43 protein-coding genes and 1 riboswitch (1 of these 44 running past the window's edge) are annotated in these 57,671 nt (G+C 47.7%); of the genes, 34 read left to right on the top strand and 9 right to left on the bottom strand.

Annotated elements, in window-relative coordinates; translation table 11 throughout:
- The 9 genes from BN162_RS08175 to BN162_RS08135 all read left to right on the top strand — a co-directional run.
- Positions 1-47, top strand: the 3' portion of a protein-coding gene (locus BN162_RS08175) for a PTS sugar transporter subunit IIA (RefSeq protein ID WP_020224595.1). The gene continues 433 nt to the left of window position 1, outside the view; only the last 47 of its 480 coding nucleotides appear in the window; its start codon lies off the left edge, out of view; its stop codon occupies positions 45-47.
- An 11-nt stretch (positions 48-58) separates the two neighbouring features.
- Positions 59-826: a hypothetical protein gene (locus tag BN162_RS08170; RefSeq protein WP_020224594.1), complete on the top strand. Its 768-nt coding sequence runs from the start codon at positions 59-61 to the stop codon at positions 824-826.
- A 134-nt stretch (positions 827-960) separates the two neighbouring features.
- Positions 961-2,100, top strand: a complete 1,140-nt coding sequence (locus BN162_RS08165) for an amidohydrolase family protein (RefSeq protein WP_167540011.1) — start codon at positions 961-963, stop codon at positions 2,098-2,100.
- On the top strand, positions 2,097-3,263 hold the full coding sequence (locus tag BN162_RS08160; RefSeq protein WP_020224592.1) for an amidohydrolase family protein: 1,167 nt from the start codon (positions 2,097-2,099) through the stop codon (positions 3,261-3,263). Before BN162_RS08165 ends, BN162_RS08160 begins: the two co-directional genes overlap by 4 nt.
- A 26-nt stretch (positions 3,264-3,289) precedes the next feature.
- On the top strand, positions 3,290-4,399 hold the full coding sequence (locus tag BN162_RS08155) for a DUF362 domain-containing protein (RefSeq protein ID WP_020224591.1): 1,110 nt from the start codon (positions 3,290-3,292) through the stop codon (positions 4,397-4,399).
- Between the two features lie 88 nt (positions 4,400-4,487).
- Positions 4,488-5,660, top strand: a complete 1,173-nt coding sequence (locus tag BN162_RS08150) for a CapA family protein (RefSeq protein WP_020224590.1) — start codon at positions 4,488-4,490, stop codon at positions 5,658-5,660.
- Between the two features lie 183 nt (positions 5,661-5,843).
- Positions 5,844-6,242 (top strand): VanZ family protein, encoded by a 399-nt coding sequence (locus BN162_RS17855; protein ID WP_020224589.1) that lies wholly within the window; start codon positions 5,844-5,846, stop codon positions 6,240-6,242.
- A gap of 216 nt (positions 6,243-6,458) precedes the next feature.
- The gene (locus tag BN162_RS08140; RefSeq protein ID WP_020224588.1) at positions 6,459-7,184 is read left to right on the top strand and encodes a hypothetical protein; all 726 of its coding nucleotides are present in this window, start codon (positions 6,459-6,461) and stop codon (positions 7,182-7,184) included.
- A gap of 68 nt (positions 7,185-7,252) precedes the next feature.
- Positions 7,253-7,999: a hypothetical protein gene (locus tag BN162_RS08135; RefSeq protein WP_020224587.1), complete on the top strand. Its 747-nt coding sequence runs from the start codon at positions 7,253-7,255 to the stop codon at positions 7,997-7,999.
- A 251-nt stretch (positions 8,000-8,250) separates the two neighbouring features.
- On the opposite strand, the gene BN162_RS08130 is transcribed toward BN162_RS08135, so the two are convergent.
- Positions 8,251-8,862, bottom strand: coding sequence for a folate family ECF transporter S component (locus BN162_RS08130; RefSeq protein ID WP_020224586.1), 612 nt, complete (start codon positions 8,860-8,862; stop codon positions 8,251-8,253).
- A gap of 61 nt (positions 8,863-8,923) precedes the next feature.
- A riboswitch (THF riboswitch) is annotated at positions 8,924-9,020 on the bottom strand.
- 43 nt (positions 9,021-9,063) lie between these two features.
- Complete coding sequence (locus BN162_RS08125) at positions 9,064-10,002, bottom strand: calcium/sodium antiporter (protein ID WP_020224585.1); 939 nt, start codon at positions 10,000-10,002, stop codon at positions 9,064-9,066.
- A 329-nt stretch (positions 10,003-10,331) separates the two neighbouring features.
- Between BN162_RS08125 and BN162_RS08120 the strand changes: the two genes are divergently transcribed.
- The 4 genes from BN162_RS08120 to BN162_RS08105 all read left to right on the top strand — a co-directional run bounded on the left by BN162_RS08120 (position 10,332) and on the right by BN162_RS08105 (position 15,192).
- Positions 10,332-11,246: a peptidase U32 family protein gene (locus tag BN162_RS08120; RefSeq protein ID WP_020224584.1), complete on the top strand. Its 915-nt coding sequence runs from the start codon at positions 10,332-10,334 to the stop codon at positions 11,244-11,246.
- Complete coding sequence (locus BN162_RS08115; protein WP_020224583.1) at positions 11,243-12,457, top strand: peptidase U32 family protein; 1,215 nt, start codon at positions 11,243-11,245, stop codon at positions 12,455-12,457. The genes BN162_RS08120 and BN162_RS08115 overlap by 4 nt, the downstream gene beginning before the upstream one ends.
- Complete coding sequence (locus tag BN162_RS08110; RefSeq protein ID WP_020224582.1) at positions 12,457-13,176, top strand: RNA methyltransferase; 720 nt, start codon at positions 12,457-12,459, stop codon at positions 13,174-13,176. Before BN162_RS08115 ends, BN162_RS08110 begins: the two co-directional genes overlap by 1 nt.
- 315 nt (positions 13,177-13,491) lie before the next feature.
- On the top strand, positions 13,492-15,192 hold the full coding sequence (locus BN162_RS08105) for a phosphoenolpyruvate carboxykinase (ATP) (RefSeq protein ID WP_020224581.1): 1,701 nt from the start codon (positions 13,492-13,494) through the stop codon (positions 15,190-15,192).
- A 115-nt stretch (positions 15,193-15,307) separates the two neighbouring features.
- Here BN162_RS08105 and BN162_RS08100 read toward each other — a convergent pair whose 3' ends face one another.
- Genes BN162_RS08100 through BN162_RS08090 form a run of 3 tightly spaced genes read right to left on the bottom strand, consistent with a single transcriptional unit; the run spans position 15,308 to position 17,518 of the window.
- On the bottom strand, positions 15,308-16,705 hold the full coding sequence (locus BN162_RS08100; RefSeq protein ID WP_020224580.1) for an FAD-dependent oxidoreductase: 1,398 nt from the start codon (positions 16,703-16,705) through the stop codon (positions 15,308-15,310).
- Positions 16,689-17,159, bottom strand: coding sequence for an RrF2 family transcriptional regulator (locus BN162_RS08095; protein ID WP_020224579.1), 471 nt, complete (start codon positions 17,157-17,159; stop codon positions 16,689-16,691). The genes BN162_RS08100 and BN162_RS08095 overlap by 17 nt, the downstream gene beginning before the upstream one ends.
- Positions 17,156-17,518, bottom strand: a complete 363-nt coding sequence (locus BN162_RS08090) for a rhodanese-like domain-containing protein (RefSeq protein WP_020224578.1) — start codon at positions 17,516-17,518, stop codon at positions 17,156-17,158. Before BN162_RS08090 ends, BN162_RS08095 begins: the two co-directional genes overlap by 4 nt.
- A 190-nt stretch (positions 17,519-17,708) precedes the next feature.
- Between BN162_RS08090 and BN162_RS08085 the strand changes: the two genes are divergently transcribed.
- The 5 genes from BN162_RS08085 (at position 17,709) to BN162_RS08065 (ending at position 23,988) form a co-directional block, all read left to right on the top strand.
- Entirely contained in the window at positions 17,709-18,518 is an 810-nt protein-coding gene (locus tag BN162_RS08085; protein ID WP_020224577.1) for a MerR family transcriptional regulator, read from the top strand.
- Positions 18,519-18,906: 388 nt separating this feature from the next.
- A complete protein-coding gene (locus tag BN162_RS17850; RefSeq protein WP_020224576.1) occupies positions 18,907-20,286 on the top strand; it encodes a polysaccharide deacetylase family protein in 1,380 nt (459 codons plus the stop codon).
- Positions 20,287-20,385: 99 nt separating this feature from the next.
- A complete protein-coding gene (locus tag BN162_RS08075) occupies positions 20,386-21,123 on the top strand; it encodes a TrmH family RNA methyltransferase (RefSeq protein WP_020224575.1) in 738 nt (245 codons plus the stop codon).
- Positions 21,120-21,860, top strand: a complete 741-nt coding sequence (locus tag BN162_RS08070) for an alpha/beta hydrolase (protein ID WP_020224574.1) — start codon at positions 21,120-21,122, stop codon at positions 21,858-21,860. The genes BN162_RS08075 and BN162_RS08070 overlap by 4 nt, the downstream gene beginning before the upstream one ends.
- Before the next feature lie 67 nt (positions 21,861-21,927).
- Positions 21,928-23,988: a PTS sugar transporter subunit IIC/EAL domain-containing protein gene (locus BN162_RS08065; RefSeq protein WP_020224573.1), complete on the top strand. Its 2,061-nt coding sequence runs from the start codon at positions 21,928-21,930 to the stop codon at positions 23,986-23,988.
- A gap of 421 nt (positions 23,989-24,409) precedes the next feature.
- Here the strand turns inward: BN162_RS08065 and adhE are convergent, their stop codons facing one another.
- Positions 24,410-27,037 (bottom strand): bifunctional acetaldehyde-CoA/alcohol dehydrogenase, encoded by a 2,628-nt coding sequence (gene adhE, locus BN162_RS08060; RefSeq protein WP_020224571.1) that lies wholly within the window; start codon positions 27,035-27,037, stop codon positions 24,410-24,412.
- A 235-nt stretch (positions 27,038-27,272) separates the two neighbouring features.
- On the opposite strand from adhE, the gene BN162_RS08055 reads away from it, so the two are divergent.
- The 6 genes from BN162_RS08055 to BN162_RS08030 all read left to right on the top strand — a co-directional run bounded on the left by BN162_RS08055 (position 27,273) and on the right by BN162_RS08030 (position 35,184).
- Positions 27,273-29,192: a peptidoglycan-binding protein gene (locus BN162_RS08055; protein WP_020224570.1), complete on the top strand. Its 1,920-nt coding sequence runs from the start codon at positions 27,273-27,275 to the stop codon at positions 29,190-29,192.
- A 313-nt stretch (positions 29,193-29,505) separates the two neighbouring features.
- Positions 29,506-30,111, top strand: a complete 606-nt coding sequence (locus tag BN162_RS08050) for a Cas5 family CRISPR-associated protein (protein ID WP_020224569.1) — start codon at positions 29,506-29,508, stop codon at positions 30,109-30,111.
- On the top strand, positions 30,101-31,261 hold the full coding sequence (locus BN162_RS08045; protein ID WP_020224568.1) for a hypothetical protein: 1,161 nt from the start codon (positions 30,101-30,103) through the stop codon (positions 31,259-31,261). Before BN162_RS08050 ends, BN162_RS08045 begins: the two co-directional genes overlap by 11 nt.
- 2 nt (positions 31,262-31,263) lie before the next feature.
- On the top strand, positions 31,264-32,229 hold the full coding sequence (locus BN162_RS08040; protein ID WP_020224567.1) for a hypothetical protein: 966 nt from the start codon (positions 31,264-31,266) through the stop codon (positions 32,227-32,229).
- Positions 32,222-33,094, top strand: coding sequence for a type I CRISPR-associated protein Cas7 (locus BN162_RS08035; protein ID WP_020224566.1), 873 nt, complete (start codon positions 32,222-32,224; stop codon positions 33,092-33,094). Before BN162_RS08040 ends, BN162_RS08035 begins: the two co-directional genes overlap by 8 nt.
- Positions 33,091-35,184, top strand: coding sequence for an HD domain-containing protein (locus BN162_RS08030; protein ID WP_040451722.1), 2,094 nt, complete (start codon positions 33,091-33,093; stop codon positions 35,182-35,184). The genes BN162_RS08035 and BN162_RS08030 overlap by 4 nt, the downstream gene beginning before the upstream one ends.
- A gap of 88 nt (positions 35,185-35,272) precedes the next feature.
- Here BN162_RS08030 and BN162_RS08025 read toward each other — a convergent pair whose 3' ends face one another.
- On the bottom strand, positions 35,273-35,545 hold the full coding sequence (locus BN162_RS08025) for an acylphosphatase (RefSeq protein WP_020224564.1): 273 nt from the start codon (positions 35,543-35,545) through the stop codon (positions 35,273-35,275).
- Between the two features lie 397 nt (positions 35,546-35,942).
- On the opposite strand from BN162_RS08025, the gene BN162_RS08020 reads away from it, so the two are divergent.
- The 10 genes from BN162_RS08020 (at position 35,943) to BN162_RS07975 (ending at position 53,894) form a co-directional block, all read left to right on the top strand.
- Positions 35,943-38,555 carry a calcium-translocating P-type ATPase, PMCA-type gene (locus tag BN162_RS08020; protein WP_020224563.1) on the top strand — a complete coding sequence of 871 codons (2,613 nt, stop codon included), beginning with the start codon at positions 35,943-35,945 and terminating at the stop codon, positions 38,553-38,555.
- Positions 38,556-38,866: 311 nt separating this feature from the next.
- Positions 38,867-40,348 carry a TIGR02677 family protein gene (locus BN162_RS08015; protein WP_020224562.1) on the top strand — a complete coding sequence of 494 codons (1,482 nt, stop codon included), beginning with the start codon at positions 38,867-38,869 and terminating at the stop codon, positions 40,346-40,348.
- Positions 40,348-41,475, top strand: a complete 1,128-nt coding sequence (locus tag BN162_RS08010; protein WP_020224561.1) for a TIGR02678 family protein — start codon at positions 40,348-40,350, stop codon at positions 41,473-41,475. The genes BN162_RS08015 and BN162_RS08010 overlap by 1 nt, the downstream gene beginning before the upstream one ends.
- A gap of 1 nt (position 41,476) precedes the next feature.
- Positions 41,477-45,490: a TIGR02680 family protein gene (locus tag BN162_RS08005; protein ID WP_020224560.1), complete on the top strand. Its 4,014-nt coding sequence runs from the start codon at positions 41,477-41,479 to the stop codon at positions 45,488-45,490.
- Complete coding sequence (locus tag BN162_RS08000) at positions 45,487-46,752, top strand: TIGR02679 domain-containing protein (protein ID WP_020224559.1); 1,266 nt, start codon at positions 45,487-45,489, stop codon at positions 46,750-46,752. The genes BN162_RS08005 and BN162_RS08000 overlap by 4 nt, the downstream gene beginning before the upstream one ends.
- 616 nt (positions 46,753-47,368) lie before the next feature.
- A complete protein-coding gene (gene serC / locus BN162_RS07995; RefSeq protein ID WP_020224558.1) occupies positions 47,369-48,451 on the top strand; it encodes a 3-phosphoserine/phosphohydroxythreonine transaminase in 1,083 nt (360 codons plus the stop codon).
- A complete protein-coding gene (locus BN162_RS07990) occupies positions 48,445-49,608 on the top strand; it encodes a phosphoglycerate dehydrogenase (RefSeq protein ID WP_020224557.1) in 1,164 nt (387 codons plus the stop codon). The genes serC and BN162_RS07990 overlap by 7 nt, the downstream gene beginning before the upstream one ends.
- Positions 49,609-49,957: 349 nt before the next feature.
- Positions 49,958-50,992, top strand: coding sequence for a phenylalanine--tRNA ligase subunit alpha (gene pheS / locus BN162_RS07985; RefSeq protein ID WP_020224556.1), 1,035 nt, complete (start codon positions 49,958-49,960; stop codon positions 50,990-50,992).
- A 23-nt stretch (positions 50,993-51,015) separates the two neighbouring features.
- Positions 51,016-53,409, top strand: coding sequence for a phenylalanine--tRNA ligase subunit beta (pheT, locus tag BN162_RS07980; protein ID WP_020224555.1), 2,394 nt, complete (start codon positions 51,016-51,018; stop codon positions 53,407-53,409).
- 224 nt (positions 53,410-53,633) lie between these two features.
- Positions 53,634-53,894, top strand: a complete 261-nt coding sequence (locus tag BN162_RS07975) for a hypothetical protein (protein WP_020224554.1) — start codon at positions 53,634-53,636, stop codon at positions 53,892-53,894.
- A 385-nt stretch (positions 53,895-54,279) separates the two neighbouring features.
- On the opposite strand, the gene BN162_RS07965 is transcribed toward BN162_RS07975, so the two are convergent.
- Both BN162_RS07965 and BN162_RS19050 read right to left on the bottom strand, forming a co-directional pair.
- Positions 54,280-56,466, bottom strand: coding sequence for a glycoside hydrolase family 9 protein (locus tag BN162_RS07965; protein WP_020224552.1), 2,187 nt, complete (start codon positions 56,464-56,466; stop codon positions 54,280-54,282).
- Positions 56,467-56,943: 477 nt separating this feature from the next.
- A partial coding sequence (locus BN162_RS19050) for a hypothetical protein (protein ID WP_020224551.1) occupies positions 56,944-57,671 on the bottom strand: 728 nt, incomplete at its 5' end.

Below are 57,671 nucleotides of genomic sequence, written 5' to 3'. Positions count from 1 at the left end.
GCGTCGTTGCCTTGCAGGAAAAGGAATTTCTTGCGATTACGGCATGAAGTCGACGGAGATGAATGGAATTTTAGTATCGTCGCGTGAATTGATTCAGCAGCATCGAATACCGTTGATGAAGTATTGCTTCATCGTGGCGTTAGGCTGTTCGTTGATTTCACTGGCGGCGCAGCAGTTTCAGAACAACCTGATTCCATTCAGCGCGACGTTAATTCTGAACCTAATTTTCTTATTTGGGTTGGATGTCGTGATGTGGAAGGCGCTGAATCAGACCGCCTATTCCTATCGGGATTTCGGGTACTTTGGGAAGTTTTTCAAACGCTTATTGCCTTTGTTTGCTTTGTATCTTGGAATTTTGATTGCAGGTGTGTTTGCCGTACAGCTGTTGTCACGGATTCAGGCTGTGATTCTTGTGCTGCCGGCCGTGTTGACTTTAAGCATTATCTTTCTTAACTGCATCAATCATCTGACGTTGTTTGCGATGATTGATCAAGGGCAGAAAGCCCTGCCGGCATTCAATAACGGAGTGCGGCTGTTCTTTCAGTCGAAAAAGCTGATTCTGCATATTGTGCTGAAAACCTTCCTTTTAGTTTTATTAGGCAGCTTCGCCGTCACGGCACTGAATGTGTTTGTCTATGCTCCGCAGATCGACGCGGCGATGAAAGCCGCTACTCAGATCAATGAGGCCCTGATCGATCCGTATTTTTCCACCAATTTAAGCTATATGATTCAAAGTGTGGGAATGCAGCTGGTCGTCAGTTATATCGCTATCGTATCAGGAATGACCTATGGTGTTTTCTTTCAAAAACGGAGTGCAATGCGTTAAAGTTAAACAGGAAGATCTTCATTTCTAACTGAGATGAAGATCTTCTTTTTTGTTAAAAATTTCGCTGCAGACTAGGAATGTGCCTCGGAAATCATTATAATGGAAGCAGACAGAAAAAGAATGGGGGTATTGATTTGATCTTAATACGAAACGGAAACGTACATGATGGTTTGGGCCAAGTATTGGCGAAAACGGATATTTTGATCGATAACGGAAAAATTGTTCGCATCGGGCAGCATTTGGAAGTGGCGCAGGCGCAGGTGATAGAAGCCGAAGGAAAATGTGTCATGCCGGGCTGGATCGATCCGTTGAGCGGCTGGGGAACGGCTGCCGGCCGCGGACAGGCGCGGGATAATGATGAAACAAGCGATCCGCTGACGCCGCAGCTGGATGTTTATTATGCGTTTGATCCGGAAAGCATGATGTATCAGGAGCTTTGGGGTTATGGAATTACGGCTGCCGGCGTCGCGCCGAGCAGCAACAACATTCTCGGCGGCAGTACGGCCGTGTTCAAGGCTTATGGCAAAACGGCTGAAGCGATGTGCGTCAAAGCCCCGGCAGCATTAAAAGGCTCCGTGGATGAAAAGGTTAAACAAACCTATGGCCCGCGCAATATTGCGCCGATGACCAAAATGGGAATTTTCTCAGCCTTGCGCGAACTGATCGCAAAATGCCGTTCGGACAAAGCGGAAGATCAGAAAGATCTGAAGGTTCAAGCTTTCCGGCCGGTTTTGGAAGGCAGGCTGCCGTTGATTCTGAACTGCAATACCAAAGCGGAAGCCGATGCCGTGCTGTCGTTGTTTGAAAAAGAACCGGTGCAGCTGATCTTGGCGAATATGTATCAGCTCGATGAAAGTCTGAAGGATAAAGCGTGCGGCCTGATTCTTGGAGATCTGACCGATGGATTTAACCGGTATCATGCCGCAGTGGACTACAAGGCGCTGTTTGATTTGATCAAAGCTGGCAAACCGGTGGCGTTGAGTGCGTTTGGCGATGCGGTTTCACCCGGCCGGGAAATTCTGATGTGGAATGCGCATGGTTTGCTGGCGCAGGCCCGGCGGCTGGGGGCTGAAATCACCAGTGAAGATGTACTGAAAATGCTGACAAGTGTTCCGGCTCAGTTGTTAGGCGTGGCTGATCGGATTGGTTCCCTGACCGAAGGCAAAGATGCTGATGTCGTAATCTGGTCGGGAAATCCGTTGGAAACCTTCCGGGCCTTGCCGGAAACAGTTATAATTTCCGGGGAAATTGTAAAGGGGGAAAAAGCGGCATGAAACGATTGATCAAAGGCGCAAAAATCATAACAATGGGAGCGCTTGGAACGTTGGAAAAAGCCGACATCCTGATGGAAGATGGGAAAATCACCGCGATCGGCGAAGGCTTGGAGGCTTTGGAAGCAGAAGTCATTGATGCTAAAGGACTGACGGCAATTCCGGGAATTGTTGATGCGCACAGTCATATCGGCGGTTTTGAGATTGCTACGGGAGCCCAGGACGTCAATGAGATGGTCAAGAATGTGACGGCGGAAGTGGAAGTGATTGACGGACTGGATCCGAGGTCGCCGTCGTTTAAAGAGGCGCTGGCGGCAGGCGTAACCTGCAGTGCGATTGCCCCGGGCAGCGGCAATGTCATCGGCGGTGTCGTCTGCGCGGTGAAAAGCGCCGGGCAAGGGACAATCGAGTCCAGATGCATCAACCGCCATGTGGCTTTAAAAGCAGCGATGGGCGGCAATCCGAAGGGTGTTTACGGCAAACGCAATCAGATGCCGATGACGCGGATGGGCGTGGCCAGCATCCTGCGGCAGTATTTCCGTGATGTTCAGGAATACATGAAAAAACAAGAAGAAGCCAAAGCCGATCCGGCAAAGATGCCGAAATGGGATCCGGCGATGGAGAATGGGGCCAAAGTTCTGCGGCATGAAATGCCGGTGAAGATGCACTGTACGCAGTTTGATATGATCACCGTTATTGAACTGGCAAAGGAATTCGATTTCGAATTCACCCTTGATCATGCCTGGGGTGCTTCTGATTATATGGAACCGATTGTCGAAAGCGGCTGCCCGGTGATCTTTGGTCCGATTGCCGTGGCTAAAGGCTTCGGCGAATCGATTAAGATCGATATTGACAGCGTTGTGGAAATGGACAAGCGCGGGGTACTGTGCTCCATCATGACTGACGGTCCGGTATACCATCCTTGGCTGATTGTGGAACAGGCAGGCGAAGTTGTCCGGTATGGCGCTGATGTTGAACGGGCGATTGCGATGCTGACAATCAACCCGGCCAAGACGATCGGCTGCGATCAGCGAATTGGCTCGCTGGAAATCGGCAAGGATGCGGATATCGCTTTGTTTAACGGAATGCCGACGCTCGATCCGGCAGCTGGGGTTGTGATGACGCTGGTCGACGGAGAAATTGCGTATCAAAGCAAGGGCTTCTAAGCCCTTTTCTTCTTGAGGAGGAAGCGATGAAGGCAAAGGAAAAAGTTGCAGCTGTGCGCTGCGCGAGCTATGATGAAAATCAGGTCGAACGCCAGCTCAGTCGACTGATGGAGGCGATCGATGCCGCGGCTTTGATCAAGCCGGGGATGAAGGTTCTGATCAAACCAAATTTATTGTCTGCTAAAAATCCGGAAGAATTCACTACGACCCATCCCGAGGTTCTGCGGGCGTTAGTTCGTTATGTGCAACGGCATGGCGCACAGGTGATGCTGGCGGACAGTCCGGCTGGCCGGTTCACACTGGATTCCCTGCGTTTGGTTTATCAGAAGACCGGACTGAAGGCGTTGGCTGAACAGGAGAACTGTCAGCTCAATGAATCGCTGGACAACGTTGAAAGTGAACTGAAAATGGGGAGTGAAGCCGTGCCGATTTTAAAATGCGTCGCGGATGCCGATCTGATCATTGACTGCTGCAAGTTTAAAAGTCACAGTTATACGCTGACCAGCGGTGCAGTGAAGAACATGTTCGGGGTCATTCCCGGCCTGGTAAAAGCTGAAATGCATGCCCGGTTTCCTAAGCGTGCGCATTTCTGCCGCTTCCTCTGCCAGCTGGCGGCAATGGTCAAGCCGCAGTTGTGCATTATGGATGCGATTGAAGGGATGCAGGGCAACGGCCCCAGCGGCGGAGATCGATATGACGGCCAACGCTTACTGGCAGCCCAGGATCCCTTTGCGCTCGATTATGGAGCGCTGAAGTTGTTTGGTCTGGATCCGAATCAGATGCCGATTCATCATGCGGCCTGTGTGTTGGGGCTCGTGGATCCGCAAAATGTGGAACTGTGCGCGCTGGAAGAATCCTGGGAAGCTTTATCGCGTCATGATTTCAGACTGCCGGAAACGGTTAAAGGTCTGATTCAGTTGATACCTTCCCCTGTTGAGGCACTGCGCCATGTTTTTGCCCCTTATCCCAAACCGGATCTAAAGCGATGTGTGGGGTGTGGAGAATGCCTTCGGGACTGTCCGGTTCACGCGATTACGTTGGTCAATCAGAAATCGGTTATTGATCGCCGCCGCTGTATTCGCTGTTACTGCTGTCAGGAAGTCTGTCCGATTCATGTCGTGCAATTAAAGCGTTAAAACCTTACAAAAATCTTAATTGTCCGTGAAAAACGGGAGCTGATCCGGAAAAAAAGGTATAATAAGACCAGCGAATGGGAGAAAAGTTATGAATCAGAAACAAACGATGAAAAATCTGATGCGCACGGTGATCGCCCTGTTGATCTTGCTGGGGGCTTTATTGATGGTGCTGGCCGTAATTACGCTGCAGAAACCAAAAGATGGCGAAGTTCAAATTGCGGCTACGCCGCAGACAACAAGTACTCCGCAGCCGACGCCGATGGTGGAAAAAGCGGAATTATTGATGGCTGGGGACGCTTTGCTGCACGGTGCTGTGTATACCGATGCCAAGACGGCTGAGGGCGGCTATGATTTTACTGAAATGATGAGTACGCTGAACCGTGTAGTGGATCATTATGATTTAAAGTATTATAATCAGGAAACAATTTTAGGCGGAACGGAATTGGGTTTATCCACGTATCCCTGCTTCAATTCCCCGCAGGAATTTGGAGATACGATGATGAACCTGGGATTTAATCTGGTATCACTGGCGAATAATCATACCTTGGATCGGGGGGAACAGGCAATTCTGAATTCTCTGGATTATTGGTCAAACCAAAATGCCTTGACAGCCGGTTCCTACAGTTCCTTTGATGATCGGGAAGAACTGCGTGTTCGCCAGATCAACGGCATCAGCTATACCCTGCTGTCCTATACCTATGGCACCAACGGTATCGCCGTGCCGAAAGGCAAAGAATATCTGGTGAACGTCTATACGGATGAGATGCTGCTGGAAGATATCGCCAAAGCCCGTGGGGAAGTGGATGTCCTGATGGTCGCGATGCACTGGGGCGAGGAATATACGCATGAACCGACATCAGAACAGCGCCGTCTTGCACAGCTGTTGGCGGATGCCGGTGTGGATATCATCATCGGCAGTCATCCGCATGTCGTTCAGCCGATTGAGTGGATCGACGATACGCTGTGTATTTATTCATTAGGCAATTTGATCTCCGCTCAGGATGGAACCTATAAACGAATAGGATTGTTGGCGGGAGTAACGATAACCAAGACCACCTTTGAAGGTCAAAGTCACATTCAGCTCAGTGCTCCGCGTGCGGATCTGGTGTATACGCAGTACACGAAGGGATACCACAATTTCAAACTGAAGTTCTTTGATGAAATTGAAGAAAGCGAACTAAAAGATGTCTGGGGTGTATATGATCAGTATGGAAAGATTGTCACCGATGGCGGCGCGGTGGATCAGTTAGGCGGGTTATAAACCTCCTGGCAATCAGGAAAAAGGGCAAAAGAATGGACAGTGGCTTCGGGAGTGAATCATGACGCGCTGTCTTTTTGTTTACACTTGCGAGTCTAAAAAAGTAAAGGATCGGAGGCGTATTATGGATCGTCAAATCAGAAAAGCGGCAATTTTGTTGTTGGGAATCTGGTTAATCATTATTTTATGATCACTTTGCTTAACCAAAACTATGCGATTGCGATGCGAATTGTGAATGGAATTCCTTTTCTATGGATTGCAGAGCTGTTTCAAATTTTTCAATCAGGCCGAGCTGTTCTGTTTTATGTTCGGCTGGTGATGAAAGGACTGTTAATCAATCTTTGGATGTTTGCGCCTGCCGGATTTTTAATGCCGCTGGCTTTTCCTGCTTTTAGAAATGGAAAGCGGGTGATAGCCGCTGGATTACTTTTTTCTATCCTTATCGAATCTCTGCAGTTTATGCATGGCTGCCGCGTTGTGGATATTGATGATGTCTTGATGAATGGCTTGGGAACCGGACTGGGATACTGTATTTATCAAATTGGTCTGTTTTTGATCTGTATATTACAATCGGAGAAAGTATAAACTCCAAAAAAAGGAGACTTGCAGCAGATTGGTTTAACGGAAGCGAATTCAAAAAATAATTCTGTGAATTATAAGCCGTGGTGTGCATATTTTTGTACACCACTTTTGTTATACTCAAGGCATCACAAGCATGGATCCGAATTAAAGACAGGCGTGGAATTTGTCTTATTAATGAACTGAGAATCAAGCAGTAACATGGAAAAAGGAGAAAATACGATGAAGAACAAAGAGAGAATTGCCGAGTTTTTGCAAGTCATTGCTGATCAGAAAGGACTTCTGTATTTCAACAGAGATGCCTATTCCGTTTATCAAGAAATGCTTGAAACAGATTGGATTGAGCCGAAAACAGCGCGGATGATCCTCATTACATTATTAGCGAAGATTATGGAAAAAGCAGAACTTCTTGAGTATAATAAAACGGCGATAACGGCTTTGATTCAGGAAGAATGTGGCTTGACTGAAAAAATTGCAGAGGAGATTTCCGCAATTTATGCAGCCTTTCTGAGTGCGGAAAATCGGAAGCGATGGAACTGTAAAAAGGATGCGGGTTTGGATGAATTCTGTGAGAAATCATGGCATTTTGATCTGGAACTGGAACGCAGCTGGTATTCTTACTGCGTACATGTTGATGCAGAGATCCGCATTACGATCGATATTCGAGTTGACGATAAGCGAAAAATCAGAGCGGAAATCCAGGCGGAGCTGGACGAGAATCCATGGATAACCGCAGAGAGTATTTTGACAATCTATACTCAAAAAATAAAAATAGGTATAGCAGATGATTTTGAACGGTATGTACAGGCAGAAGATGATTATCCACCTGAGGCAGAGGATTACGAAGGAAATTTTGAAGAGATCATTTCTGAATTCTGTGACCGTTATGGACTTGAGCTTCTTGATTATTCATTTGTAGGCATGACTTCAGATTATATCCCAAATTAAGCTGTGAAGCCGTGCTTTGTCATTTGTTTCATTGAAGATATAGATTAAAGCTTAGGAGGAAAATTGTTATGGAAAATCAGACGATAAAAGTTGAGATTGAAGGAAGCCCTTTTTTGCCGGAGGAACTGGAAAAATGGAAAGCAAAGCGGGTTAAAAAGGCTTGCCGAACATTGCGCTTAAAATTGGATTCCAAGGGATCCGCGGAGGAAATCGCACAACAATTAACGACACGAAAAATCCAGATGAGTACCGAGGATATGCTTGCTTTGCTGAAAGGAAAGCTAGGGTTAAGCCGTTTAGGCATGAAACTGATCAGCGGACTTTCAGGAAAGCGGCGGCGAATGGCTAAAACGCGAATTACAGCTCAGGGAATCAGTGCCGAACGTTTCAGCAAAAGATTAGAGGCGTTGATGATTGAGCCTGATCAGAATTATCGCCGAGTTAATTTATCCGTCTATCCTGAACATTACGTTCTAAGACCAAAGCACGGGACATTGGAAGTCGTTGAAACAACGGGAAATGCACCGCTGCCTACTCAGTTCTTTATCACGTTTGGGGATGAAGCCGGCTTGATGGAACCTCGTGATCCTCGTTACCCATTTCAATCGGCAGGGATAGCCAGACTGAATGATCAAACGGAAATCGGCGGTGTACGCCATCAGTTTCGGGATACCACGGAGGGGCTGGAATGTCTTTTATGTATGGAATTTCCTGGCTTGTGTCCTAAGTTTCTCGTCAAGGCACATCAAAAACATCTGGCAGTAGAATTTACCAATTGGCTGACATGGATTCTTGCCCATCAGAGTGAAGAATAAAGAAATTGTTAAGGATGCCTTCTGATACGTCAGCCAGCAACGTAGGACTAGGAGGATATCACGGATCGGTGCGCAGAATTTTGCGCACCGTTTTTACGAGGATCATTGATGAGATATCCCTTGAATAAAACGGCTTGAAAAATAAGGAGGGTATCCACTTACATCGTGATGGGTCCAGAAACAAAAAAGCGAAGCGAAATTAAAAACACTCGCTAAAGGAGTGTTTTAGATAGGAAGTGTCAGGCGTGTGTTTACCACCATGGCAGTTTTTTCTCACCTTGGGGTGCAATCCAGTTCTTTCCTTCCAAGTAAGGAATCAACATGCGGAAAAACAGCACAAGCAGGATGACTTCAATTGGCAGCATAATCGTATTTTTTACGATGCTTTTGGCGAAGTAATACAAATAACCTTTAGAATACAACATATAACTCCACAAGGAACCCAAACCGACATTGACAAACAAGTTGATCAGCAGCCGGCTGAGCGCCAGACGCCAAACTGTAATTTTGGTACGGTATAAAAATAAAGCGAAGATCAAGGCGCCGGCCATGCTGGACAAAGTGTAGCCGGGGAAAAAGGGACCGGTAGGATGAATTGCAAATTCGATCAGATCGCCGATGCCGCCGCACAGGACGCCGACCACCGGACCGGCTACGGCACATTGTACTGCCGTGATCAGATAGGTGAAATAAATATAGAGATTGTCAGCTACCGGAATCCGAAACGAAGCGATGGCCATTTTTAATCCCATGCACAGAGCGGCGACAGCCAGAATTCGGACGCGCCGGGTTTCTGCCGACGCTTCTTTCCAGTAAGCACGGGAAAACGGATGAGAAAAGAGAGCTTTGGAAAACTGAGCCATAAAAAAACCTCCTCTTTTCCCTCTGACAGGTAAAAGAGAAGGCCATGCCTTCATTTTTCGGGTCAGCGGGATGCGGAACCTGCACCGCAAGAAATCTTTTCGTCCTTCTGACAACTCCCCGTTCAGAAAGCACTTAACGCGCAGGAACCTACTCTGTTTGTGAAGAATATACCCCGAAATAAGCAGAATGTCAAATAAAACTTATAAAACAAAGAACAGATAGAGAGAGTAGCTCAAGATTAAGCTTAAGCCTTGGATTTTAGAACCTTTTTCTTTCATCAATAACGGAAGCAGCGCTACGATAGTAATCAACAGACAGGCCGGCATATCCAATGCCAGACTTTGTGCGGAAACCGGCAGTGCCTGTCCGGATACAAACGAACAGATCGGCAGGATTAGAGTCAAATCGAGGATATTGGCGCCGATCAGATTGCCGATGGACAGACTGGATTCTTTTTTGATGATGGCGGTCACTGTCGTGACCAGTTCCGGCAGCGAAGTGCCGATCGCAATCATGGTGACAGCGACGATGCGTTCCGGAACCCCGAAGAAGGCCGCCAGCGCACTGCCGCTGTTGACTAACAGCTGGGATCCGGCAACGATACCTAAAGCACCAAATAAAAACATGACAATGCGTCGGATGATTTCTTTGCGCGTTGTTTGAATTCTTTCCGTATCCTCCTGCTGCTGCATTGCGTTGCGGACATTCAAAACCATTGAAATCAAAAAGATGCCGATCAGAATCAGACTGCCGATGAAACTCAGGGCGCCGGATAAACTGAACAGAAATAGAACAGCGGCCGCGGTAATCAACAAGACGCAATGCTTGATGTAGTCTTTGCGCTGAATGGCAATGGTCATGAAAACCATGGCAACCGCTAAGATTAAACCGGTATTCGCAATGACGGAACCGACGGCATTGCCAATGGCCATTTCCGTTTTCCCCTGCAGCGCCGCGATAACGGACACAATCATTTCCGGCAATGTGGTTGCCAGGCTGACGATCGTGGCGCCGACGATAAAGGATGGGATACCGGAAGCTTTTGCGATCCAGCTGGCGGCCTCGACAAACAGATCGCCGCCTTTGACCACCAGAAAGACGCCGGCAAGAAACAGAATAACTGCGACTTCAATACTCATTATGCAAACTCCTCTTCTTCAAATTAACGATGATGACAAAAAAAGAAGACCTGTCTGCACTTTCCCGTAAGCGCCAGACAAGTCTTGTCAATTACCTCTAAGCCAGACGGAAAGCTCCGTCATTCTGTTGACTTAGCAACGCAGAATGGATCTGCGGTGACTACTCCCTTATCAATCTTTGATATTCTATCAAAAGAATGTACGGCAGTCAATCGTTAAATCATCATAGAGCTATGCAGAAATCTGCGGAACGATTGACTTTTCAGCCTCCGACCGTATAATTAAAGCGCAAGCTGCCCAACGAATAACAATGGAAGAGGGGGATGCGAATGAAACAAATCAATTGGATTGCGGCACTGCAGCAGACAGCGGCGTTGCCGGCATTGAAAGAAAGTGGAATAACAACGATCCGAATCGGGGTTGAAGGCTATTCAGTCCGCGCAGCCCGGCTTTTTTCAAGTGAAGAAGCGGCGGTGATTGCCGCTGCCTGCCAAAACCTGGGGCTGCGGTGGGAAATTGTTTTCAATCGATTGTGGATGGAAGAAGAGCTGCCGGAAATGGAAGCCAAGCTGAAGCAAATTCAAAGTTGGAATCCGGATGGCATTGTCTATATGGATCCGGCAGTATTCATGCTGGCGAAAGTCTTGGGTATCCAGGATCGGCTGATCTATGCTCCGGATACACTGACGACCAATTCTCAGGATATTCAGCTGATGCTGGACATGGGGGTGGGCCGCGTTGTGCTGGCGGCTGAGATTACGCTGGAAGAAATACTGCAGATCGCTGAGAAAGTGGAAGGTTCCAGACTGGAGCTGCAGATTCATGGCCGGCAGGTTATGGCGTATTCCCGCCGTCCGTTAGTGTCCAACTATTTACAGATGATTCATAAAACCGTTGAAGATCTGCCGCATCAGCGCGGACTCTATCTGATTGAGGCCACCCGCAGCGGCAAAATGCCGATTCTGGAAGAGGCGGCCGGGGCAGCTGTTTATATGGAAAGTACGCTGTGTTCCTTCGCTCAGATCCGGCAGCTGGCAGCCAGCGGCATCGGCAATTTTGCGCTGGACAGTCTGTTTTCCTGTGATCAGCAGCTGATTGAAGCTCGTCAGGCATATGCCGCTGTTCTTGGAGGGGCCGATCCAATGGAAATGCAGGCGCAGCTGACAGAACGCTGGCCCCAAATGAATTACGGATCAGGTTATTATGCCATGAAGACCAATTTAACCAAGGAGGATGCCGCATGAATAGAGCGATTGAACTGTTGGCGCCGGCTGGAGACTTGGCGCGTTTAAAAACGGCGGTTCGGTATGGCGCAGACGCGGTCTATTTAGGCGGTAAGCGTTTTTCGCTGCGGTCCCGTGCCAGCAATTTTGAAATTGCGGATATTGCGGAGGGCGTTCAATTTGCTCGTGAGTATGGCGCCCATGTCCATGTGACCGTCAATATTATTCCGCATGAAGAAGATTTTGATGGTCTTAACGATTATCTGCGGCAGCTGGAAAGCATCGGTGTGCATGCCGTGATTGTCGCTTCGCCATCGATCGTTAAGCGTGTGAAAACCGTGGCGCCGAAGCTGGAAGTTCATCTCAGCACGCAGATGTCCAGTACCAATTCTCTGGCAGTTCAGTTTTACCGAAACCTGGGCGCGGATCGGGTTGTGCTGGCCCGGGAATGCACAATGGAACAGATTCGTTCCCTCTGTGCGCACAGTGAAGCACCGATTGAAACGTTTATCCATGGCGGCATGTGTGTGAACTATTCTGGACGCTGTACGCTGAGCAACGCGATGACCCTGCGCGATGCCAACCGCGGCGGATGCGCGCAATCGTGCCGGTGGCGCTATCATCTCTATCAGGATTCGACGAAACTGAGCGCGGATGATCTGTTGTTTTCAATGGGCTCCAAAGATCTGATGGCTGCCGAATATGTTAAGGATATGATGGAGGCTGGTGTCGCCAGCCTAAAAATTGAAGGCCGCATGAAATCCGCCTATTATATTGCCGTTGTCGTGCGGGCCTATCGACAGCTGATCGATTGGCTGAGAGCGCATCCGGATGAAGATCCAAGCGCAGCGGTGCAGGCCGCGCAGCAGGAATTGATGCGGGCGGAGAATCGGCCTGCCTGCACGGGTTTTCTGGCTGGAATTCCGGGGCCGCAGGATCATTTGTATGACAATGCCCCGTCACGGGTGACGCATGATTTTTTAGCGCAGGTTCTGGATTATGACCCAGCGCGCGGACAGGCGCTGATCGAGGTGCGCAATCATTTTGAAATTGGTGAAACGCTGGAAGCATTTGGGCCGCATTTAAAGAATACTCCATTTGTTTTAGAAACCATGGAGGATGAGGAAGGAGAACTCGTTGCCGTGGCCAATAAACCGCTGCAGCGCTGCTGGATCAATGCGCCGGCAGTCTTCCATTCTTATGATCTGATTCGGCGAAAGGAGCGTAAGTAATGATCTGGTTTGAAGGGGCGTTAAGCGTAAAAGCCGTGATGCTCTCAGGCCGCCGGACGGTGGCTAAGCTCATCGTTGATCAGCGGAAAAAAGATAAAGACACCGCTTTTATTCTGCGCCAGGCTGCCCAACGCGAAATTCCGGTTGAACGCTGGGAGCGTGAAGCGATTGATCAGCAGGCATCCGGACGGACGCATGGCGGAATTTTAGCGCTGGCAGGGGAACGGCAATATCAAATGGTGGAAGACTGTCTGAAGGATCCCAAGCCGTTTGTCGCAGTCTTGGAAGGGATCGAAGATCCGTTTAATCTCGGTTACGCTTTTCGGACGTTGTATGCCGCCGGCTGCAGCGGAGTTTTAATGGGCAGCCGGGATTGGCAGAACGCGCAGGCAACGATTGTGAAATCCAGTGCGGGAGCGAGCGAACAGCTGCCCTGGTGTCTGTGCGAGGACATCGGCGAAGCTGTCCGGCAATGCCGTCGGGCCGGCTGCGTCCTGTACTGCGCGCAGCGCAGTGATGCGATTGATTATTACGACGCGGATTTCAATCAACCGCTGGTCTTGGCCATCGGCGGGGAACTGCGCGGGCTGAGCCGCGATATTCTTAAACAAAGCGATCAGAATATCGTGATTCCGTATGCCCGGCCGGTCCGCAGTGCGCTCAACGGCACCAGTGCCGTCGCGGCGATCAGTTTTGAGGTTGTTCGGCAGCGCCGGTAATTCAGGCGGAACTTTTCCTGCCGATCATCATAAAAAAAGCCGCGCAGGGAACAGGGCTTGTGCATAGACTAAAGTGAAGCGGCTATGCATCCGGATTGACCTAGACTCAGAACATCGCGGAGAAGTCAACGGTCAGGATTCAATTTCGCTGCTTGAAGCTAAATAAAAAAACCAGTCTTATTCTTTAAAAATAAACAAGCTCCCAATCAAACAAGAAAACAGAACAAAAACAATGAAAGAAATGAAAGATCTAAAGAAAATCTTTCATTTCTTTTTGAAAGTGATATAATGGACTGGTGTTGAAGGAGGCCCGGCATGAAAGAAGCGATTTATCTCAAACGCAATATGGCGTTGATTAATTACACCAAGGCGTACTACACGACGGCGGAGGAGCTGTTGTCAAGCGAAAGCTTTTCCTTATTTCTTGATTTGTATCTGAATTATTGTTCCCATACAGATCCGCAGCTGTTCGATTGGCTGCGGCGCGGACTTCCCATCGAAGAAGTAAAAAAAGATTTAATCCGTTTATTAAAGGTGATGCAGGTGCTGGAGGTTGAAGAGATCGCCCATCCGTATTTCCGTGAACGCCAGAAAATGTTGGCAGTGATTGAAGATTGTTATCATTTCTGGCGGAATATGCAGCGGTATTCGATTATTTATACACGCAATGAGGAAGGACTGCAGCTGGCTAATTTTATGGAAGCCGATGCCCAATTCCATCAGATGATCCTGGATTTTTACCGCACGGTTCAGCAGAAAACACAGGGTTCCCGCAACCGTGTTTACCGTCAGCTTCAGGCCGGCACCAATGCCAGTCTGCTGCTGCGGGACTATCCATGGCCGATGCCGGAAGGCTATCGCGAATTAGGCGATATTCCGTTTGTGCATACCATCATGATGCGCACGCCGCTGATCATCCATCCCCGCAGCAACAAGCGCTTAGGCATGTTCACGGAGGTGGACGTCAATCCGATGGCGCAGTGGGTCAAGGGTGAGGAAGAATGGATGTGCTTTCCGCTGAAAGTGGGATCGCTGTTATGCTATACGTATTTTCATCGTGATTTTACTGCCGGGGCTGTGGCGCTGGCGAATCTGTTTGAATTGGCTTCGGATGAGGACTGCATCGGGGCCAAGCCGGATCTGCTTTTATTGTTCGGCAATCCTGACGGTCAAAATGATACGGTCTTTTATCATGATCAGGCTAATGCGATGTGGGTGGGCAAGGTCTCTTATGCCGATGTCATTGAATACTTCGGTTATTTGAAAAAGATGATTCTGACACTGCATAATCTGGCCATGATTGAAAAGGGCTGGCTGCCGCTGCACGGGGCAATGATCAACCTGACGCTTCAGGATGGAACGAAGAAAGGCGTGATCATGATTGGGGATTCCGGAGCCGGCAAATCAGAAACGATTGAGGCGCTGACGAATTTGAGCGAAGATGTGATTGTCAGCCGGGAAATTGTGTTTGACGACATGGGTTCGCTGCACTTGGATGCCCAGGGACAGATCCGCGCGCAGGGAACGGAAATCGGCGCGTTTGTCCGCCTCGATGATCTGGACAAGGGCAGTGCTTACCGGGATATGGATCGGTCGATCTTCTTTAATCCGGAAAGTGCCAATGCCCGCGTGGTCATCCCGGCGGCGCCGTATGATACGATCATTACGGATCAGAAAGTCGATCTGTTTCTGTATGCCAACAATTATACCGATCAGCGTGGTCTGCGGGCGTTTGACAGCAAGGAAGAAGCAGTCCGCACCTTTATCGAAGGCAAACGGTTTGCTTTGGGTACCACTCAGGAAAAAGGACTGTCAACAACGTTCTTTGCCAATCCGTTCGGTCCAATGCAGAAGCAGCTGGAATGTTTGAAGATCATTGATCAGATGTTCGCGGCGCTTTTGGAGCAGCACATTTTCCTCGGTGAAATCTATACAGGTCTGGGCTTACCGGAAAAAGGCGGCAATGCCTTGGAAATTGCGGCGAAGGAACTGCTTGCCAAAATCAGTGAAAAATAACGGAAGCGATTCGCATTTATTTTCTGACAGGAAAGTCTAGGAGAAATGAGCGGAATCTGCAGCCACCAGTAAAAACAAGAGTAAAAAGCGTCGGTTCTTCACAGAGCCGACGTTTTTATAGGATCAGGGAAAACAGAAGAAATTTAGCAGGATTGACCGCTGCGAACAGATCGTTGAAGCTTTCGCTCATTGTCGGATGGGTATAAATGCCATCCCGCAGAACGGTATACGGCAGCTGGGCATCCATAACCAGCTTAACCAGATTGATCATTTCATGGGATTCTTCACAGAAGAGATGAGCGCCGAGGATCTGATCGGTTTTCGCATCAATGATGGCTTTCAGCAGGCCTTCAGTCTTGCGCAGAACCTGAGCTTTCGGGATTGCGGCGGCTGGAATTTTGGCAATTTTGATTTCATAGCCGGCTTTGCGGGCCTCTTCTTCACTCATCCCAACGCGGGAGAACGGCGGGTCCATAAACACGCTGTACGGTACGGCGCCCCGATTCGCGGTCGTGCGTGAGCCGCCGGTTAAAGCGTCATGGACAATCCGTGAATCATCCAGCGAGATATAGGTGAACTGCAGACCACCGGTTACATCGCCCATCGCCCAGATATGATCGACGGAGGTCTTTAAATGCTCATCCACGGCGATGGCACCGCGTGCGGTTAAGGCGATCCCGGCGGCTTCCGGATGCAGCGCGTCTAACTGCGGCCGGCGTCCGGTCGCCACTAACAGCGCATCACAGCGCAATTCGCTGGCAGTTTCTTTTTCCATTAAATGGAGAACCGTTTCTTCCGCTTCATCGCGGACTTCCGTCAGCGCAGTATTGCGCATCAAACGCACGCCGCGGCGGTTTAAGCTGGCCTCAACGGCAGCGGCGATTTCAGCATCTTCCCGCGGCAGAAAGCGCTCACCGGGCTGCAGCAGGGTAACCTGAGAACCAAAGTTGGCAAACATCGACGCAAATTCCAGACCGATATAACCGCCGCCTAAGATCACCAGTCGCTTCGGCAGCGTTTCCAGCTCCATGAGGCTTTCGCTGAGATAAACACGGCGGCTTTCCTTTAATCCTGCAATGTCAGGGACAAAGGGTTTCGCTCCGGTATTAATGAAGATCCGCTGGGCTTCGATGATTTCTTCTTTATCCCCTGTGTTAATGCGGACATGATGATCATCCATAAAAGAAGCTTCACCATCGATGACTTCAACACCAACAGAGGTCAGCTTATCATAATTCTTTTTTCTTAACATTGAAGTTAAACGGCGCTTTTCCTCAATCGCCTGGTAAAAATGAAGCTGCCGGGCCTGTTCGTCACCGCCCTGAATTACAGACTGCCGGGCGCTGTTTTCCAGCGATTTGGTTGGCAGACACGCAACGTTGATGCAGGTGCCGCCGTACATCCTTGGGGATTTCTCGGCCATAAGCGTGCTTTGTCCTTGCTTGGCCAGCTGGGCTGCCAGTGTTTTTCCGCCTTTGCCGAAGCCAATGATCAGATTATCGAATGTTCTCATGAGATTGTTCCTCCTTTTTCTTCATGATGATATTGTGCGGCTGCGAAGCGAAGAGATTTTGAAGCAGATCCCAAAGCGTCAGCCGATTTAAGCTTTCCAGACATTGTTCATTTAACTGCCGATAGATTTTATCCATTTCCTCAGCCATACCGGAAGCGACCAGACAGGCCATTTCCGGATCTCCGCTTCGCCATTTGCTTTCAACCAAGGCAACGTGGAGAGCTTCGGCGATTTGCCGCAGCGTGATTCGACGCGGATCCTGGTTCAAACGGTAGCCGCCTTCGCTGCCTTCTTGGGAAACCGCGATTCCGGCTCGGCACAGTGCCGCCATCAATTTTCGGACGCGTACCGGATGCGTGCAGATATTGGCAGCCAGCTCATCACTGGACTGGGGAGCGTTTTTATGCGCCAGATACACTGCGGCATGAATCGCAACGGTCAGATCGCTGGTCATTTCTCTTCCTCCTTCGTGATTTCGTAAGGCCATTGAAGCAGACCGCCGAAGTCGTTAACCTGCTTATAGCCAAGCTGAACTAGTTTATTGGCTGCCTGAGCGCTGCGATGACCGGAGCGGCAGTACACTAACAAGACAGCGTCTTCCTTCTTCAGCTCGGATAAAGCCGTGTGAACGATCGTTTCATTGGGCAGATTGATCGCATTGGGAATGTGTCCCTGTGCGAATTCATCAGGCCGGCGGACATCGATCACGATCACCTGTTCACTTTCCATTTTCTGCTTAGCCTCTGCCGGGGTTAAGCGGATGACCGGCTTTTTCTGGGTTCGAGTTTTAAAGCAAGATAAGAATGAAAACATAATTTCCTCCGCAAGAACAAATGTTCTTTTGATACTGTAATCATAAAGGTTACAGTTTTCTTTGTCAACCTTGATGCTCAAATATAAAAACAAAACCGGAATTTCGTGATAAGATAAAAAAATCGAAGAAAAAGCCTTGACTCTCCCGTTAAGGGAGGACCTATGATTCCAATGCGGAGGAGGAAATACAATGCTGAAAATTGGAGATTTTTCAAAGATGGGTAAAACAACGGTCAAAACGTTGCGGTATTATGATTCGATCGGACTGCTGCGGCCGAAGCAGATTGATGCGGATAACGGATACCGCTGGTATGCTACAGATCAGCTGATTGCCCTGTATCAGATTCAGCAATGGCGTCAGTTGGGCATCAGTGTGGAAATGATCGGCAAAATTCTGCGCGGTGAAGCGAGTGAAAGTGCGGTGCTGGATCAGCGCCGGCAACAGATCAGCACGGATCTTGACATGATGCAGTATCAGCTTCGCCGCATTGAGCGTGTCCTTACGACAGACACAAAGGAGAGAATTATGAAAATCAATGTTATTGTTAAAGAACTGCCGGCCTGTATTGTCATGGCCCGCAAGGCAGCTTTGCCGCACTATCGGGATCTGCTTCGTGAAATTCCCGCGACCGGAGCTAAGGTTGGACAACAGTATCCGGATCTGAAATGCACCCAGCCGGAATATTGCTTTGTTAAGGAACTGGATGGCGAATATCGGGAAAAGGATATCCATGTCGAAATCTGCCAGGCTGTTGAAACATTAGAATCTAATTTTGATGACGTCGAATTCCGCAAGGAACCCCAGGTCACTGCGGCCTGTGCTCTGTTTCAGGGCAGCTATGACCACTTTGGCGAGGTGTATGCCGCTTTGATGCAGTGGATCGAAGACAATCAGGCGGAAATCATTGGTGAACCCCGTGAAAGCTTTATCGATGGAATCTGGAATAAAGAATCCGAAGAGGATTGGCTGACCGAAGTTCAGTTTCCCATTCGTCTTTAATAAGTCCAGCTGCCCAAACCGGGGATAAACAAAGTTTCACAGTACAGGCTTAAAAAGCGAAGAAGCACAAAGAAAAAAGGATGTCGAAGAGGAATTCCCCGTATTTTGATTCTTTCATCGATCCTTTTTTCTTGTTCTAAAAGGGCTGAATGATCCTAAGTTCTGCGCAATGATCATCATTCCTCTCATCCTCTGTTTCCTGTTTTCCACTTTCTGAAGCTGATTTCTCACTTAAGCTGCGCCGACATGCGGTGTCCATTCACGGCGATCCCATATGATTTTACAGGGCTCGAGTTTTTGCCAAGACTCACGGCTTTGAGCTTAAGCGAGTCAATGCCGCGTCTTTTTCTTAGGCAGAGGGCATACAGTGATAACGAAGGTGAGAAGCGTGAAAACAAAAACAAAATTACGATTAGGGATTTACCTGCTTCTTTTCGCGGCGATCTGTGTTGTGATCGGTCTGTCCTGGCAGCGGGAAAGTCAGAGAAAACATCTGCCGGAGGCGATGCGTCAGACCATCGAAGAGAATCATCGAATAGGGAAGATGAAGCAGAAGATCAAGGTTTCAGGCCACCAGGCCATTGCCATTTATTACCCCCATTTGGGCAGTGCGGAAGTGGATGCCAATATCGAATCCGCCATCGCGGAAGCGATTGAAAAATTTGAACAGGAAAATCAGGGGGTGGAAGGATTATGTACGCTGTATGCGGATTATGAATCCTATGAACTGAATGAACGCTACGGATCCGTTCAGATCAGCTTTGAGCGGACCGGTGCAGTGAATATGAAAGAAGTGCGGGCCTGGACGTTTGACTTGCAGCAGGACCGCCTGATTCGATTCAGCGACCTGTTCTCAGCGGAAGGAATGAAGCATCTGGCGTTTTTAACCCGCAGTTTTCTGACCACTCTGGCACCAGGTCAGGAAAATCAGGACTATGAAATGGATGAAAATGTCTTGATCAACAACAAGGCTGAACTGTATCTAGGCGAGGATGAGCTGCGCGTTGTTCTGCCCCCGCAGACCTTAAAAGCGCAGAAGGAAGAATTGATCGCCGTGATCCCGCTGAACAAAGTCATCGGTTATGTTGCCGAGGACACCCGCAATCTGCTGGGACTGCAGACGCATGGCCGGATTATCGATCCCACCCGCCCGATGGTGGCGATGACTTATGATGACGGGCCAAATCGTCAGGTAACTCCGGTCATACTGGATGCGCTGAAAGAACACAATGGAGCGGCCACGTTCTTCGTTCTGGGAAGCCGGATGGCGAATCATCAGGACATTGTCAAGCGGATGCTCGATGAGGGAAGTGAAGTCGGCAATCATACTTTCGGTCATGTGGATCTGACAAAGCAAAGCAGTCAGGGCATACTGGATCAGCTGGCGGCAACCTGGGAGGCTATTCAGGAAGCAGGTTCGCTGGATCATCAGGAACTATTAGTTCGGCCCACTTATGGCGCTTATAACGATACCTTGAAGAAGACTTCGCCGTATCCTTTGATTCTATGGTCCATTGATACGCGCGACTGGGCCCATCAAAACGCGGATAAATCCGTGGATGAGGTGATGCGCGAGGTGCAGGACGGGGATATCATCCTGATGCATGACATGTATGAACCGACGGCCCAGGCCAGTGTTCGGGTCATCGAGTGGCTGAGCGAACAGGGGTATCAGCTGGTTACGGTCAGCGAACTGTTTGAGGCGCGCGGCATTCAGCTGGAACCGGGCAAAACTTACAACTGTGCTTATCCAACAAAGGCCCATTAAGCGGAAGCAGGATAAAAAAACGGAGCCGGAATCGAAAAGATTCTGGTTTTTTCCGCGCTGATTGATTATCATAAGGGTAGAAAACAGGAGGACGATTTTATGGAAATCAATTCCCCAACCAATGAAAGAATAAAAAACTGGGCAAAGCTCCAGCAGAAAAAATATCGGGATCAGAGTGGTCAGTTTCTGATTGAGGGTGAACATTTGATCGGCGAGGCATTGCAGGCCGGCGTAGTTGAGCATCTGTTGATGGAAGCCGGACGGATCAATCCGTTTGCCAGTCAATGTGAAGCCATTGTGTGCAGTGAGATCGTAATGCGCAAGCTCAGCACGAATGTTTCCGGGGCGTGGCTGATTGCCGTCTGTTCGCAGAAGTCAGTACCCGCTCAAAGCGGATTGCGGACAGTGGTTCTGGATGGCGTGCAGGATCCCGGCAACGTGGGCACGATTATCCGCACAGCCGTCGCGTTCGGATTTGATCAAGTCTTGCTTTCCCCTGACTGTGCTGATGTTTACAATGAAAAATGCGTCCGCTCCACCCAGGGAGCATTGTTTCATATCGCAATTCAAAGAACGGAGCTGCTTGAAGCTCTGGGCGCTTTGAAGGAAGCCGGCGTCATGGTGATCGGAACGGCTTTGCATAAGGCTCAGCCGCTGGCTCAGCTGCCCGTGGTTGAAAAGGTGGCGATTGTGTTGGGCAATGAGGGACAGGGCATCCGTCCGGAAACGCTGGAAATCTGTGATCAGCGGGCCTTGATTGAAATGTTCAGCTTTGAATCGCTGAACGTCGCGGTTGCGGCAGGAATTTGTCTGTATCGGTACCGGAGGGAAGCTTGATCCGTCATGGCCTGTTTGCTCCGCGGCGCAAGAAGCGGGTTCTGATTGCCATTCATGGCTTTGGACGGCGCAAACAGGAAGATTTTCATTATCTGAAAGAGATGTGTGAGGCGGATCCGGGATTGGAATATCGCTGTTTTGATCTGTATGATGAAGATAAAAATGAAAAGGAATGGCTTGTCTGGGTGGCCCGGGCCAATCAGGAGGTTACTGCCTATCTGGAAAAAGGCTATGAAGTAACCTTGTTAGGATTTTCCATGGGCGGCGTCATTGCGGCATTTCTGGCTTCTTTTCTGGCGGTGGACAAGCTGATTTTAGTCGCACCGGCATTTGAGTATATGAGCTTAGAAACAGTCAGCCGGCTGATTCCCAAATACGCTGCGATCCTCAAGCAAAGCGAATCGCAGTTTAAGGCTTATATGGAGGAGCGGTTGTTGGAATATGAATATTTTCCGCAGTTTTTTGAGCTGGTGAAAAAACTGAAGCCGGCCGTCAGGAAGGTGAGCTGTCCGACGTTGATCCTGCAGGGCCTGCAGGATGAATTTGTGCCGCTGTCTTCTTCGCAATATGCTTATCATCAGATTCAGAGCCAGCGTAAACAGCTCGTCTGTTTTGAGGCCTGCGGTCATGAGCTGCTGGAAAATGAGAGCTGCCGGCAGGATGCGTACAGTCTGATTCGGCAGTTTATGGATGATCGTTGGGGACAGGCGCCCTCTGTTTCTCAGGGCCGTTCGTAATTCGGACAAATAACCCCGCCTTTCTCAGCGAAATGCGGTATAATAGAAGAAAATTGGGGAGAAAAGCATGCAGATAGAAAAGCTCAGTGCCAGCCTGGTCAAGCTGGAATCATATCGGCTGATTCGTGCGGTCAGAACGGGATTAACGATTGCAATTCCGATTTTAATGATCGGCTCTTTTTCGTTGTTAATCAAAACGTTTGCCGGTTATTTTCCAATGCTGGCGGGAATTCAGGAATTGGCAGAGCTGCTTTATCAATGCACGTTCGGCATCCTGTCTTTACTATTGACCGGCTGTCTGGCCTGGGGTGCGCTGCAGACGCAGGATCAGCCGCTGGCCGGAGACTGGATCGTTCCCCCGGCTGCGATCATGGTGTTTATTATTCTCAACGGCGGCCTGAAGCTGGATTCGGCCGGGGCCGTCGGTACCTTCACCGCGGTCTGCGCAGCCTTATTTACAAGTTTTACCTATTGTTGGCTGCGGCGCAAACTGAAGGATGAACAGTTTTTCACACCGGGGGCCGACTATAATTTTAATCAGGCGCTGACAGCGATTGTGCCTTTGCTGGCGGTGCTGTTGACAGCGGCGGTGTTCAATGAGGGAATCCGGCTGCTTTTCCATATCGAGAGCTTTCAGGATGTGTTTGTCCTATTGTCCAATACTCTGTTTCGGCATATGGGACGGGGATTTGCCAGTTCCGCGCTGTTTGTTTTTCTTTCCTCTGGGCTGTGGCTGTTGGGAATTCATGGATCCAATGTTCTGGAGAATGTATCGCGGACTTTGTTTCAGGAAGGCATGCAGATCAATGCTGCCGCTTCAGCGGCAGGCCTGGCGCCGACGGAAATCTTCACCAAAACGTTTCTCGATAACTTTGTTTTTATCGGCGGCTGCGGAACGCTGATCTGTCTTTTGATCGCGTTGATGCTGTTCAGCCGTCAGCGTGTTAATCGGACGCTGGCGAAAACCGCGGTGATCCCGATGTTGTTCAATATTAATGAGTTGATGATTTTCGGCTTGCCGGTGGTATTCAATCCGGTGTTTGTGATCCCCTTTTTACTGACACCCTTAGTTTGCCTGTTTACCTCTTCTCTGGCAATGGGCTTGGGTTGGGTGCCCCTGTGCGTGAAGAGTGTGGAATGGACGACGCCGGCGCTGATCAGCGGCTATCTGGCAACCGGTTCGTGGACCGGAGCGCTGCTGCAGATTGTCAATATCGGGATCGGCGTGGGAATCTATGCGCCGTTTGTTCTGCTTTATGATAAGATCCTGATTCGGCAGTCGCAGCATCAGATGAGTGAGCTTGCGGAATTGCTGGATGAACAGATTGAACAAGGAAAACCGCTGAATTTGATCGGGGCGCATGGCCGCTTGGGAAATTTCGCAAAGCTCTTGGCGGCAGAGATTAAAAATGATCTGCTTCAGAAACCGATTGAAATGGGATATCAGCCGCAGTTTGACGGGCAGAATCGCTGCTTTGGTGTTGAAGCGCTGCTGCGGTATACCCATCCGCGCTATGGCAAAGTCCCGCCGCCGCTGATTATTGATCTGGCGAAGGAAACCGATCAGCTGCAAACTTTGGAGCTGGCTGTCTTTGAGCAGGTGCTGCAGGCGGATTTCAGCGGAATTGAAGCGATGATCTCGATGAACGTTACCGTCGATACGTTAAAGTCTGAGGCGTTTGCGGATTTTCTGCGTGCGCATCCGGTTGCGCAGGGACGGTATTGTATCGAGGTTACAGAACAAAATACGCTACTTCTGAATGAAGCGATGCGGCAGCGATTGAAAGAGTTTAAAGATTTAGGTTATGCGCTGGCGGTGGATGACTTTTCCATGGGCAGCACCTCGCTGAAATATTTGCAGAGCAGCCAGTTTGACATTGTGAAGCTGGACGGCAGTTTGGTAAAAAACGCTCAGGAAAATGCCAGCGGCCGGCAAATCATTCAATCCATTCTGTATCTCGCTCAGTCGATGAATTTTACTGTGATTGCAGAATATGTCGAAAATGAGGCGGCGCGCGATTTATTAAAAGACCTCGGCTGTACGCACTATCAGGGATATTTATACAGCCCGGCCGTACCGTTGAAACAACTGAGGACAGTCATCAGAAAAATTGAGGAAAAGAAATAGAACGAAAAAGCATCATACTGTGGAAAGGTCAATACTCGAATTTGGGTGAATCATAATCAATAAAAAAGAGAAACAGCGAAATCATGCGCAGAGGACTGCATAATCTTACTGTTTCTTTTTATAATAGTCTTTAACTATACCCTTAGCTGAATAAGAACCGACAGGGGAAACCTTGTCTTTTTTAGTTCTCCACGTGAAAGTTCAGATTAAAAGGCAAGATGAGGTTTACAGTTCATGCTGACACTGAGAAGGACGGAATGATCTTATTCCTGAGTGTAAAAATTAAGGCTTTAAAAAAAACCCCGATCCAGCGAAGCGGCGCTGAATCGGGATGCAGGAAAGGCTGCGGAATGTCCCAAGCTTCTTTGTTGAGCTAGGATGGAAATGGAGATTGAATCAGTTCTGAAACGGAGTTGTGGTCTTATTTTGTATAGTAGCCGGCGTCGCCTTCGTAAGAAGCCGTCAGGATTTCAACCATGTCCTGAACCATCGGTACACGCGGGTTAGCTGGGGAACACTGATCCTCATAAGCCAGGTATGCGATTTTTTCGCGGGCAGCCATCCAGGCACTGCTGTCTAAGCCCTGTTCCTTGAAGCTCATCTTGATGCCGCAGTCAGCACCCAGCTCAGCACAAGCTTTGGCATAAGCGACTACGCCTTCTTCTACGGTGTTGAATTTCAAGCCGATCAAACGTGCAAGTTCAGCATATTTTTCGTCGGCTTTGTAATAGTTGTACTTTGGCCAGACACCCGGTTTTTCCGGTTTAGTGCCGTTATAGCGAATGACGTATGGCAGTAAGATCGCATTGGTGCGGCCGTGCGGCACATGGAATTCGGCGCCGATCTTGTGGGCCAGGGAATGATTCATGCCTAAGAAGGCATTGGCAAAGGCCATGCCCGCCAGCGTGGCGGCGTTATGCATTTTCTCACGGGCTTCCGGATCGTTTTTGCCGTTAGCGACAGCCCGCGGCAGATATTCAAAGACCATTTTCACCGCCTGCAAGGCTAAGCCGTCGGTGAAGTCGGAAGCTAACGTGGAAACGAAGGCTTCTGTGGCGTGAGTTAAAACGTCCATGCCGGTATCGGCGGTGATCGAAGCCGGCAGGCTCATCGTCAAGGCTGGATCCACGATCGCTACTGTCGGTGTCAGCGAGTAATCGGTCAGCGGATATTTCTTATTTTCTTCTTTATCCGTAATGACGGCGAACGGCGTTACTTCGGAGCCTGTACCTGAGGTGGTCGGAATGCAGACGAGCTTGGATTTTTTGCCCAGTTCCGGATAACGGAAGGCCCGCTTGCGGATATCCATAAATTTCTGTTTCAGATCATCGAAGTTCACGTCCGGCTGTTCATAGAATAACCACATGCCTTTCGCAGCGTCCATGGAAGATCCGCCGCCAATCGCAATGATCGTATCCGGCCGGAATGCCTGCATCAAGCCCAAGCCTTTCTTAACGGTCTGAATGGAAGGATCCGGTTCTACGTCGCAGAACAGCTGAACCTGAACTTTGTTGCGGCGCTGTTCCAGCTGATCGGTCACGCGGGTGACATAGCCCAGATCAACCATCGAACGGTCAGTGACGATGAAGACCCGCTCAACATCTCGCATGCTGTGCAGATATTCGATGGAATCTCTCTCAAAGTAGATCTTGGACGGAACTTTAAACCATTGCATATTGTTTCTCCTCTTGCCGATCTTCTTGATATTCAGCAGATTGATCGCGCTGACGTTATCCGAAACGGAGTTATGGCCATACGAACCGCAGCCTAATGTCAGGGAAGGAATGAAAGCATTGTAGACATTGCCGATACCCCCGAAGGTACTCGGCGAGTTCCAGATAATCCGGCAGGCTTTGATCCGTTCGCCGAACCGTTTCGCCAGATCGGCGTTGGCGGTATGGATGGCGGCGCTGTGACCGATGCCGTTGAACATGACCATCGCTTCCGCTTTATCGAAGCCGTCATCCACGGAATCTGCTTTCAGCATTGCCAGAACCGGGGATAATTTTTCCCGTGTCAGCGGTTCGTTCGGTCCGACTTCCTTGCATTCTGCAATAATGATGCTGGTGCGCGGATTGACCGTGAAGCCTGCCTGCTGGGCAATCCAGGCCGCCGACTTGCCGACGATATCCGGATTCAGCTTCGCCGCACCGACATTTTTGGAGAAGGCTTTGACACCGAACATGTATTGTTCGAGCATTTCTTTTTCTTTTTTATTGGCATAGTGGACGTTGTAATTCTTGAACTGATCTTTGACGTCGTCATAGATTTCCTTGTCAACGATGACCGCCTGTTCCGAAGCGCAGATCATGCCGTTGTCGAAGGCTTTGGATAAGGCGATGTCATTCACCGCCTGCTTAATATCGGCCGTCGTTTCAATATAGGCCGGAACGTTGCCGGCACCGACACCTAAGGCTGGCTTGCCGCAGCTGTAAGCGGCTTTGACCATCGCGTTGCCGCCGGTTGCTAAGATCGTTGCGACACCCGGATGATTCATCAGCGCGGAAGTAGCTTCCATGCTTGGATGTTCGATCCACTGAATGCAGTTTTTCGGAGCTCCGGCTTTGACCGCCGCTTCATAGACGACTTTGGCGGCAGCGATGGAGCACTGCTGGGCATTGGGATGAAAGCCGAAGATGATCGGGTTGCGGGTTTTCAGGCAGATTAAGCTTTTGAAAATCGCGGTTGAGGTTGGGTTGGTAACCGGGGTAACGCCGGCGACAACGCCGACCGGTTCAGCCACATAGGTCAGACCCTGAACTTCATCTTCCTTGATCACGCCGACGGATTTCAGATGCCGCATGTGGTTCACGACATATTCGCAGGCAAACAGATTCTTAGTGGCTTTGTCTTCAAAGACGCCGCGCTTGGTTTCTTCGATCGCCAGCTTGGCTAGTTCGCCATGTTTATCCAAAGCCGCGACAGAACATTTAGCGACAATGTAATCGACTTGGTCCTGATCCAGTTTCAAAAAATCATCCAGAGCCTTCAAGCCGTTTTCAACTAACAGATTGACTTCTTCCTGAGCGGGGCTAAGTTTTTCTTCCATCTGAATTTCCTCCTATTGTGAAATCTTTCACTCACTTACGGATGTGATTATAACATGCTGAATTTTGTCTGACAATAGGGTAATGACAACATTTTCACAAGTAAACGGTTACATCTAAAAAAAAGTTTTTGCGTATGCGCTTACATCAGAAAACCTTGGAAAAGAGGCTATTTTAAGCGTGCCCGCCCAGTTGAAAAACGGTTGTTTGCATATTGTAGCAATGGAGGTGACAGCGATGCAGTATGGTACTTTAATTGTTGAAGTAACTGTCGCTCAGCAGGCGTTGCCGATTGAAGGGGCTGAGATTATCGTAACGAATGATGATCAGTCCGTTGATCTGCATCTAAGCAGCGGAGCGAATGGTAAAAGTCCTGTGATCCGGATTGAAGCGCCGGATCGGGAATTGAGCTTGAATCCAAACAATCAGGATATCCCGTATGCCAAGGTTCATGTAACGGTGGCCAAAGCCGGCTTTGCGACTCGAACGTTTCGCAACGTTCAGATTTTCGCTCAGGAGGAAGCGCTGCTTCAAGTTGATCTGTTAAGCACAGATGAGGAACTGGCTGCGCAGTTTGAGGAGTATCTTGAAATTCCGGAGCATGCGTTAACCCGGGCCATGGCTCGTTCCTGCGGTTGTTCGCGCGGGGGATGCTGCGGTTTCAGCGACAGCGTCAGTGCGGGGGATGCGGAGGAATCCATCGCTCCTTATGTATTGGATTATCCAATCATTCCCAAATATGTGACGGTTCATTTAGGCCGGCCGACAGCCAGCGCGCAGAATGTAACCGTAACCTTCAAGGACTACATTAAAAATGTAGCGTCCAGCGAAATTTATCCAACCTGGCCTGAACAAAGTCTGCGTGCCAATATCTATTGCCAAATTTCTTTGTGCTTAAACCGGGTGTATACGGAATGGTACCGCAGCCGGGGTTATTCGTTTGATATCACCAACAGCACGGCGTTTGATCAGTATTTTGTTTACGGCCGGGATATTTTTACAAGTATCAGCAAGGTCGTCGATGATATTTTCAACGAATATATCCGTAAGGTTAACACCGTGAATCCGTATTATGCGGAGTATTGTGACGGACGGCAGGTTTGGTGCAAAGGTTTGAAGCAATGGGGAACGGTGGACCTGGCGAATAAGGGCTACAATGCCTTTGAAATTCTGCAGAACTATTATGGTCAGGATATCGAATTGATCGATACCAACCGCATCGAAGGAGTCAGCGGATCTTTCCCGGGACTGAATCTTCAGCGTGGGGTCCGCAGCGACAGCGTAGCGATCATTCAGAATCAGCTCAACCGCATTGCGGTGAATTATCCGAATATTACGCCGACCTATCCGGTAGACGGTATATTCGGCAGCGGCACAGAAAATGCGGTTAAGGCTTTCCAGCGCCAGTTTTCACTGACCGCGGACGGCATTGTCGGCAAGGCGACCTGGTATAAGATTTCCTATATTTACGTGGCTGTTAAAAAATTAGCGGAGCTGACCTCCGAAGGAGTCGAGGAACGGCTGCCGGGCGTTTATCCAGGCCGGGCTATCCGCCAGGGCGACCGCAATGTTTATGTGCAGGAAATCCAGTTTTATCTGCAGAAGATTGCCTTGTTTACCTCAAGGGTACCCACAGTGAAGATTGACAGCAGCTTCGGGGCAACGACCAAAGCCGCTGTTGTGGCTTTTCAACGCTTGGCGGGAATCAGCGCGGATGGCATTGTCGGGCGTCAGACCTGGGATATTTTAGTCCGGGCTTATCGTGAAACCCAGGCGATTCAACCGCCGAGTGCTCAGATGATCCCTCCTTATCCGGGGACAGCGCTGCGTTTGGGCAGCCGAGGTGAAAATGTTAGCATCATTCAATGGTCGCTGAACATTATCAATCAGGGCTGGGGCGTAACGAACCAGCTGAGTGTTGACGGTATTTTTGGTTCCGGTACCGAAGCGGCGGTCATCGCTTTCCAAAGACGAGTCGGTTTGACTGCCGATGGTGTTGTCGGACGGCAAACATGGAATGCAATGTCAGAACAGTACAGCATTGCGACCAACAATGCGGTAGCTTTATCGGAACAGAACTTTGAATTGTATCGTTTTCTGTATGAGAATTATACAAGTCTGATGTATGCGATGGACAACCATCAGCCAAATCTGTAATCAAAAATTGAGTCTAAAATTCACGGTGTCGGTGGCGATACCGTGAATTTTTGTTGTATATTCTTTCTATGTTTATCTTGTATTTGAGATCGAAGTTCATCATGGTTAAGCTGCAAAGGTTGAAACAGACTTGCTGATCAATGAACAACAGATTCTAGATGTGACCTTTAAAGCTTAAAATAATTTTTACTTGTTGCGAAAGATAAACTTAATAAGAATTTACTTTCCCTTGTGTCCGGTTTAAAATTGAGTTAACAGCAGGCTGTAACCTGAAAATTTAACTCTGATAATATAATAAAGAAAGGAGTATTTAATGATTGAAAAAAGTTATCCTGTGGCCTTTGAAATTGCTGGCCCTGTCGCGATGTTTTCACGTCCTGATACGGGTTCGGCACCGATTTCTTATCCCGCTCCTACCCAATCTGCACTAAAGAGTATTTTTGAGTCCGTGGTTATGTCAAAACAGGCTTATTTTATGCCGCGAAAAGTAGAATTGTGTCTACCTGTTGTTTATTCTCGATACACTACCAATTATGGTGGACCCTTGCGTAAAAGTGGAACCAGTAACTTTCAATTCTTTGCGACGGTTTTAGAAAATGTTTGTTATAAGGTCTATGGGGAAATCCTGGCTTATTACCCAACTACTCATGAGATTAATGCTCAACATCAGCTTCAGGAAGTATTTCTGCGTCGCTTAACGTCAGGACAATTTTATACAACCCCATTTTTAGGCTGGAAAGAGTTTACGCCAACTTATTTTGGTCCTCTGCGTTCCTCTACCCAAGTTGATAGATCAATCAATTTAACGATCCCTTCCATGTTGTTAAAAATGTATACCCGACCTACAGAGGGACAGGTAGCTCCGATTTTTGTTTCGTCGGTCCAAATTCAGAAAGGTGTCCTTCTTTATGCTGAATGAACTCTATGCCTTGAGTCAGGCGCTTGAACATCAGGGATTACTGCAGCCAACTGTGCATCCAGATATCAGCAGCGTTGGCAAACAGATAGGATTGTTGATTGAGATCGATCAGCATGGGGTTCCCGTTGGGGTACGGTACTTAGAAAAAGAAGAAATGGGAAGGTTATGGAAACACAGCAAAGGGAACCACAACAGTTTTCCTGCAATTTGTGTACATACGCCGTTATTGCCATTGGAAATTTGTGATTATTTTGATCGGAATAAGTGGAAAAAATCGAAGCTATTGGAAAAGATTAAGACGCTGAGCGCTTTGGATTTAAAACTGGACAAGAATGCGAATTGTCCGTTTCAAATTGGGACTTGGACGCAAGAGCAGCTAGCTGAAGTCAAAAGCAGTACACAACCTCAACTGGCCGCACTGCGTCAATTGCTGAATGTTTTTCCGCGTGCTGATAAAGCCGTTGGATTTGGGCAACAGCTTTTAGATTTAATCAAAGAACAGCTGGAGCGATGCGATGATGAGGCCTTGGTTGATTTGTTCAAGGAACTGTTTGTCGGACAGCTCAATCCGAATGAAAAGCAGCGCGAGAAGAAACCCTATATATGCAAAGTCATGACTTATTTTGAAGTTAGGGAAGCTCATCTCTATGCTAATTTAGTGGGTTCAGATGTGACCCGGCGAAGTTTAATTGATCTGCTTCAAGAAAAGCAAGAGCAAACAGATACTGTGGTTTCTCCCTTTGAGACACAGCTGGTGAAAGGAATTGGCAGAAAATATCCGAATCCAGTGCTGCCTGTTCTGGGGCAGACATATCTCTATTCAAAAAAAGAAACAACAACGTGTCTAGAGCGTTATCAGCTTTCAGGCTCACAAGCATTTCAGGCAGGGCGGGAAGAAGTCGATAAAATGAACAATGCACTGGCGTTTTTGACGGCCGCTGAAAGAGAGAATAAAACCTGGCGAAGAATGACCGATGCCCATCGAAACAAACCGGCTTTGTTATTAGCCTATGTTGCACAAGATCCGCAGAATGATGCTTGTTTAGCTCAGATTTTAGGAGATCTGTCAGAGTATGAGATAAGTGAAGACTTTCAGGCTGAAGTGCTGGAGCTTATGAAGCACTTTGTGCGCAAATTCTGCAGGAATTAAAATTGATCCGTGATAAAAATAAAGATTCACAAATTCATTTAATGCTATTAGGCGAGCTGGATCTCGGAAGAAAGCAGGTTGTATATGAACAAGTTTGGCAGACTGAACTATTTTGCTCAAATTTGTTGCGATGGCTGGATGCTTCCAAAAATGCTCCAGTGTTGGATCTTCCCATGATAAAAAAGCGAAAAGTTCAGTATTTGGAAGTGAAATGTGTGGAACCTGCGGAAATCTGCCAGTTGTTTAAGATGAATTACAGTAGTCTGGGATTAACAAGTTCAAGTACCAGTGTTGTAACAATAAATGAAATTTATGATCTTTATATGCCGCAAAATCCCCAGACCGCAGATCAAGCGGATTTGATCTTTCATCTATTAGAGATCGCTTTAGCCAAAAGCATGCCATTTCTGTCAGTTGTATTTGGAGAGCGGATGGTTAATGATCAGATAGCCGTGGATAAAACATCTCGAAATCAAGCTGAGACTGCAGCGCGATGGTTGGGTTTGTTTGGCATACTTTTAGCGTTATTAGAAATCAAGAAGGAGAATTATATGAAAGATGTTCCTTTTCAACTAGGGCAGATGCTGAAACTTAGTGATATGCTGCACAAAGAATACTGCTTTATCGTACGAAATAAAGAACAAAATAAATCTTATCCGGCACAGCTGATCGGCAATGATCTGTTATTTGTGATGGCGGACAATCCGCTTGACGGTTATCAGCGCTTAGCTGAACGGCTGAGGATTTATTGGGCTTGGGCTTATACTTATCAAGGTGAACGTGAAAATTGGGTAAAATGGATTCTCAGTCGATTAGAGGATGTTAACAGTCAAATCGCACTTGGAGAGATTTCCGAAACCTTAGATCCTGCTCAAAAAGCACAGCTGATGATTGGCTATTATGCGCGGATTGAGAATACTCGCCCGCAGGCAAATACAAATAATAAGGAGGAAACAAAGCATGAATGAAATGATCAACCGAGGAACTGGACTGCTGCTGATTGATGTTACCAATTCTAATCCTAATGGAGACCCGGATCGCGATAGTGATCCACGTATTCGACAAGATAAGCGTGGGGAAATCTCACCTGTTTCTTTCAAACGGAAATTAAGAGATTTAGTGGATGATAAGGAATCCTGGCTGTGGAAAGAAGTGGCTGAAGAATTGGGACTAGATCAGGAAGGTTATGAGATATTGGAAAGTAAGCGAACTCAACGGGAAGAGGTGCGCAAACTAACATCAGATCAGCTTTTAGCAAAATATTGGGATGTTCGCGTCTTTGGTACCACTTTCTTAGAAGGTGAAAAGAAAGAGAGTAAAACATTCATTGCTACCGGTGTTGTTCAATTTGGCTTGGGTGTTTCCTTGGATCCGATTCGCGTTGAGCGAATGACGACCACGAAGGTGATGCCGGTCGAAGATGATAAAAGTAAAGGAATGGCTCCGTTGGCTTATCGGATTGTTTCTTACGGATTGTATGCGATGCCATTTTTTATCAATGCTACGGCAGCTCAAAAAACTCATTGTACGGCGAAAGACATTGAATTGCTGCTGCGCTTAATTCCGCATGTTTATAAAGAAACAGCTTCCTATATCCGCAGTCAGGTTGATCTTCGGCATGCTTTCTATGTGGAGCATCAGCGTCCGCGCGGCACGTTTAATGATTTCAAAATTATTGAGATGCTTACTCCACATAAGAAAAATACAACTTCAGAAATCGCTCTTTCCTGGCATGATTATGACAGTGAAGCTTTAGCGGCTAGTGTCGCTGAGCTCAATCAATTGTTGGTGGGAAAGGCTGCCCCGGTGCGGGATTTGATGGATTGTCTGTGATTTATCTGGCTCACAGTCCCAAAAACGGTCGCCCGGCTCAGCCCTATACTAAGCATATTCAAGGCGTAACGCAGCATGTTTTAATGAACTTGGATAGAATGAAACAAGCATTATCAAAACAACGGTACCAAGATTATTACCACATTCTAAAATGTGCAGCCTTAGCTCATGATTTAGGAAAGCTGAATCAATCCAATCAGGAAGAACTGCACAAAATGGAGGGGCATCTTGAAGCTTTGCCGATTGAACACCGCGATGCGGCTGTCAAACTGCTGTTAGGAGATCAGAAAGAAAGTTCTGAAGCTACACTGGTCTATGCTCATCATCGTCCAGGACTTCCCAATATGCTTGCGGAAAAGGCTGCAAAATATCCTTTTCGCTTTCAAGTAGCCATGAAGGATAGTGAAGCTCATTGCGAGCAGTATGTAGCAATTCATGAAGCGCTGCTTGAACCATTACCTGCTCCTACCCAAACAACCCATCTATCGGCCTTAACTTATCGAATTTTATTAAGTTGTTTAGCGGCTGCGGATTACGCGGATTCAAGTGGTAATAAACCAGTGAATTCGTCGGATCCGCGGTGGAACCTACGACTTCAACAGCTAAGTGAAAGGGTTAGCGACGAATCAGTTTTCTATCAGAACTGTTGTCAGGCTGAAATTTCTTCACCGTTGGTTTATTGTGAAACACCGCCGGGGATGGAAAGGTTTTATGGTTTACTTTCATCCGCTCTACGGGTGGCTGAAAAACAAAAGCTGAGGCATATTATAATCTTGTTGCCTTATAGTAGTCTGATTAATTCTGTACTCAATCTCATCCAGCAAATGCTGATCTTGGATAAAGAAAATCCAGATGAAATTGTCAACGGAATTTATTTGCCAACGGAGTTCAAGTTAGCTTCAGATAAGGATTCAAAAAATATAACTTCAATTTCGTGGCGTGTACCAATTTTAGTTATGTCGGAAGCACTTTTCTTTGAAACACTAGCCAGCAATCATCCAAATGAATTGTACAAATTACATCAGCTTCCAAGTAGTGCGATAATTTGGGAAAAAGGGTATTTTGGTTTACATGCGAAGCAGCTGCCTCTAGCCTGGCGCTGGATGAACGAGTTAGCTCAGGATTGGAATTGTTGGCTCTGGCTGACTTCCGAGATACCCTTTCATTTTTGGGAAGCACCCGTTTTTCAAAATGCTAAATGGCTTACGCCATGCGCGTTGTTTCTGTGCGAACACAAAGATTTGACCACCTTCTTTCCCCATGTAAAACTAAACTTGGAGAAGGGAGAAATTCCGCATTTTCAGGGCTTAACAAGTTGGGTTGACTGGATTTGCAGCTATCGTGGATCCAAGATTGCCGTTTTTAATAATGAATTGACAGCTGCAATCGCTGCGGATCAGATGAGAAAAAATGGCATGAATGTTCAGTATTACTCCAATGCCTTGCTGATTAAGGATCAAAAAAAAGTCATTGCGGAGATTCATAAACGCATGAAAAGCAAGCGGGCGGATTGGACATTGGTTACTTGCGGTGATTTTGATTTTGGAATCGAAGGGCTGTTTCAATATGGATTTTGTCAACTTCATTCTTTGGCGAGTTATCTGCAGCTTAGTTCCATTATAAAACAAGAACAATGGGTTTTTACGATTGTAGAGGATCGCTTTGTCACGGATGCGAAAGATCGCGTAGATATCGAAGATTTTAAACAGAGAATCAAAAGTCAATGTCTGATCTCAAGTGAAGCGTTAACCGAAGCGTTTGTTAGCAGCAGTAAAAAAGCTTATGAGGACAAGATCGTTAAGAACCTTTTAAAAGCCGAACAACTTCGTGCATTTGTGGATGTAGAAAAGCAATTTAAACAAGAAATTCCTGAGCAAATTTTGGTGGTTGTTAATGCCAAAATTGCTGAAAAATTAAAGCTTCAACAGACTGTTAAGTTAAAGGAGCTCCAGCTCGCTAGTGTGCGAGTTCAGCGTAGACTGCTTAAACTGTATCATTGGCCAGATGAGGAAGTGATCTTGGCAGAAGAAGGACAGTATGATTCAATTTTAGGTTTGATGAAAACGATGGTTCAGGCTGAAACCAAGTGAAACTGGAGGATAGAAGCAAGCTTTGATAACGTCAAACAAAAAGAAAAACGGTTTAGCAAACGGCTTCCGTCTTTCTCGTTCATAATGATTAATATCGCACTGTGAACCGCTTTTCTCGAGGATCAATCGCAATCGTTTTGCAGCTGATGTTTTCTACCTGAATGAAACGATCACCGGTGCGGATGCGGCTGATCAATTGGTGCAAACTGGCAGTTTCACCCTGCAGCTCCATTTCCACCATGCCATTTTCCATATTTTTGATCCAGCCGGTAAGGTGCAGAGAATTGGCCAGAGATTGAACAAACCAGCGAAAGCCGACGCCTTGAACCTGACCTTCAACAACGGCATATATTCTTTCCATGACTTGCTCCTCCTTGTCCTTTTGTTCTTTTATTGTAACGCAGAAGAACATATCCTGTCCAGAAGAGTTCCGGTAAAGAAACACTATAATTGATGATGAATTGGTCATTTTGGGTTACAATAGAAGAGAGACATTAAAATCCCCGGGCTACACTTGTGGTTAAATGTCTAAAACTGAGTGAGGGAATCTTGACAGTTCTTCAACTGAATGATATATTACGCTTGCCATTGGAATAGTGGGGAGTAGCTGCGCAGCGATGCGTGCTGTATTCGTCATCACGATCTGCTTCTGTCAGATCCGGATGCAGCGATCAGAAATGATGGGCAAGACCGTTATCTTCAGGTTATGAAGGTAGGCTTGCCTTTTTTTAATGAAGGCAGCGAAGGAGGAAATGGGTATGAAAATCAATCAAACCGCGTCGGAAGTGATCGAGGAATTGGGCAGTGATCTGTCCGCGGGTCTGTCCGAGCCGCAAGTTCAGCAGCGCATTGAGCGCTATGGTTATAACGAACTGCAGGAAGTTCAAAAGGATTCGCTGCTGAAGCGCTTTTTACTGCAGTTTACCGATCCGTTAATTGTTGTTTTGATCCTGGCAGCGCTGATCTCGATTGTCGTGGATCCTGGCGAATGGATCGACAGTCTGATCATTGTGATCGTCGTCCTGTTCAACGCGATCTTGGGCGTCGTGCAGGAAAACAACGCAGAAAAATCATTAGAAGCGTTAAAAAAGATGAGTGCGCCGCAGGCCAAGGTGATCCGAGAAGGGCAGCGCAAAGTGATTCCGTCCCGAGAATTGACGGTGGGCGATATTGTGCTGCTGGAAGCTGGGGATTTCATTCCTAGTGATGGCCGGATTGTTGAGTCGTTTAATCTGCAGATTGATGAATCCGCTTTGACGGGTGAATCGGTTCCAGTCAATAAGACCAGTGCAGCGATGGAAAGTGAAGATCTGCCGTTAGGAGATCGCAAAAACATGGCTTTTTCCAGCACGGTGGTCACCTATGGACGCGGCACGATGATCGTGACGGCAACGGGGATGGAAAATGAAGTCGGCAAGATCGCCGGCATGCTGATGAGCGGCGGCAAGGAAACAACACCGCTGCAGAATAAATTAGCGCAGATTTCCAAGACGATCGGCATGCTTTGCCTGATCATCTGCGTGATTGTATTTGCGATGGAAATGTTCAGCGGGATGGGGATTCTGGAAGCCTTCAAAACCGCTGTGGCGTTAGCGGTGGCGGCCATTCCGGAAGGCTTGGCAACCGTTGTAACGATCGTTTTAGCCTTGGGTGTCAATAAGATGGTCAAATGCAATGCGATCGTCAGAAAGCTGCCGGCCGTGGAGACCTTGGGTTCGGCCAGCATTGTCTGTTCCGATAAAACCGGCACCTTGACGCAAAACAAGATGACGGTCGTTAAGACCTATCTTCCGCAGACTGGAATTCAGGATTTCAAAGCGGAAGCGGCGGACAATGAGGTCAAAGAGCTGATGCGCTGGTTTACTTTATGCTCGGATGGCGAAGTCATTCCAGAAGGCGGAAAGCTGAAAATGATCGGCGATCCGACCGAAACCGCTTTGGTCGAAGCCAGCTATAAAATGGGTGAAACCAAAGCCGAGCTGGCAAAAACCTATGTCCGCAGCGAGGAGCTGGCGTTTGATTCCACGCGGAAAATGATGACGGTATTCTATCAGACGCAAGACGGATATCTGGCGATGACCAAAGGGGCACCGGATATCGTATTGGGCCGGTGTGAGGATTTTGCACTTAAAGAAGCGTCGATCAAAGCCAATGAAACGATGGCGAAGGAAGCGCTGCGCGTTTTGGCAGTAGCGGTTCGTCATTGGGATGCGATTCCGGAAACCTTGGATAGTGAAGAAGTGGAAAATCATCTGACCTTTGTCGGCTTGTGCGGGATGATCGATCCGCCGCGGGATGAGGTGCGGGATGCGATCGCGCAGGCCAAGCAGGGTGGTATTCGAACGATTATGATCACTGGTGACCATGTGGTTACAGCCATGGCGATTGCCAAAAATTTAGGAATTCTCGAAGAAGGACAAAAAGCCATTTCCGGTCCGGAATTGAGTGCGATGAGCGACGCTGAATTAGAAGCGCAGATCGAAAACATTTCTGTCTATGCCCGGGTAGCACCGGAGCATAAGGTGCGGATCGTAAAAGCCTGGCAGGATCAAGGTCATGTTGTAGCGATGACGGGCGACGGCGTCAATGATTCCCCAGCGCTTAAAGCTGCGGATATCGGCTGTGCGATGGGGATTACCGGCACGGACGTTGCCAAGGGGGCTGCGGATATGGTGCTGACTGATGATAACTTTGCGACGATCATCCATGCGGTGCGGCAGGGACGCGGAATTTATGACAACATCCGCAAGGACGTTCAGTTCTTGCTTTCCAGCAACATCGGCGAAGTGCTGACAATATTCGGTGCTTCCTGCCTGTCGTTGATTCCTGGCTGGAATCTTGGCGTCCCGTTAATGCCAGTGCATCTGTTGTGGATCAACCTGATCACCGATTCCTTGCCGGCTTTTGCGATCGGCATGGAGGAACCGGAGCCGGACATCATGAACCGCAAGCCGCGCAGGAAGGATGAAAGCTTCTTTGCCCACGGATTAGGCTTTACGATCGCATGGCAGGGCATCATGATCGGCCTGCTAACGTTAATTTCGTATGTTTTAGGTAATCGGGATGCGCATGAGATCGGCATGACAATGGCGTTTGTGACTTTGGCGCTGTCGCAGCTGTTCCATGCCTTCAATGTCAAAAGTGAACACAGTATCTTCTCGCGTCAGATCTTCTCCAACAAATATTTGTGGGGAGCCTTTGCGGTCGGTGTTATACTGCAGCTGTTGGTGATGTATGTTCCGTTTTTGGCCAAGGCCTTCTCAATGGCAGCTTTGGATCCAAGTCATCTGATGATTGCGGTCGGATTGGCTTTTGTTCCGGTGATCGTTGTGGAAATCACGAAGCTGGTTCATCGGCTGTCGCAGCATTAATCTGTTTTAAAACAAAAGGAATCGGTTTTTCCCTTTGATCGATAAAGGCGAAAAGCGGATTCTTTTTTTGTGATTTTGCCTTTGAATTTCACGAAAAAGCAGTAAAAACATAGAGCTGTCAGGTTTTTTGTACACTTTAGCTGTTAAACTAAGCTTATTCAAGGAAAGAAAACGAGCTTTACAATACAATCTCAAAAGAAATCAAAGGTTGTGAGATTAGAAGTATCAATGTGAAATCGACAAGCCATTGTGAATTTCAGATTGGGGAACAAGGTCAAAGGGTGTAAAATAAAGTGGAAATGAGGGATAACATGCAAATCAATGAAGCACTGACGAAGAAAATCATGGAGACGAGTTATCTGACGGCAATCAATGCCGATCGATACCGCGTTATCCTTCGTTATTTCTATGAAGAATATGAAAAAATCCATTATTGGTTAAATAAAGAAGATGTGTTTGCGATGATGATGCAGACGGGCTTGTTTCCAGACTATACATTGAATCAATGTCAGTTGGATTTACAGGCTTTGCTGGATTGGGGAAATCTGACGGCGATGCAGGACAGCGGAAAAGCCACGACTTATAAAGAATTCAAAAACAAAAAATTTCGCTATCAGATGAGCGAGTACAGCGTGGAAATTGAACGGCTGACATTGCGGCTTGAAAATCTTGAGGTCGAAGGGGCTTCGCTGCAGCCGAGTCTGATCGAACGGATTCGCAGACAGATCTTATCGCTGCCATCTTTGCTTGAGAAAACGGATGAGGAAGCGGCTGAAGCCTGGTCGGCACTGAACAATGATTTTATTCGGCTTAACCGCAACTATCAGGATTACATCCGAACGCTCAACAGTGCGCATGCTGAGGAAATGATGAAAACGGAACAATTTCTGGTATTCAAGGATCAGCTGTTAATGTATCTGCGAACGTTTGTCAAAGCGCTGCAGGAACATGCGATGGTATTGGAAGAATACATTCGGGATTTACCGCAGGCGACATTGGACAGCTTGTTTGAGAAAGTCGCGCGCTATGAGCTTTCGATTCCGCGAATTGAGAAAAAACAAACTGCCCAGCAGCTGATTGAAACCTGTCATGGGCGCTGGCTGAGTCTAAAGCTCTGGTTTGTAGCGGAAAATGGGGAAAGTGAAATCAGTCATCTGTATGATTCGACCAATGAAATCATTCGCCGGATGACCCGCTATGCCCAGCAGATCAGTGAACGCTACCTGCAAGGTGCCAGCCGCATGGAGGATTACCGACATTTGGCGCAGGTCTTTCAGCAATGTCAAACACTGAGCGAAGCACACAATTTAAGCGCTATGGTCTTTGGACCGGAAATGATGCTGCATCTTAAGGGACTGCCTGACCGGGTGACCGAATCGATCGACAGCGGCGTCTATGAGGAAGCGGCGGCTTATTACGATCTGGACAGCCGCAGCCGCAAAATGCGTCAAAAGGCGAGCCGCCTGCCGCATCCGGATTATCGTCTGGAGCGGCAGATGCAGCGGTTGGCGGTGGAAGAGCAGCAACGCAAGAAACGCGAAAGTCTGCGCAGCCTTATCCATCAGCGAAAGATCGACTTTGCCACATTGCCCATCCTTTCTCCGGCGGTACGCAAAATCCTGCTGAACTGGCTGAGCCGTGCGCTGGCCAGCGCCTCAAAGCGGGCCCGGACAGAGGAAGGCGTTTACTTCCATGTGAATCTGGATAAGGCTGATCAAACCTGTGTTTTACGTTGTGAGGACGGTTGCTTTGTGATGCCGAATTTCGTTTTGGAAATGGAGGGGGACTATTGATGAATGCGGTGGAAATTCTGTTGAGCCAGCGATGGGTTCTGCGGGCGAATCAGCCTGATTTGTATTATCAGATAAAAGATGAGATCGGTCGTTATCGCCGCATCTTGATGGAAAAGTTTGGCTATACGGTTCTGATCACACCGGCCTTAGTTAAACTCGATAAAATTCCAGGACAGCCAGAACCGTGGATGGGGATCAATACGTTTGAAGAACCTGGTGATTATGCGATGTTGTGTCAGGTGCTGATGTTTTTGGAAACCCGCGAGAAAGAAGAACAATTTGATTTTACGATGTTGACGGAATATCTGCAGAGCCAGGGAATCGAAGAAAACCTGGACTGGACGCAATATGCCCGGCGCCGGCAGCTGGTGCGGGTACTTCGTTTTTGTGAAGAGCAGGGTATAATGAAGAAAATTGATGGCAGCGATGAGTTGTTTCTGCGTGATGAACAGGCTGAAGTCCTGTTTGAGAACACCGGAATATCGCGCTTCTTCCTGCGTAACTTTGCGCGGGATTTAATGGAATATACCAGCCCGGAAGATTTCATTGAAAGTGATTGGATCGATATCGATCAGGATCGTGGGATCGTGCGGCGGCAGCGTGTTTATCGGCGCTTGTTATTGAGCCCAGGGGTGTACCGGCAAACGGCGCAGGATGAGGATTTCACTTATCTGCGCAATCAGCGCAGTCAGGTTGAACGGGACTTTCAGGCCTTGTTTGACTGTGATCTGCATCTGCATCGTTCCAGCGCGTATCTTGTGCTGGATGAAGCCTGTTCTGCCGGTCGGGTGTTTCCCGGCAACAAGGCGGTGCAGGATCTGATCCTGATTTTCGCTCAAGCGATTCAGCAGCGGATTAAAAAACATCAGGCTCAATATGAACTGCAGGGAATGGAGGAGATCCACTTACCGGAAGATTCCTTGATTCGGCTGCTTAAAAAGATTGTGAGTCAGCGCCAGGATTACTTGCCGAAGTATCTTCAAGGTGAGGGCGCGGAAACCGCGGTGAAGCAGACGCTGACGGAAATGGAGAATCTCGGGTTTATTGAAAGACACGATGATCAAATCCACTTGATGCCGATATTTGGCAAACTGGCGGGAGATTATACCGCGGCAAAGGGGGAATAAGATGTTGACTGAACGATGGCATCCATCACGGATGGGATTAATTGATTTCTGGTATTATGAAAACCAGGAATTTGAATTTGATCATGGACATTTGCTGCTGCGGGGCAGTAATGGAAGTGGAAAGTCAGTAACGATGCAAAGTTTTATTCCATTGCTTTTAGACGGGAATAAAAACAGTGAGCGCTTAGATGCTTTTGGGACGCGCTCCCGTAAAATTGAAAATTATCTGTTGGAGGAAGACAGTGCCCGAACGGATCGGATCGGCTATCTGTGGATGGAATTTCAACGTGAAAATGAAGCGATCTACAAGACGATCGGAATGGGGCTGCACGCCCGGCTGAACAAGAAAACCGACGCCTGGTATTTTGTCATCGACGACAACCGCCGGATCAATCAGGACTTAAGTTTGATTCGCAATCACCTCGCGCTGACTGCGCAGGAATTGAAAAATCTGCTTGGCGCAAAATGCGTGATGAATTCACGTTCGGAGTACATGCAGCGGGTGAATCAGGAGCTGTATGGATTCGAAAATTTAGAACAATATGGAGAGTTAATTTCGTTATTGGTTCAGCTGCGTTCACCCAAGCTCAGCAATTCTCTGAAGCCGACGTTATTAAATGAGCTGCTGCAGAATTCGCTGCAGCCGTTGAGTGAGGAAGAACTGCGGCCAATGAGCGAGGCGATTGCGAGCATGGACCGGCAGAAGGATGAATTGGACGGTCTGATCAAAGCTCAGCGCTCGGCCGCCCAGGTGAATCAGGTCTATCAGCAATACAATCGGGCGGTGCTGGCCGATAAGCTGCGCAAGGCCTTGACGCAGCAGCAGCGGCTGCAGGACTTGAAGCAGCAGCTAGCTCAGGAAGAGGCGGATCGGCGTCAGCTGCAGGAAGCTGTGCAAGAAAAAACACGCCAGATGCAGGAAAATCAGGCTCTGCAGCGCAGTCTGAGTGAAGAAAAAAATCAAATTCAAGACTCGCAATGGGTTCGGTTAATCGAACAGCAGCAGAATCATCGCGAACACTTAAACCAGCTGCAGAAAGACAGCCAACATAAACAAGAGGCGCTTTCACGGAAACAGAATCGTCTGCAGGAAGTCAAAACTGACGTCAAGCAGTTTTCTGATCGTTATGATCAAGGCTTGCGCAAGCAGCAGCAAACGCTGGCGGAAATGGAAGGTATTCAGGAAAATCTGCAATTTGAAGATCATCTGTTGATAGTGCAGCAGCTGAAGGAAGAACCGGCGGCACCGCTGAATTTAAACGCGACGGAAAGCTTAATTGACCAGCGTCTGCGGCTATTAAAGGAAGGTTTGGCGACGGTGGATGAGCGCCGTCAGAAAGTCCAGCTGGCACAACAGCAGCAGGATGAGATTCTGCGGCTGCAGGATGAACAAGCGGGACTGCAGAAAGCGGTAGATGAGGCTGAGGAGCAGTACACTGGAATTGTTGAGGAAATGAAGAGCCGGTTCTATCATTTCAGCGAGGAAAACACATGGCTGAAATTAACCGAAAGTGAGTTTGCACAGATTGTGCAGCGGCTTTTAGCTTATGATCAAGAACGCCAATACTATAAAATTACCCAAATGTTGACCGATCATTATCACCGCCAGTGGAATGTTCTGCAGGGACAGCTGAGTCAGTGGACTGCGCAGCAAAGCGAACATTTAGAACAAAAACGCCAGCAGGCAGCGGAATTGAAGCAATGGCAGACACAGAGCGAGCCGGTTTGGACTTGGGATGAAGCGACAGATCAACATCACCAAGCGCTCAAGGCCCGGAATATCCCATTTTGTCCGCTCTATGAAAAACTGGAATTCCAATCTGATTGCCGTGAAGAAGACCGTCAGCGGATTGAGGAAAGTCTGCGTCGGTCAGGAATTCTGGATTGTATTTTGATCAGCGAAGCGGATCGTGAGCGGTGCCTTGAAGCGGAACTGGGACAGGCGGACAAGCTTTTAATCAGTCAGGCTGCGGTTGCGGATCTGCCTGCGCTGAAACTGGACGCGTCAATTCTGGAAAGCGGGGGAATCGAGCAGTTGGAAGCGCATTTTGAATGTTCCCTGGCAACCTTGAACTTGACGCCGACGGGGTATCAATGGGGTTCGATTTTAGGAATCAGCAGCCAGCGGCAGCCGCAGGTTTTGATTGGCCAGGCTGCCCGCGAAGCCTATCGTCAACAGCAGATCCAGCGCTGCCAGCAAGTCCTGGATGAGATTGAAGCATGGTTGCTTGAAGACCAGCAGGAAGTCGAAAAAGCCCTGCAGAATCTGGCGGATCTGGAAGTGGAATTGCAGCGGATTCCGAAGGAAGATGACCTGAGTGAAGCCCTGCATCAGGTGCAGGAAGCAGAACAGGCAATGATGCAGCAGCAGGAACGGATTGTTCGGGCACAGCAGCGCTGGGATCAGATTCGCATGCAGATCGGCGAAATCGATCAGCGGATCCGCCAGGTCGCAGAACAACTGGCAATTGCGGCGGATGAGCATGTTTTCCTGAATAAAAAAGAAGGTTATGAGGAATATCAGAAGCAGCTGCATCAGCTGCAGCTGATCCAGCATCAGCTGGAAACGACTTCAGAACAACAGCGTGACGCCCAACGGCAGCAGGAAGAACTGCAGTGGGACCTCGATGAAATGCAGGCCGACTGCGATCAGCTTCGCTCGCAAATCCATGCCCGCCAACAACTGTTGGAACAAATTGAAAAACAGCTGCAGGAAAGTCATGCCGATCAGCTGCGCGAGCGGTTAACTCTGATTTTAAATCAATTGGAACAGCTGCCGGAGATCATCACCGCACTAAGCCATGATCTCGGTTCAATGCAGAAGGATATCCAAAACAAAACCGCAGGTCTAGTGGAATTGGAAAGCGAGCTGAGCGTGCAGCAGGAGCGCTGCCGGCAATATGATCAGGTTGTCGTGCGTGAATTGACCAGCGGGTATCTCAGTCGGGAGCTTGATCCGCAGACACCGTGGAAAACCATGCTGAGACAGCTGGAGAAAACAGAAGGCTTTGGCCGGCGGATGGATGATCTGCAGCTGGACTTACAGACCCAATTTCTCAATCACCGAATTATTCTGCAGGATTATTCACCAAGCTACCGTTCAGTACTGCAGGAAGAAGAACTGCCGGATATTTCTGGTCGGTTGGAACTGTTGGCTCGCATTCAGGGGCGACGCGCGGGTTTTGTGGAGCTAGTGGAACATATCGCCGCGGCGATCGCGGAGATTGAACAGCTGATTCAGGATCAGGAGCGGCAGCTGTTTGAAGAGATTATGATCAATACGATTGCAAAGAACATCCGCCGGCATATTCGGACGAGCCGAGAGTGGGTGCAGCGAATGAACACCGCGATGAGTGCGATGAATACCAGCTCTGCCTTGCGGCTGTCACTGCAGTGGAAAGGCCGGAAAGCAGAAACTGAGCAGGAACTCGACAGTCGGGAATTGATTGCATTATTGGAAACCGATGCGCAGATTTTAAAGCCGCAAGATTTTGAGCGGTTGTCCAGTCATTTCCGCGCCCGCTTAGCCGCCGCCCGCAAAGAAGCGGAAAAGGCGGAGAATCAACAGAGCTTCCATCAGATCATGCAGGAGATTATGGATTATCGGCGCTGGTTTGAGTTTGCGATTCTCTATCAAAAAGCCGATGAAAAGAAGAAAGAGTTGACCAATGCCGCGTTTTACTCCTTCAGCGGCGGCGAAAAGGCGATTGCGATGTATGTGCCGTTATTCTCAGCAGTCTCGGCTAAGTATTCGATGGCGCGCTCGGATGCACCGCAGATCATTGCCTTGGATGAGGCGTTTGCGGGTGTGGATGAAAATAACATCGACGGTCTGTTTGGCTTAATTGAAAACTTCCGTTTTGACTACATCATGAATTCGCAAGTTCTGTGGGGCGATTATCCATCCGTGAAAAATTTAAGGATTGCTGAGTTGTATCGGCCGGATGGCGCTCATTATGTCACAGTGATGAACTATCAATGGAACGGAAGCGTACGAAACTGGGTGAGTGAATGAGTGCGGAACAGGGATTTGCGGATTATCTGCGAAGTAAACCTGCCTTGGAGCCATTTTTGCAGGCATTGAAACACCGTTTTGAACAGGCGGGTGTCTGGCGTGGAAAAATTGTGTTGGAAGACTGCAGTCCCGCACTGCAGGAAGCGATGGCTGAATTGTTGGGCGGTTCGTATTGGGGACAATCCACGATCACCGTCACTGCTGGGCAATGGCGAAAGGCTTTATCCAAAACGCGCTTTGAGGATTGTGATCTGGGACAGACATTGAGCTTGGTCTTCGGTCAGAAGATCGAAAGCCGAAAAACGCTGCGGCAGCAGCAGCTTCATCAAAATCAGGCGCGCTTTCAACAGATTTTGGAAAGTGAAGGAGAAAGTCCGGCGGGGCTTTGGCTGCGCTGGCTGAAACAGGAACAAGGCGCATTGTATACATCTTGCTGCAATGAAACAACGGAAACGTTATGCAAATTTGCAGAGGCATTTAATGCCTTGCCCATGCGCCGACATCAAGTTGAATTGACCTCTGTTTTTGCCGGACGGGTACTGCAGGATCCCCATGCGTTGGATCAAGGACGGGTGAAGCGCCTTTTGGTTCAGGCGCTGCGCTGGCAGCTGCTGCAGGAAGGAAATCGGGATGTATCCAAAGCGGATAGCTGGATTCTGGAACAGGGCGGACTCTTGCGCGATCAGGTTTCCAATCATTGTCTGACGTATGGTTTAACCGGCATATTATCGGAGGGCACGGAACATCCAGGCTGGGCAGGGTTTGTGAAACAGGGTGAACCTTTCAGTGCTACACTGATCAATATCTTGGAAGTAAAACAAATTCGCAGTGAAGCACGTCTGGTCATCCTTGAGAATCCTTCTGTGTTTGAACATCTGGCCAGTGTGTTGAAGGGTGATTCAAGTCATGCGGTCAGTCTATTGTGCAGTGAAGGGCAGCCGGCGCAGTGTGTTTGGCAGCTGCTTCAACGCTTGGATAGGCGGACCGTCCAGATCTGGTACTGCGGTGATTTTGATCCGGAAGGGTTACAGATGGCTCAGCGAATGCTCGATCAGGTGCCTGGGCTTAAGCTCTGGCATTACACCGTACAGGATTATGACAAAGCGATCAGTGAGAAACACTTTGATGAGCGCCGGCGGCGGATTTTGGAAAGCTGTACACATGAAGGACTTGCGCAAATCCGAGATCGCATGATGGAATCGCTGCGGTGCGGATATCAAGAAAAACTATTGGAAGATTATTTGCAATGGGATTTAGAATAAAAGCGTTTGCGAAGGATAGCTTCCAATAAGATAGTATAAGAAAAATACTGGCATAGGGTAACGGCAGTATAGGAGTGCGACAAGAAAATTGGCGATGTTTGGTTTTAGCAACCAGGTATCGCCTTTTTCTTATCTCTATCTGAATTGTTGGAACTTTACTGGAGGTACATACGATGTAAGAACTGGACTATATTCATTGCGGCGATGACTATATTTCCGATACCCGCTTACCAGAGGAAAACAGATTCATTGATGGTAGAAGCCATGCAATAAGAATTTTCACATCGCTTTCTTCCTTTACGGAATTGAATCAAACTCTCTTCACCTCGAACTTACGACGCAAATATCGCAAGTTCAAGGTGAAACCTCTGATTAAACGAAATTTTTATCTGAATCGTATTGTCCACAATCTGTGGAATAGCAAGCTGCTTCTGCCGATTCTTGGTGCTTTGTGCAATCGGCTCTTTTTGTGTGGAGATATAAAACACTCCAATAGTTTTATTTCATGTTTGTTACATGAAATAATGAAACAAAAACTGAAATAATACTGAAAATTGCGTTGCGAGCATAAACCAGTAGTGCTAGAATGAGAAGTATTAGAAAAGAGGATGGAGTTATGACAAGAGTACTTAATTTCAGCGCTGGTCCAAGCCAGCTGCCTTTGGCGGTCGTTCAGAAAGCGGCAGCTCAATTATTGGAGTATGGAACTTCCGGACAGTCTGTTATGGAGATGAGTCATCGATCCTCCACCTTTTTGGAAATCGTCCGCGAAACTGAGCGGCGGCTGCGCTCATTGCTGCAGATTCCGCAAAATTATCAAGTTCTGTTTCTGCAGGGCGGAGCTTCGCTGCAATTTTCGATGGTACCGATGAATTTACTGAAACCTAAAGGGAAAGCAGGAATAATTCACACTGGAACATGGACGAAAAAAGCGATTGAGGAATGCCGCAAGTTCGGCGAATGTGTTGAGCTGGCCAGCGGCGAAGCTGATCATTTTCATTCTATTCCAAAAGATGTGATAGTACCGCAGGATTTAGACTATGTTTATCTCTGTGAAAACAACACGATCATTGGAACTAAGTATAAAAGTTTACCAGAATGTGGTCATGTTCCGTTAGTTGCGGATTGTTCCAGCTGTATTTTAAGCGAGCCCATGGACGTTTCCCACTATGGTTTGATTTTTGCGGGAGCGCAGAAAAATATGGGGATTGCTGGATTGACCGTGGTGATTGTGCGTGATGATTTAATCGAAGAACGGCCGGAGCTGCCTTCAATGATGAGCTATGCCGTTCAGGCAAAACAGGCTTCGATGTTCAATACCCCGCCGACGTTTGCGATCTATATGTTAGGTCTGGTGCTGGAATGGATTGAAACGGAATTTCAGGATCTTAAAGCGCTGCAGAGCTATAATCAACGCAAGGCCGCGCTGCTTTATGATTATCTTGATAGTTCAGCCTTGTTTAAGAATGAAGTCAAAAAAGAAGATCGTTCGATGATGAACGTACCGTTTATGACGGAAGATCCGCAGCTGGACGCCAAGTTTATCGCCTATGCCCAAGCTGAAGGGTTAGTGAATCTGAAAGGTCATCGTTCAGTCGGTGGAATGCGTGCTTCGATTTATAATGGCATGCCGATAGAGGGTGTTGAAAAACTTGTTGAAGTCATGAAACGGTTTGAGGAGGCTCAGGCGATATGTTAAATATTCAATGTTTGAATAAAATTGCGGAGTCTGGGTTAGCTCAGCTTCCATCGGATCGTTATCAGCTGACAGATCAAACTGCGGATGCCGATGCGATTTTAGTCCGCAGCGCTGATTTAAAAGAATTGGTTTTTCCTGCTAATTTAAAAGCGATCGCGCGAGCGGGTGCGGGGACGAATAACATCCCGATTTCCCGATGCAGTGAAGCGGGGATTGTTGTTTTCAATACCCCAGGTGCTAATGCGAATGCGGTTAAAGAACTTGTATTGGGTGCGTTGGTATTGTCGTGTCGACCGGTGATTCCTGCGGTCAATTGGATTGCTTCGCTTGGCATAGATCCGCAGATCACTCAGCGGACAGAGAAAGAAAAAAGTCGATTTGTCGGAACCGAGTTGAAAGGGAAGACACTGGGCGTTATTGGTTTAGGCGCAATCGGCATTCAAATCGCCAATCTGGCAGTGGCTTTGGAGATGCGGGTCATCGGCTATGATCCTTATATTTCTGTGGACGCCGCTTGGAAACTGTCGCGTGAAGTCCAGCATGAAGAGAAATTGGAATCAGTATTGAAAAAGGCAGACTTTGTCACTTTGCATGTACCGCTGAATGCGAAGACGCAGAATTTGATCAATGCTGAAGCATTGGCTTTGATGAAGAACAATGCTGTGTTGTTGAATTTCGCAAGAGGTGGATTGGTTGAGGAATCCGCAGTTGTAACCGCTTTGGCAGAAAAACAGCTGCGGGGATATATTACAGACTTCCCAAGTCCGCAGCTGGCGGGTCAATCAGGGGTGACCATCATTCCACATCTGGGGGCTTCAACGGAAGAAGCGGAAGAAAATTGCGCAGTGATGGCGGTCCAAGAGCTGATCGATTATTTGGAAAATGGAAATATCCGTCATTCTGTCAATCTACCGGATGTCGTTATGGAACGCAGTGGTCAGGCACGAATTTGTTGCTTTCACCGCAATGTTCCCAACATGTTGGCGCATATCTCAGGGATGTTTTCCAAAAAGGGCATCAATATCGAGAATCTGGTGAATCGTTCTCAAGGTGATTATGCCTATACATTGTTGGATGTGGATACTGCTGAGGTGGAAAGGATTGCAGCAGAGTTACAGGAGCAGGAGGATATTCTGCGCGTACGTCCACTTTTTTGAAGGTTCGCATGAAAAAAAGGAACATTTTGAATCAAAGCTTGCAAAAAAATTTTCATCTGGCTATAATAACAACTAGAAAGCGGTTTAACTAAAGGACTAGTAACAGAAGAACCTGGGAAAAGAGAGGGATGGTGACCCGCTGAGAGCCATTCTGCCCGGAAGGTTTCTGCGAATTCACCTTTATAGTGGGAGTAATGATCCCCGTCTTTCCTCACGTTACGGGAAAATTAAGGTGTATCTTTAGAGTGTCTTTATGAAGACAAGAAGATAAATCAGGATGGTACCGCGAGCCGTCGTTCCTGAATTAGGGACGACGTTTTTTTGTTGAATGATGAAGGAGAACAAGTTTATGGAAAAAGTTCAGCAAGTCCAGGCTCAGGCGCTGGAAGACATTCAAGCCTGCCAGGATCTGCAGCAGCTGCAGCAGATCCGGATTACAACCTTAGGGAAGAAAGGACCGATTCAGTCATTGATGACGATGATGAAGGATCTTTCGCCAGAAGAAAAACCAACCTTTGGCCAGGAAGTCAACGAATGCAAGAAAGCAGTCGCAGCTGCGATTGAAGAAAAAATGGCAGTCCTGGAAAAAATCGCAATGAATCAAAAGCTGCAGGAAGAAAAAATTGATATCACGCTGCCAGGTGTGTCCTTTCGCACGGGTACGCTGCATCCGCTGACGCTCATCAGTCAGGAAATTGAAGATTTGTTCATCGGAATGGGCTATACGGTTGCTGAAGGGCCGGAAGTGGAGCTGGATTTCTATAACTTTGAACGCGCCAATATTCCAGCGGATCATCCGGCTCGCGATATGCAGGATACATTCTACATCAATCCGAAGGAATTACTGCGCACGCATACGACGGCAATTCAGATGCGTGAATTGGAAAAGGCGCAGGGTCAGCTGCCAATTAAGGTCATCTGTCCTGGCAAAGTTTACCGTCGTGACGATGATGATGCGACCCATTCTCATCAGTTCATGCAGGCCGAAGGATTAGTTGTTGATAAGAATATCACGCTGACAGACTTAAAGGGAACGCTGCAGTTTTTGGCTGACCGGATGTTTGGCAAAGGCCGTCAGATTCGTTTCCGTCCTTCTTATTTCCAGTTCACCGAGCCGAGCGTAGAAGTGGATGTCAGCTGCCATATCTGCGGCGGCAAGGGCTGTCCTGTCTGCAAGGGTACCGGCTGGATTGAAGTGCTGGGAGCGGGAATGGTGCATCCTAACGTTCTGGAAATGGCTGGCTTTGATTCTACCCAATGCTCCGGTTTTGCTTTCGGCGTGGGGATTGAACGGGTAGCCATGCTGAAATATGGCGTTGACGATATTCGTAATTTCTACATCAACGATACCCGATTCCTCAAAATGTTCGATCGTTTTGATTAATCGTTAAAGGAGGAAAAAAGAAAATGAGAATGAGTATGAATTGGCTGAAGGAGTACGTCAATTTAGATGGCGTGACACCGGAGGTCTTAGCTGAAAAATTAACGATTGCCGGACTTGAGGTAGAAGGCATTGAAAAAATGGCCGAGGGCACAAATTTGGTCATCGGCAAGGTTTTAACCTGTGAGAATCATCCAGACAGTGATCATCTGCATGTAACAACTGTAGATGTCGGTGATGAAGTGTTGAACATTGTCTGCGGCGCTCCGAATGTCAAAGCCGGCCAGAAAGTCATCGTTTCCAAAGTCGGTGCTGTTTTGGCAGGTGGGTTTCAGATTAAACCAGCTAAGGTGCGCGGCGTCGAATCCAATGGAATGATCTGCAGTCTTTCAGAGCTGGGCGTGGATAAAAAAGCCCAGACTGAAGAACAGCTGAGCGGTATTTATGTATTTGATGAGGAAGCACCGGTTGGGGAAACTCGGGTTCTGGAATATCTGGGGCTGGATGATACGATCCTTGATATCGGCTTAACGCCAAACCGCGCGGATTGCAACGCGATGTGGAATCTGGCCAAGGAAGTCGGCGCGGTGCTGCACCGTAAGGTAACCTGGCCTTCTTGCCAAGCGGCAAGCAAGATCGGAACGGCCGGCAGCTTCAAAATTGCGAGTAAGACTGAGAAATGCCCGGTCTTTGTCGGCAAGGTTGTCAATCATGTTAAGGTTGGACCCTCACCGAAATGGCTGGCAAACTATCTGCATGCGTACGGAATTAAATCGATTAACAATGTTGTTGATATTTCCAATTTTGTCATGGTGGAAACCGGTCAGCCGCTGCATTACTACGATCTGAGCAAGCTGCCGCATCATGAAATTACCGTTGTTGATGATGTGGAAATGACGATGCAGGCACTGGATGGTCAGGACTACGAAATCAAAAAAGGCGATCTGTTGATCACGACGGGCGGACAGCCAACAGGCATTGCCGGAATTATGGGCGGCGAGGAAAGCAAGATCGACGAGTCTACGACGAGTATCTTTATTGAAGCTGCGGTCTTCAACGCGGTTTCGATCCGGAATACAGCCCGTCGGTTGGGACTGAGCACAGAAGCAGCCATGCACTTCACCAAAGGCATTGAGCCGATGGCGCCGATTAAGGCTGTGGATCGCTCCGTTCAGTTATTAAAAGAACTGGCGGAAGCGGAGGACTTTGAGGAAAACGTCATGGTCGGTACGATTGAGGACTCCGTGAAAACTGTGACGGAAACGTTGACCCACTGCAACACGCTGCTAGGCACGGCATTCACAATGGATCAGGTCGTCGGTGTCTTGAAGGATTTGGATCTCAATCCGATTGTCGAGGGTGACAGCTTCACCTGCACCATTCCTTCTTATCGAACAGATTTGAATATTCGCGAGGATATCGATGAGGAAATTATCCGGCTTTTGGGCTATGAAGATCTGAAGACAACGCTGCCAACCATGGAAGCCACAGTCGGTGAGCTGACGGATCGTCAGCAAATGCGCCGCAGTCTTCGCACATCGCTGACCGGTTTGGGTCTGTCTGAAGTCGTCACCTATACTTTGGTATCCCAGAAATTTATTGATAACGCGCTGATGCCGCTGGGCGAGGCTGTTGCCTTGGCGGCCCCAATGAGTGAAGAGCGCAAATATGTCCGGACGTCACTGATGATGAGCCTGCTGGAATGTCTGGCTTACAATCAAAATCACAAAAATGAACATGTCAATCTATTTGAAATTTCCAGTGTCTATGCCGTTGATCAGCAGCAGGAACGCTTTGCGATGGTTCTGTCTGATTCACTGCAAAATTCCAAATTGAATCGAATCGATATCCGCAGTGATTTCTTCACGGCTAAAGGCGTGCTCACGGAGACTCTGCGCAAATTGGGCTTTGCGGCAGAACGCATCAGCTTCCAGGAGAACAACATAGATCAGGAGCATTTCCATCCGTATCGCAGCGCCTGTGTCATGCTGGGCAATCAGTGCTTAGGCGTACTGGGCGAGATTCATCCGGTGCTGGCGAAAGAGCTGGGAATTGGCAAAGCCGTTTATGGCGAATTGAAGCTGGATTTACTGTTGGAAAGCAAAGCCAGTAAAGTGAAGTTCTCAGCGATTAACCGATTCCCAGCCGTTCATCGTGATATTGCCTTAGTGGTTGAGGAAAACATCAAAGCTGAGCAGCTGATGAAAACGATTAAAGCGGCGGGTAAGCGGATGGTGAAACAGGTTGAAGTCTTCGATGTCTATCAGGGGGAACATGTGGAAAGTGGGAAAAAATCGATAGCGCTGTCCATTGTCTATCAGTCGGAAGACCATACCTTGACCGATCAGGAAATTCAGGAAGTTCATCAGACAGTTTTAGCTCGTCTGGAAAAAGACTGCCAGGCTGTTCTGCGCGGTTGATTTCCATTTTGATTAAGGATGAAGGCTCGAAGAAATTCGGGTCTTTATTTTTGTAAAAAGAAGCGAAAAAGAGGTAAAAGAATTCCTGAACGGTGGGTAAGTTTAACATTTTTTCCATTCTTTGATCTATTTTTTTCTGAACTCCGAATTCTCCTCTTGTCTTTAATTCAAGAGTGCGGTAAGATGAGGAAGTTCACGTTTTTGAGTGAAAGAGAGGGAATATTGTGGTTGAATTTAACAATGAAGAAATGCAAGGTGAAAGACGTGAGACCTTCGTTGTCCTGGAAGATCGTTTAAGCGAAGACAGTGCTTTAAAAGCGATTCAGGAAAAACTGAGGCCATTATTAAAAAGAGGATTTGCCGGTATTGCAGAAAAGCGGATGGCAGAACGTGGCCTGTTCAATCCCTATGTATATCGTGCATCCTTGGCTCGGGCAAAAGCAATCTTAGGCGGCTACTTAGTTTGGAATAATGGTGAAGACTAGCTGGTCAATGGTGATCAGCGGGTACTGTTAAAAGAAACTTCATTAGAGGGTACTGCCTGGTTGGTTACTTTGTTATATTATATGACCGTGTTTGAAACTGGGGCGAAATTAATCATCGAAGAGCCTCAGCAAGGTCTCAATCTCAATCAGCAGAAAATGCTGAGCGAAATGATGGTTTTGTATGAATCGGTAGACGGAATCGTGGCGATTACAAAATCAGATTCACCTTACTTTCAAATCAATCAACAGGAAAGTCTACCGTCAGCGAATCCTTGCAGATAATTTGATTTTGGTTAGAAACGCTGACATCCAAGAGTAAAAAAGATCAGATTCCCTTAAAGTAATGGGAACTCTGATCTTTTTTCATAGTTATACAAGTCTGAAATCAGTTGGCTTTTTCGACCGCGCTGATCAAGGCGACGAGCGGCGAATTCCAATAAATCGCAACTTCATTGGTTGAATAGCTTTCAGCATCATCGACATAACATTTGGCCGGAGCCGTTTCGCCATTGAACATGGACTGCGTAATCGGATCCTCCAGCGCAGAATCGGGTCCGCCCACCAAAGCGCCGGGTAGCAGCGCTTTCGCTGCTGAGGCTGGGCGATGATGCAGATGCTGTGGGGAAAGTGTTCCGGTATTGGTGACGAAGGAAATATTCAGACTGTTGCGGCCTAATAAATAATGCAGGTGATCGGCTGAACTGTTGGCGTAATTGATATTTGCTCGGATATCGTTGGCCAGCGCTAAAAGCATGCCGTTATTGGCGATATCCGCATTGCTCCCCCAGGCATAGGCGGAGTATAACGAAACAAAGTAGCCATCATTGGAAGTCGCGTTGAGAACATGTTCTGCGTCGGAAATCAGTTTGGAAAGCAGTTGCTGATAAAACGCCGCGTCTGTATTCTGAACATCCGACAGCTTCAGCATCAGATAGGTGCCGTAAGAGCCCATGGTCTTCCATTGAACGCCAGTCAGCTGATCGGCACTGGCCTGGAAGATTGATTTTACAGAATCAAGATATTTCTGTTCACCAGTCGCAGCATACAAGGCAGCAGAGGCAAGGTAACGCTCATCCGTATCGTTGTCGTCACTGTATTGCCCGGCAGAGAAGCCTTCAGGGTTGGTGTAGACGGAAAGTGTGGCTGACTGCAAATAATCCCAGGAAAGCTTGGCTGCATCCAGACAACGCTGTGCAAAATCCGCATCCACATCTTTGAATACCGAGTAGGCTAAAGCCATTGCTCCGACAAAATCCCCAGCGGATGTGGTCATTTCCTGCATGACATAAAGAGGGGCCGTGTCCTGATCGGGTTTGATGAAATCAGGGAACTGGGCAGTGACGACCTTGTCATAAACGCCGCCCCAGCCATTCTGCATTTTAAGCAGCCATTCCAATTCGACACGAGCCTCATCCAGAATATCTGCGATGCCATTGCCGCTTTCTGGAATGCCGATAGTGTCAGTAAACAAATCAGGATTGATTTGATAGGCGAGCATCAGATCAATGACAGCTTTGGCACCGGTTGGAACATAGCGTCCATAGTCGCCGGCATCATGCCAGCCCCCGCTGACGTCGAGTTCTTGATCAGTACCGTAGAGAGTTGCCGTCTGCGTATGGCATTGGGCATGGGCGAAGGCGGCTGCCCAGTCTTCTGTCAATTCCGCCCCACATCGCTGCAAAGAGAGCATTTTCACGGTCTGATCCAGCAAGCTATGGTACAGATTGTCCTGAATTTCAAATTCAAAGGAAGTTCCGTTAAGCTGAGACTGCAGGCGGTAACGGCCCGGTGTTGTAAAATCGCTGAAGTCGCCGTAGAAGGTTGTTTCCTTGGTGCTTTCATTATAGAGCTTGCGTAAGATCGGTGCGGTATAGACAACGGTGTTGGTATTCACATCGATAACCTGGAAGCAATCTCCCTGATCGAAGGGGAAGACCACCTTTTTTTGACTGCTCGGCAGGTAACCAGTCTGATTGATTTTGATATTGGGCTCTGTTGGGCCGTTAGAAGCCTCCTGGAAGATTAAATTGGAAATGGTGACTTCATGGTAGTCGTAGGTTGTTTCAGCTGTTGGTGCGCCTGTATTGAAAGCCAGTCGGCCATTCCATGATGTATTGCCTTGGATTTGAATGTCAAATTCATAATGTGTACTGTTTTCACTGGCAGACAACATTTGATTGAATTCAATTGCACTGTTGTCCACGTTCATGATAAACACTTCAACCGGACGCTCAATTGTTGAACTGAGATCAAAGCTGAGGTGATAGGTAACTCCGTGGATTAAGGGTAATCCTTCGTGATATGTTTGAACACCGAATATTTCAGTGCCGGGTGAATTCATAATAATTTTGATTTTGGAAAACGTACTTTTGAGTACGCCATAGCCGTCGGTTGAAGTCAAAGCCCAGGTAGTTTCAAATTCCGGCTGGGCAATTGGCGCCTGAGTTTCCGGCAGATCGACAACACTGATCACGGGATTGGAACTGAGTTCAGGTGTTGTTTTATTTTCAGCCTGCGTGCAGGCGGTCATGACACACATTAAGGCTAGCAAAGATATTAACTGTTTTTTCATGAGATTCCTCCTTGAAGAATAGTACTATGATACAACAAAATGAAAAAAAACGGGGTGGAAAATTCTGAACGTCTGAAAATTGTAAGAAGTTGGATTTTAAAATAATATACTTCTAATAGAATATTGAATTAAAGTCAAATCAATGAAAAATAGCTAAATTGAACTTCATATCTTTGAATTTATCTTGGCCTTATGTTTATTTGCTCAATTGAAAAGTTAAGTTCCACTTCTGAAAGGCGAAAATAAAAAGTTGAATTTAGTCTTGCAAATGCGATAAAATAAGGCGAAAATTGTGGAATTAGGTCTTTGTATCTATGATGTTTTAGCTATTTGATTTATAATATGGATGTCAAAAGGCATAAAAATGAGCGCATTAAAAGCTAATGGAAACAGACACTTTTTTCAACTGAAAGAGTTATTTCCACCTCGTTTTTGGTCTTTACAGACTTCTTGCTGCCTATTTTTATGCTTGGAATATTACTTCAATAAGTAGGGTTTTAGGATGACTTGATCGGGTTGGATATCAGTCAATCCATAGCTAAATAGTTGATTAGCCATCTCCTTATTGAAGAACTTGAGAACGCTGAACGATGTTTTGTTGTTCAGCTTTTTTTTGCTGTAAGAATTGATATGGGACGAGATGCGATTCGCCTTTTCCTGCGAATCCAATCCAAGCGCATATAAATCCGTTTCTTTCGGGCAAATATCTCGGATGAGGATGTGGATATTTTCGAGAGATCCCTTTTGCCAACTGGCCATCGGATCGCAATAAAATAGTCTTGTTCTTCGTGTTCCATCATCCCTGATTTCTGCTTGCTCTGCTAAAATGAATTCGCTGCCTCTGTCCGTTTTGAGCACCATCACTTCTTCGTTGAATATCTGTTCTCCAAGTATGGACTCTAAAAGCAGGATGCCTTCCAACATGTTTTGAGAAGTCTTCTGCTGGTGATAGACGCAAAACAGAAAATCATATTTCATGAACTTGAATGTTTGAAGGAAAGGTCCGTTGGAACCGTCGTTGTAAATCGTGTCCATTTCAACAACGGAGGCATCGGGATTCATTTCCTTAAATTCTGTGTATTCCTTGTGAGTCCTTCCCTTCAGGTAAGATCGGTCTTTCCTTGGGGAATATTCAATCGATTTCTTTTTTGTCAGTTTTCTGCGAACTTGACGTTTAAGATCCATGCAAGTGATGGAGACACCTG

It is taken from the genome of Holdemania massiliensis AP2, assembly GCF_000327285.1.
In the GTDB taxonomy this organism is placed as follows: domain Bacteria; phylum Bacillota_I; class Bacilli_A; order Erysipelotrichales; family Erysipelotrichaceae; genus Holdemania; species Holdemania massiliensis.
The sequence above is the reverse complement of the archived record's forward strand: the minus strand, read 5'-3'. Positions and strand labels throughout refer to the sequence as shown.

Excerpts from the sequence above, each read along its gene's own strand:
- BN162_RS08170 (WP_020224594.1), top strand. The coding sequence starts at position 59 with ATGAATGGAATTTTAGTATCGTCGCGTGAATTGATTCAGCAGCATCGA.
- BN162_RS08160 (WP_020224592.1), top strand. The coding sequence starts at position 2,097 with ATGAAACGATTGATCAAAGGCGCAAAAATCATAACAATGGGAGCGCTT.
- BN162_RS08155 (WP_020224591.1), top strand. The coding sequence starts at position 3,290 with ATGAAGGCAAAGGAAAAAGTTGCAGCTGTGCGCTGCGCGAGCTATGAT.
- BN162_RS08150 (WP_020224590.1), top strand. The coding sequence starts at position 4,488 with ATGAATCAGAAACAAACGATGAAAAATCTGATGCGCACGGTGATCGCC.
- BN162_RS17855 (WP_020224589.1), top strand. The coding sequence starts at position 5,844 with ATGATCACTTTGCTTAACCAAAACTATGCGATTGCGATGCGAATTGTG.
- BN162_RS08140 (WP_020224588.1), top strand. The coding sequence starts at position 6,459 with ATGAAGAACAAAGAGAGAATTGCCGAGTTTTTGCAAGTCATTGCTGAT.
- BN162_RS08135 (WP_020224587.1), top strand. The coding sequence starts at position 7,253 with ATGGAAAATCAGACGATAAAAGTTGAGATTGAAGGAAGCCCTTTTTTG.
- BN162_RS08130 (WP_020224586.1), bottom strand. The coding sequence starts at position 8,862 with ATGGCTCAGTTTTCCAAAGCTCTCTTTTCTCATCCGTTTTCCCGTGCT.
- BN162_RS08125 (WP_020224585.1), bottom strand. The coding sequence starts at position 10,002 with ATGAGTATTGAAGTCGCAGTTATTCTGTTTCTTGCCGGCGTCTTTCTG.
- BN162_RS08120 (WP_020224584.1), top strand. The coding sequence starts at position 10,332 with ATGAAACAAATCAATTGGATTGCGGCACTGCAGCAGACAGCGGCGTTG.
- BN162_RS08115 (WP_020224583.1), top strand. The coding sequence starts at position 11,243 with ATGAATAGAGCGATTGAACTGTTGGCGCCGGCTGGAGACTTGGCGCGT.
- BN162_RS08110 (WP_020224582.1), top strand. The coding sequence starts at position 12,457 with ATGATCTGGTTTGAAGGGGCGTTAAGCGTAAAAGCCGTGATGCTCTCA.
- BN162_RS08105 (WP_020224581.1), top strand. The coding sequence starts at position 13,492 with ATGAAAGAAGCGATTTATCTCAAACGCAATATGGCGTTGATTAATTAC.
- BN162_RS08100 (WP_020224580.1), bottom strand. The coding sequence starts at position 16,705 with ATGAGAACATTCGATAATCTGATCATTGGCTTCGGCAAAGGCGGAAAA.
- BN162_RS08095 (WP_020224579.1), bottom strand. The coding sequence starts at position 17,159 with ATGACCAGCGATCTGACCGTTGCGATTCATGCCGCAGTGTATCTGGCG.
- BN162_RS08090 (WP_020224578.1), bottom strand. The coding sequence starts at position 17,518 with ATGTTTTCATTCTTATCTTGCTTTAAAACTCGAACCCAGAAAAAGCCG.
- BN162_RS08085 (WP_020224577.1), top strand. The coding sequence starts at position 17,709 with ATGCTGAAAATTGGAGATTTTTCAAAGATGGGTAAAACAACGGTCAAA.
- BN162_RS08075 (WP_020224575.1), top strand. The coding sequence starts at position 20,386 with ATGGAAATCAATTCCCCAACCAATGAAAGAATAAAAAACTGGGCAAAG.
- BN162_RS08065 (WP_020224573.1), top strand. The coding sequence starts at position 21,928 with ATGCAGATAGAAAAGCTCAGTGCCAGCCTGGTCAAGCTGGAATCATAT.
- adhE (WP_020224571.1), bottom strand. The coding sequence starts at position 27,037 with ATGGAAGAAAAACTTAGCCCCGCTCAGGAAGAAGTCAATCTGTTAGTT.
- BN162_RS08055 (WP_020224570.1), top strand. The coding sequence starts at position 27,273 with ATGCAGTATGGTACTTTAATTGTTGAAGTAACTGTCGCTCAGCAGGCG.
- BN162_RS08050 (WP_020224569.1), top strand. The coding sequence starts at position 29,506 with ATGATTGAAAAAAGTTATCCTGTGGCCTTTGAAATTGCTGGCCCTGTC.
- BN162_RS08045 (WP_020224568.1), top strand. The coding sequence starts at position 30,101 with ATGCTGAATGAACTCTATGCCTTGAGTCAGGCGCTTGAACATCAGGGA.
- BN162_RS08035 (WP_020224566.1), top strand. The coding sequence starts at position 32,222 with ATGAATGAAATGATCAACCGAGGAACTGGACTGCTGCTGATTGATGTT.
- BN162_RS08025 (WP_020224564.1), bottom strand. The coding sequence starts at position 35,545 with ATGGAAAGAATATATGCCGTTGTTGAAGGTCAGGTTCAAGGCGTCGGC.
- BN162_RS08020 (WP_020224563.1), top strand. The coding sequence starts at position 35,943 with ATGAAAATCAATCAAACCGCGTCGGAAGTGATCGAGGAATTGGGCAGT.
- BN162_RS08015 (WP_020224562.1), top strand. The coding sequence starts at position 38,867 with ATGCAAATCAATGAAGCACTGACGAAGAAAATCATGGAGACGAGTTAT.
- BN162_RS08010 (WP_020224561.1), top strand. The coding sequence starts at position 40,348 with ATGAATGCGGTGGAAATTCTGTTGAGCCAGCGATGGGTTCTGCGGGCG.
- BN162_RS08005 (WP_020224560.1), top strand. The coding sequence starts at position 41,477 with ATGTTGACTGAACGATGGCATCCATCACGGATGGGATTAATTGATTTC.
- BN162_RS08000 (WP_020224559.1), top strand. The coding sequence starts at position 45,487 with ATGAGTGCGGAACAGGGATTTGCGGATTATCTGCGAAGTAAACCTGCC.
- serC (WP_020224558.1), top strand. The coding sequence starts at position 47,369 with ATGACAAGAGTACTTAATTTCAGCGCTGGTCCAAGCCAGCTGCCTTTG.
- BN162_RS07990 (WP_020224557.1), top strand. The coding sequence starts at position 48,445 with ATGTTAAATATTCAATGTTTGAATAAAATTGCGGAGTCTGGGTTAGCT.
- pheS (WP_020224556.1), top strand. The coding sequence starts at position 49,958 with ATGGAAAAAGTTCAGCAAGTCCAGGCTCAGGCGCTGGAAGACATTCAA.
- pheT (WP_020224555.1), top strand. The coding sequence starts at position 51,016 with ATGAGAATGAGTATGAATTGGCTGAAGGAGTACGTCAATTTAGATGGC.
- BN162_RS07965 (WP_020224552.1), bottom strand. The coding sequence starts at position 56,466 with ATGAAAAAACAGTTAATATCTTTGCTAGCCTTAATGTGTGTCATGACC.